The sequence below is a fragment of the Streptococcus vicugnae genome (assembly GCF_016461705.1).
Lineage (GTDB): Bacteria > Bacillota > Bacilli > Lactobacillales > Streptococcaceae > Streptococcus > Streptococcus vicugnae.
The window spans coordinates 230,687-288,357 of record NZ_JAEMHW010000002.1; the positions used below are offsets into that span (position 1 = coordinate 230,687).

The window sequence follows — 57,671 nt, forward strand, 5'->3', positions numbered from 1 at the left end:
CCTTCTTACCAAAAATCATAGAAAGACCAACTCCAATCAAAATAGAAACCAAAATGATGATAAACGGAGATACCATACCAATCCCAAGCAAATCAGAGAATAAACAAGCAATAATACCAAGTGGGAATGTCACACCAAGAAAACTTCTTTTACCGATACCATTCACAATGATGAAGTAAGCTAAAATGACTATCAAAGCAATTTTCATCATAAACTTCAATGACGGAAATTCAGACAATACTCCCATTTTATTAAGTAATAACATCACAGCAAATAAAATCAATAATAATCCAGTAATAATTGAATTAATTCTATGTTTTTTCATCTCTTCAACCTCTTTTCGTCCATAATTTCAATTAATGCCTTAATATAATTTCTTGATGCATACGCTCTTTTAGTAGAATGAGTAAAGGATATCTCACTAGCACCAGTAATATTCTTCTTTATGCCAGAAATCCTGACGGTATTAACGATAGTTGATTTCGATACCCTGATAAAATCCCTTGGAAGAAGTTCTTCCAATTCATATAATTTTCGCCTTGTTTTGTAAATGTCCGTTGACGTGTGTATCAGAATGTAGTTACCATCAGATTCCATGAAAATAATGGACTTAAGCTCTAAGAAATGCTCAACATCATCTTGAAAAGCCGATAAACGAAGGCTGCCAGAAGATTGACTGACCAAAGTCTTTTGCAGCTCCAAGATATCATCTGTCAACTCTTTACAATGAATGGTAATGTAATCTTGCTCCAGAGAATCATCGACATCAATGGTGATTTTCACTCCTCCAACCCTCCTTTTGATTATAGTAAAACACACTTGCTATTAATTAGCAATAGTTTGGGACAAGAGGTTAATTTTTGGTGATGAAAGGTAATTGAAAACAAAGGAAAAAGCTAACCAGATTTGGTTAGCTCAATTCTTCGATAAAGTTCTGTATTCTCTGCGTGGCTAGTTCCTCTCGAGACATGCCACGCAATTCATCACAAGTCACCCATTTATAAGCAGAGGTTTCACCTTCTTGTAAAACAATACTATCCTTATCGACGTCTGTATGACAAAGATAATTGACATAATAAGTTTGATGCCTTTGGTGTAAGACGCGCCCTACTTCAACAAAATCATCTGTCACGATTCCTGTCTCTTCACGCAATTCGCGTTTGGCACACTCTAAAGGACTTTCATCTTGCAAAGCTGAACCACCAGCAGTCGCTTCCCACATACCACCAAGATTTTTTCTTGAATCTCTCTGAGTTAGCAAATAAGTCCCATCTTGATGCCTCACGATAACTTCACTCACCAAATGATAAACACCCTTTGGAATCTTTTTCCCACGAACCAAAACTTGACCACCGATAACATTCAAATGCGCATCATAAGCATCCCAAAGTTCCATTTCAAACCTCCTTTATTCCAGACAAATACTGTTAATAAGCTTTGATATTATACCACTTGATTTGATAAATTCAACTAAAAAACCACCTAGAAGATTTTCTTCTAAGTGGTTATATTATTCACCTCTCAGCAACCTCATCACATCGTCGCTTTCGCTCCTTGCTCTGAGACAGCTATCACAGGGGTAGTACTAAAGACTTTTTTTGCGACTTCGTCGCTAAAAATCTAGTACTACTCCCACTCAACTGTTGCTGGTGGTTTACTTGTAATATCGTAGACGATGCGGTTAACGTGGTCAACTTCATTTACGATACGAACAGAGATTTTTTGAAGAACATCCCATGGGATACGTGCAAAGTCTGCTGTCATACCGTCGATTGATGTGATTGCACGGATTGCGATTGTGTAATCGTAAGTACGTCCATCACCCATAACACCAACTGAGCGAACACCTGTGTTAACTGTGAAGTATTGCCAGATATCACGGTCAAGACCAGCTTTAGCAATTTCTTCACGAAGGATAGCATCAGATTCACGAACTGTTTCAAGACGTTCTGCTGTGATTTCACCCATCACACGGATAGCAAGTCCTGGTCCTGGGAATGGTTGGCGCCAAACGATTTCATCTGGCATACCAAGTGCTGTACCAAGCGCACGAACTTCGTCTTTGAAAAGTGTATTAAGTGGTTCAATCAATTCAAATTGCATGTCTTCTGGAAGACCACCAACGTTATGGTGTGATTTGATTGTTTGGGCAGTATCTGTACCTGATTCGATAACGTCTGTGTAAAGAGTACCTTGGGCTAAGAAGTCAACACCTTTAAGTTTGCTTGCTTCGTCGTCAAATACACTGACAAATTCATTACCGATGATTTTACGTTTTTTCTCTGGGTCATCAACACCAGCAAGAAGGTCCAAGAAACGTTTTGAAGCATCGACACGAATGATGTTCAATCCGAATTTACCACCAAGCATGTTCATAACTTGGTCACCTTCTCCTTTACGAAGAAGACCGTGGTCAACGAAGATACATGTCAATTGATCACCGATAGCGCGTTGTAAAAGAACACCAACTACTGATGAGTCAACCCCACCTGAAAGTCCCAAAAGAACTTTACGATCACCAACTTTTTGACGGATTTCATTAATTTGCAAATCAATGAAGTTATCCATTGACCAATCACCTTTAGCACCACAGATGCGGAAAGCAAAGTTACGTAAAATATCGTTACCATATACTGAGTGACGAACTTCTGGGTGGAATTGGATACCATAGATGTTTTTCTCAGTATTTTCAATTGCTGCGTAAGGGCAATCAGCAGAGTCCCCAACCAAATGGAAGCCTGCAGGAATTTCAGTAACGGCATCACCATGGCTCATCAAAACAGTTTGTTCTTCTGGTGTTTCAGCAAAAAGTTCTGATTTTGCTTGCAAACGAAGTGTTGATTGACCGTATTCACTGTGACCAGTTTGACCGGCTGGAACAACTTTACCACCAAGTTTGTCAGTCAACAATTGCATACCATAACAGATACCTAGAATCGGAATACCCAATTCAAAAATTTCTTCATCAATACCAAAAGCATTGTCAGCATAAACTGAATTTGGACCACCTGAAAGTACGATACCAATTGGGTTAATTGCACGAACTTCGTCTGCTGTGATTTTGTGGCTTCGTAGTTCAGAGAAAACACCAAATTCACGGATACGACGAGCAATCAATTGGTTGTACTGGCTACCATAGTCAAGAACAATGATTTTTTGAACATCGTTCAAAGTAGATTTGTCAGTCATTATTACCCTTTCTATTAACGTCAGCCCCTTTGGCTAACAGTGTTCCCTTTAATTGTAGCATAATTTCTAGCATTTAGCAGTAGATTTTCGGTATCTAATTAAAATTAGCAATTTAACAACTATTCTCATAATTATATAATCAGATAAAGCGATTTCTGCACTTGATTTTAGAAATTTCAGCTGCTAAAAAGCCACGATTTCTCGTGACTTCTATTTTTAATCAATAATCTGTTCCATGCGTGTTTCTTGCGGTGTCATGCCTTGGCGTTCATAGAAACGAACTGCTGATTTATTAGCACTCCAGACATTCAACGTTAAGTTGTAACAACCAATCTCTTTGGCATACTGCAAGGCAAACTGATATAACTGCTCACCGATTTTTTGCCCACGCGCAGCCTCATCCACACACAAGTCATCAATAAAAAGTGTCTTTCGTGGCACTTTTGGCGCTGACGATTGCTCGATAACGGTAAACATATGCCCAAGAACTTGTCCCTTTTCGTCTTCATAGACAAAAATCGGACGATTATCATCAGCTATCAACTCAGCTAATTGGGCTTCCGTATATTTGACACCCTTTTCTTGGAATAAATCAGGTCTAACCTTATGGTGCACCAAGAGAACTTGCTCTAGTAAATCAATCAGTTTTGATATATCACTTTCTTTTGCTCGTCTAATCGTCATATCAGTCTCTCCTTCTTACAACTTACCGTCCCATTCTGCGTAGAATTCTTTTAAGAATTCTTCCAAAACAGCGTGGCGGTGCTCAGCCATTTTTCTAGCGTGGCTTGTGTTCATCAAGTCTTTAAGTTTAAGCAATTTTTCATAAAAATGCATGATTGCTGTGTCCTTGCCATTACGATACTCCTCAGCAGTCAAATGTTCACGGGCAGTCATGCTGGGGTCATGAATAGGACGGCCTTTACTTCCTGAATAAGCCATGCAACGCGCAATACCAATCGCACCAATAGCATCCAAACGGTCAGCATCTTGCACAACTTTTCCTTCTAAAGTTGCTGGAATACTGCTTCCATCTCCTTTAAAAGACATGGTATTGATGATTTGAATAACGTGTTCGACGTCTGCTTGAGAAAGTTGCCGCTCAACGAGCCAAGCTTTTAAATTAGCTAGAGCTTGCTTAGGATCATCATTTAACTTTTCATCAGCCATATCATGCACCAAAGCAGTCAACTGACAGATAAAGCTATCTGCTCCTTCTTTTTCGGCTAATTCACGCGCTGTATTTCTCACACGAACCGCATGCCACCAGTCATGTCCACTAGATTCAGCATGCAATTTATCATAAACAAGCTTTTCAGCCCTTTGTAAAATATCATTTTTATCAGTCATAAAATGATTATATCATAAAAGCAGGACAAATTTGCCCTGCTAAAAAATAGGAAGATGTTTAAAGAAAATGTTCTATTAGTATTCTAATGCTCCTGGCCACGCTGATGTGCCGCCATCAACATTTACCACTTTATAGCCTTGGTCATCTAGAAAAAAGCAGGCTTGTTCTGAACGGGCACCACTTTGGCAAATGATATGGTATGTTTTATCTTTATCAAGCGCTTGGTAGCCAGATACAAATTCACTCAAGGGAAGATTGACTGCTGTAGGTACATGTCCCATTGCAAATTCCATTTTCTCACGAACATCAATAATGTTTAACGGTTCATTATTATTTAATGCATCATGCAATTGTTTTGGACTAATGTATTTAACCATGTTTAATCTCCTCTGGTTTGACAGTACTGTATAGGTGATAAGCACCATCAAGATTTTCTACTTTAAAGCCATGTTGTTTCAAAATACGTTCGCCGATGTAAGAACGAAGACCACTGTGACAACTGATAATGTACTCTTGGTTTGGATCCAGTTCTGATAAACGGTCACGTAATTCATCTAGTGGTATGTTAATACCATTGGCAATATGACCTCTGGCAACTTCTGCTTTAGTACGAACATCAAGGAAGACCTTACCTTTTGCTAATTCATCAGCTAATTCATACCACTGAACAGACTCACTAACCCCTTCAATAATATTAAGGGCAGCATATCCAGCCATGTTTACAGGGTCTTTAGCTGCTCCAAATGGTGGGGCATAAGTAAATTCGAGTTCTGGAAGGTCTGCAACTGTCAAACCAGCCTTGATAGCTGTAGCTAGTATGTCAATACGTTTGTCGACACCTTTTTGACCGACTGCTTGTGCTCCATAGATAACACCAGTTTTCTTATTAAAAATTAGTTTTAGGACAACATCTATCGCACCAGGATAGTAACCAGCATGATCTTTGTTATTTGTGTGAACAACAGCAACATCATCAAAGTTTTGACGAGCAATACGCTCGCTAAGTCCTGTTGAAGCAGCTGCTAAATCAAAGACACGAACAATAGCTGTTCCAATGCTACCTTTATTTTGGCGAGCAATCCCAGCAATATTATCAGCTACTTGACGACCTTGACGGTTTGCTGGGCTAGCTAGAGAAATAAGCGCATCTTGACCAGTGATTTCTTGTTTAACAATAATGGCATCACCAACAGCGTAAATATATGGATTGCTTGTTTGGTAGTTTTCATTAACCAAAATACCACCACGAAGACCAAGTTCAAGACCTGCTTCTTTTGCTAAGCTTGATTCTGGTTGAACCCCAACAGACATAATCGTAATATCTGATGTTAATTCACTACCATTTTCAAGAATAATAGTTTTCCCATTATCTTTAAACGCTTTAGCTGATTGATTGGTGTAGACTGTAATACCGTTGCGTATTAATTCGTTCTTAACAAAAGCAGCCATTTCTTCATCAAGTGGCGGTAAAACGTGCGGCGCTTTTTCAACGATTGTCACTTTCAAACCTTTTTTGGCTAGGCTTTCTGCCATTTCAAGACCGATAAAGCCAGCACCAATAACTGTTGCATTTCCTGATTGTACATCAGATAAAGCTGCCATGATTTTATCCAAATCTGGAATATTGCGAAGTACAAATACATTATCAGCACTGTCTAAACCTTCCATTTGTGGCACAAATGGTTTAGCACCTGGTGACAAGATTAGTTTGTCATATGATTCTGTGTAAACTTTGTCTTCATGACGAACTGTAATTTCTTTCTTGTCAGCATCAACTGACAATACTTCTGATTCTGGACGAACATCAATATTAAAACGTACTTTCAAACGTTCTGGTGTTTGAACTAGCAAGTTATCACGCTCTGCAATTTCTCCAGAAACATGAAAAGGTAGCCCACAGTTAGCAAAAGACACATAAGGCCCTTTATCAAAAACAATAATTTCAGCATCTTCCATCAAACGACGAAGACGTGTTGCAGCAGACATGCCCCCAGCTACACCACCGACAATCAAAATTTTACTCATTTGTTACCTCCAATTGTTTTTCCTTGCCAAGCAAGCATGCCACCTTTAACTGGAATGGCATCATAACCTTTCTTTTTCAAGAGTTTCGCAGCGCGTTTGCTACGTGCTCCTGAGTGACAGATTAGGTAAACAGGACTTTCTTTTTTACCCTCGTAGGTATGAATTCTGTCAAGCGGGAAAAGTCGTGCTCCTTTAATATGCCCCCCGGTGTATTCTTGAGCTGTTCGAACATCAAGCAAGGTTGTTGATTTATCTTGTAAAACAGACTCTAATTCACTCGTAGTAACTGTTCTCACTGATTGAGAAAATAATTTATTAAGAAAAATAAGCCTTTTTCTCCTTTCTTTTAGATACCCCTATAGGTATACTAAGATAATACCATAGCTCTTTTTATTCTGTCAACGAAAAGGTCTTGCATTTGACAAATATACCTACCACCGGTATAATAAAAAACATAAAGGAGGCCTCATGAAAACAGACAAAAAAGATATTATCAACCGTTTAAAACGTGCTGAAGGACAACTTCGTGGTATTCAAAAAATGATTGACGAAGACCAAGAATGTATCGACATTGTGACACAACTAACTGCAGTTCGTTCAAGTATCAATCGTACTATCGGTATCGTCATCGGAAATAAAATCAATCAAGTCATTGAAGAACCTGTCAAAGACCCTATACAACAAGAAGAAAATCTGGCCAAGGCTATCGACTTGATTATAAAAAAATAAGAGCCTTAGCTCTTATTTTTTTATCTGCTTGAGTCAGAATATTTTTTTCTTGATGCGAATTCCTTAAAAAGGTGATATACTAAAATTTGAGAAAGCGATTTTAAAATTAGTAAGGAGTCCATATGACTAAGAAAGAAATGGTAAGCTTCCTGTTAGATTACCTTATTATGGAGAATCCGCAATTTAAAGCCATCGATGTTCCAGATGACTTACCTGGACAAGAAACTCTCTTGCGTGCTCTTCTTAATGTCAGACCGCCAATGGCTGTCTCAACTCGTTTTTTAATCATGCAAAATGATTATCTTCAATTGAAAAAAGCCGAACGGGTGGTCGTCTTTTTAAATCACTTACAACCACTTATGACTGATGAGCGTTTGTACATCTGGAAAGGGGATATTTCACGACTTCAGGTTGATGCTATTGTCAATACAGCCACTCAACAAATGCTCGGTTGTTTCCAACCTCTTCACGAGTGTACTGATAATACTATCCACACCTATGCAGGTGTTCAATTACGTTTAGAATGCTACAACTTGATGAAAGACCAAGGGCATGATGAACCAATTGGTAGTGCTAAAATCACGCCAGGTTACAATCTGCCTGCTAACTTTATTCTTCACACCGTTGGTCCTGCTATCAATGAACACCTCACACCTGAAGATAAAGATTTGTTAGCCCAAAGTTATCTGTCTTGCTTAACATTAGCTGAGAAAAACCAATTAGAATCCGTTGCACTTTCTTCTCTTGCGACTAATCATGACAATCATTTCATCAATGAAGAAGCGGCTAAAATCGCTGTTAATACTGTTAAAGCCTTTTTAGATCAAAGCAAATATGTCAAAAAAATCATTTTCAATGTTACTGAAGATGACGAAGCAGCTATCTATCAAGAATTACTTCATTAAACTAAAAGAACTGGGATAAAATCCCAGCTCTTTTTTTATCAAACTAATTTATAATTTTTCCAAGTACCTTTTCGATAGCGAATTTCATAGATGATACCTTTTACAAACCAGTCTAAGAACATTGCTACCCAAGTTCCAAGCATTCCCATACCAAAATTAATCGATAACAGATAAGCACATACAACGCGTACTAAAAGCATTGAGGCGATTCCGATAACCATTGGAAAATTAGCATCTCCAGCACTACGAAAGACAACCGGCAAAACATAACCTGAATTCCAGAAAATACTAACCAAAATACCATGAGCAAGCACAATAATCCAAACATAATGAGTAGCTTGGTCTGATAAGTCATAAATCTTCATTAATAAAGGCATCAAAGCAATCACAACAACTGAAAATGAAGCGTTAGCTAAATGAATAATACGGCTACTTTACGCTTATAATACTCAGCTTGTTCGTAATCCCCAGCACCAACACATTTTGAAATCACAACTGCTAAGCCTAAAACAATAGAAATACCAGGTAATCCCTGGAACATGATTATGGTTCCACCAACTGAATTTGCGGCGATAGCTGCGGTTCCAAAAAGGGAAACAACTGATAAAACAATCAATCGTCCAAGGAAAAACATACCATTTTCAAAACCAAATGGTAGTCCAATACCAAGAACTTTTTTGATCATCTGCCAGTCGACTTTTTCTTTTAAGAAATTCCCCAAAGTCAAGTCTGACTTGATATGATGTGCAAACCACAAAACCAAAAGCATGGCACCAACACGGGAAAGAAGAATTGGAACAGCTACTCCTTCAACACCCCAACCACAACCGTAAATCAAGCTAACGCCCATGACAATGTTCAAGCCATTCATGACTAACATAATATTCATCGGTAAGCGAGATTTATTTAAGGTTCTGAAAATGGCTGCGCCTGAGTTATAAAGAGCAATAAAGGGAGTCGAAAGAGCTACGATATTAAAGTAACGATCAGCTTGCGCGTGAACTTCAGGTGTAATTGACCCAAATAAATGACTCAAAATAAAAGGTTTAATCGCAAAAATCAAAACCGTAATCCCTAAACTGAAAAATAAAGTAAATTTGACTAGCTGATTGACAGCTTTGTTGGCATTTTTAGTATCACGGTCACCCAAATATTGACCTGCTACAATCCCGCCACCAGTCGCAAATGCCGCAAAAATACTAATAAAAAGAGCCATCAAGAATTCTACCAAAGAAACTCCCGACACAGCTGCTTCTCCAACTCTTGAAACCATGATTGAGGCAATAAGACCAACCAAAAATTCTAAGCCCTGCTCAATGATTAAAGGAATAAAAAGTTTGGTTAAATCACGATTACTAAAAAAATAATTCTTCTCTAGAGCCTTATCCGAAAAACTGTCCATTCTTTCCTCCTATTTTTGAATTGCTACTATTAATAGTACACCTTGGAGCCTACTCAAAGTCAAGAGCTTTTTTAATTTTTCTGTATCTTTTCATAAAAAACAACTAAACATTGGTTTAGCTGTTTTTCATTATTTTGCGGATTTCATTTTCTTCGCTTTAGCTGTGTAATAATCTATGACAACTTTAATCACTGCAACTGAATTTGTCATTTTTTCGGTAAAGTCAAACATTTTACCAGTTTGGTGTTGCATGAGTTGATTCAAGGCATAAGCTTTTTGTTCAGAATCCTCCAAAAGCTCCGCTTTTCCACGTCCAATAAAAGAGGTAAAGAAAGCACCGTACTTACATGGAATATCGTGGTCATAATCTGGTATGACTTCACCTTCAATTTGGATACAAACATTTGGATTTTGATGGATTAAATCAATCTTATGGCCTTGTTTTGCGCCGTGCATATAAAAAATAAACTGATGATTTTCTTCTTTAAATTCATATCCATAATGTAAAGGAACAACATAAGGAAATTCCTCATCAAAAAGACCTAGGTGCAAAATCATATTTTTTTCAATAATAGCTTTAATTTCTGCTAAATCTCTCACTTCACGGTCACGTCGTCTCATCTCAGGCATAATCAAACCACCATTCTCTTTTTTCAACATTATAGCAAAATAATCTTATTCTTCATAATGAAAAATGAAATTTTCAATATTTTTTCATTATGTGTTGCACGGCACTAATCAATATGCTAAACTAATATCGTTTTCACAACTTTTTACAAAGGAGATTTTTTTTGAAACACGAAAGCTATTTTGACGGCGGTTTGCTAAGTTATATTGGACACAGCATTATTGCAAGTTTGATTACCATTTTAACACTTGGTATTTGTGCCCCATGGGGAATTTGCATTATGATCAATTGGAAGGTCAAACACACTGTCATCGACGGACACCGTCTTTACTTTGATGGTACAGCTATGCAGCTATTTGGAAATTGGATTAAATGGCTAATTTTAACAGTCATCACGCTTGGTATTTACTCATTCTGGCTTAATATTAAATTGCAACAATGGATTACTAAGCATACACATCATTTGGATTAATTAAAAAACGTGCAAAAACTGAACCACGTTAAAAGCTGATAGGAGTTATAAATTGGAAAAGAAAAATGACAAGACAATTGCTAAGTTAGTCATGATTATCTTAGGAATCATTTTATTCACAGCTGGTATTGTAGCTTTAAATGCAAAATCTGATAAAGAAAAAGCAGATGATACAGTAGTCACAACTAGTTCAAGTGATGATGAGGAGGATTACGACTACGATGATGAAGACGATGATTACAGCTACAGCTCAAGTTACTCATCAAGTTCTTCATACAGCTACAGCTCTAGCTCTGAATTTAATCCTGCTGAATATGAAGTTCCTGATTTTAACACATGGAACCATGACCAATTAGAGTATGGGAAAAAAGTACAAATTACAGGTAAAGTACTTCAAACTCTTAAAGATGGTTCTTACTATAACTTCCGTTTAGCTATGGATGAAGATTACGATAAAGTTGTTCTTGTTGAACTATCATCATATGAATACAGTGATGTTATTGCTGAGGATGATAATGTCACTTTCTACGGTACAGCAGAAGGGCTAACATCATACGAAAGTACTTGGGGTAAAGAAGTTACTTTACCTTCAATGAATGGAAGCAAATATACCGTTAATAGTTACGGAAACTAATTTCAAAAGCACCTTACGTTATACGTAAAGTGCTTTTCTTTTTTTCACTCCACCACTGCTTTTGCAATTTCTTGCGGGGTGATATTAGTGAAATATTGTGTGGTGTCTATGGTTTGGAGTTTTTCTAGGACATCTTGGTATTCATAGCGTAGGCCGATAAGTTTTTCTTCAATATCTGAAACATCTTTGATGCCAAAGAAATCACCATAAATTTTAAGACCTGTAATCATCGATTTTTCAACTTTGACGTAGCTTGTAATCTTACCAGCTGGATAGCGAACTGAGCGTTTAATAGTATAATCTGGCGATTTGCCAAAATTCCAATCCCAAGTTGCAAATTTCTGGTCTGCTAAGGTTTGAATGGCTACTAATTCTTCTTCTGAAAAGACATATTCGGTCATTTCTGGATAAGATTCTTTCATTTTAGCTAACAGTTTATCCGAAAAGTCTTCGACTGTGATTTTTTCGGGTAATTCATTCAAAATGTTAGTCACACGCGCACGAACTGACTTAACCCCTTTTGATTCAATTTTATCTTTTGAAACTTGAAGGGCATTGCTAAGCACTGTCATATCAACATCAAAAAGCAAACAACCATGATGCATCATGCGACCTTTGTAATAAGCTTGTGCATTGCCACAAAACTTTTTGCCATCGATTTCAAGGTCATTTCTTCCAGTGAAGGTCGCTGTCACACCAAGATCAGCAAGGGTTTCAATGACAGGTTGTGAGAAGGTCTTAAAATCAAAGGCACCTTCTTGGGTTTTATTAGAAATAATGGTGTAGTTCAAATTATTAAGGTCATGGTATACTGCTCCGCCACCTGATAAACGACGAACCACATGAATACCATGCTCATCTGTATAGGCTTTATTAATTTCTTCGATAGCATTTTGGTGTTTGCCAATCACAATCGTTGGTTCATTGATCCAGAGAATAAAAATCTCATCTTCATCTTGTAATTCACGAAAAGCGTAAGCTTCCAAGGCAATATTGTAAGCTGGGTTGTGGGACTTGTTGACGATATACTTCATATGAAAGCTCCTTCATTTTCATTAAGCTTAGTATATCAGAATCACAGACCTGCGTCTTTTAATTTGCTCACTAATTCTCCCAAGCTTTTCTCAATCTCTTAACACAATCTGGAATATCTTCCAAGTCAATCTTACTAAACCCAAGAAAGAGACTTTCCTGGGGGCAAGTCGCTTTTTCTTGCCAAAATTGCATAGTATCATAAACTCGGACACCTTCTTTTTCAGCACGTTTAATGACATCACACTGATTGATTTTATCTGGAAAAGTCAACAGAAAATATTGTCCACTAACATTTGAAGATAGTTTAATTGGAGCCTTAAATTGCTCGAATTCCTTTTTAAATGCTTCATAACGTTTTTTGAAGACATGATTCATTTTGCGAACCAAGCGGTCATAATCGCCACTAGATAAAATATTAGCCAGCGCAATTTGATTCAACAAATTCACCGTACTATTGTAAAGTTTAAATTTATCCAAGAAAGCTTCCGTGAATTGCTCAGGTAAAACCATGTAGCCCATCCGAAATGACGGTGACAAGATTTTTGAAAAAGTCCCAAGGTAAATCACGCGATCAAGGTAGTCAATGGATTTTAAAGCAGGGATTGGACGTTGGTAATAGCGAAGTTCACTATCATAATCGTCTTCAATGATAAAGGAATTCTTTTCCTTGGCAAAAGCTAGCAGCTCCTGACGCCTAGAAATTGGCATAATCATCCCCAGTGGAAATTGATGCGATGGTGTGGTGTAAATCATCTCAATCTCCGAACTCCTTTCAACCTTAGTCAAGTCCAAACCCTTCTCATCAACTTCTGCCGTCACGATTGGATAGGCGTTTTTCTTAAAAATTTCACGCGCCTTAGGATAGCTTGGATCTTCCATCAAGACGCTTTTTTGCGTATTTCCTAGGAACTGACAGATATAATCTAATGACTGCTGCAAACCACTGGTGATGATAATTTGATTAGGGTGGCATTTCACCCCGCGGATACGTTCCAAGTATCGACTGATTTCCTTTCTCAGCTTATATTCTCCCTGAAATGGCTGCAAAGTTGATAATTGCTCTGCTTTATCCAATTCATCAAGCGCTTGTAAATAATGCTTTTTCCAAACTTTTTTTGGAAACAAATTATTGGTATGACTACTATTTGTTAAGTCATAAACAATGTGATCATCATTTGAACAAGCTTCCTTGCTAGGAAGAATGTCATTAACACCTTTTTCTGATTGAAAGGCTTTGGGCAATTTTAAAACATAAAAGCCAGCATTTTGACGACTTTCAATATATCCTTCCAAAGTTAGCTGCATGTATGCTCGATCAATGGTATTACGGCTAACTCCAAGCATTTTAGCTAAAGTTCGAGTCCCTAAAAGTCTCTCAGCTGGTGGTAAATAGCCCTGCAAAATATCTGATTTTACTTGCTGATAGATTTGCTGGTACAGGGGACTGCTACCTGCACTGCGATCAAGATGAATCATATTACCTCCAAAGTGGCACCTAAAAATTTTTAAATACTGGTACTTTTTATTATACCACATATTCGTTACAATTTTAGCTGAGGTGAAAAAATGAAGCAAAATCGTACAAATGATAGCAAATATATTTTCTTAATCTTTCTAGCTATCTGTTTTTTAGCAACTGGTGGCATTTTTGTGAAACTCAGTCCGTTACCACCAATTAATACCGGTTTTTACCGTGTTTTATTTTCCATTCCCATGCTATTGCCATTTCTTAAGAAGTCTGATTTACAGGCTTTGAGTCGTAAAGAAGTCATAACGATTGTCTTAGCAGGCGCTTTTCTAGCAGGAGATTTAACCTTTTGGAATACATCGTTTTCTTATACTAGTGTAGCTAATTCAAATCTACTAGTAAACCTTACCCCTTTTACCGTTATTCCAGTCAGTTATTTCCTATTCAAAGAAAAAATAACGCCTAAATTTTTATTAGGTGGCTTGATTACTCTTACTGGTGTTCTTGTTCTCATGGCAAATAAAGTAACCATGTCTCCTAATCGTTTACTCGGAGATTCTATGAGCCTTGGAGCTTCAGTCTTTTATGCCATGTTCATGATTACCGTTTACAAACTACGTGATTCGGTCAAATCAAATACCATCATGTTTATCAGTGCTTTTGGAACGCTGCTAGTACTTGCTTTTGTTATTTTCTTTACTGAAGGTTTTTATTTACCAAAAAACTTTGGTGAGCTTTGGCCACTTTTGGCACTAGCTCTCGTCTCTCAAATTTTAGGACAAGGCTTACTAGCTTATTGTTTGGGAAAAGTTAGTGCCTGCCTATCATGCTTAATTACCCTTTCTCAGCCAGTCGTTGCCGCACTTTATGCTTGGGTAGTTTTTCAAGAGAGTTTAAACCTCCAAACCGTTATCGCCATTTTGATTACATTAACAGGTGTCTACCTTGCTAAAACACAAACATCAACTGAAATCACACAAGAAAAATCCCAATCTATTTAATTTCTAAGTTCATAAACAAAACATCCTCAAAACTAAAATAACTCTTCACTTTTCATACTCACATATGAGCTTACTGATCAAGTTAAGCGAAAACAAAAGGCTAAGACAAAAATTCTTAGCCTTTTTATGTATAAAGAAATAATTAATAATATATCTTTTTTGTTAAGAAAACAAATTTCTATAAAGCCGTTAACTTGCTTTCAACAGCTTTTTATTTCTTGGGTGGGTTATGGATAGCTTCGCCAATAGTATCTAGAAAAGCTTCATACATATTTTCAGAGAAGGTTGGATGTCCATGAATGGCTTGGGCCACTTCATCAACAGTTAACTCATTTTCCATGATAGTTGCTGCTTCGTTAATCAGCTCAGCTGCTGCAGGACCAATAATATGCACACCAAGAATTTCATGGTACTTAGAATCAGCAATGACTTTAACAAATCCTTGAGCTTCATTTGATGCCAAAGCTCGTCCGTTACCTGAAAAACTTGATTTACCAATCAAGACATCACCATACTGCTCACGCGCAGCTTCTTCAGTTAATCCAACCATAGCCACCTCTGGATGAGTATAGACAGCTGCAGGTGTATACTCGAGTTTTGCTTTGCGATGATTGCCAGAAAGAGCATTTTCAGCAGCTACTTCTCCCATACGGTAAGCAGCATGCGCTAACATTTTCTGACCATTAACATCACCTGGAGCATAAATACCTGGAATAGACGTTTCTTGATAAGCGTTTACTTTAATACGATTACCATCCATGGCTAAATCTAGCTTTTCAAGTCCCTTCATCTGTGGCACGCGTCCAATAGATAGCAGAACTTTATCAGCCTGAACAGTTTCTCCGTTTGATAATTTCAAGGTTAAATGGTTTGACTCATCAATGATTTCTGACACACCAACACTTGTCTTAATAGTCATGCCTTTTTTAGTTAAAATCTTTTGCAATTCTTGTGATACTTCTTTATCCATTGCTGGAATTATGCGGTCTGCCATTTCAATAACGGTCACTTCGACACCATATGATGCCCAAACCAATCCAAGTTCAATACCAACAACGCCACCACCCATAACAGCTAGTGATTTTGGTATTTCGCGTAAATCAAGAATGTCATCAGATGTCAAAACACGCGGTGAATCAATACCTGGAATATTGATACGAGACACTTTTGATCCTGTCGCAAGAATAATGCTATGACCTTTAATGGTTTGATGACCAATTGTCACTGTTTTATCTGGATTGACTTGAGCTAGTCCATCAAAAATAGCTACTTTGTTTGCTTTCAAAAGTCCTCGAACACCACCCGTCAAGGTTTTCACAACACTATTTTTAAAATCTACAGTCTTATCCATATCAATACTGTAATTGGTTGAAGCCAGATTAATTCCTCGCCCAGCAGCGATTTTTAACCCGTCTAAAATTTCAGCATTCTTAAGATAAGTTTTCGTTGGAATACAGCCAACATTCAAGCAAGTACCACCGAATTCAGACTTTTCAACGATAGCTACCTTACCTCCTAGTTGCGCAGCACGAATAGCTGCATAATAACCTGCAGGTCCTCCACCAACGACAACCACATCATACTCATCTGATGCAAGCGAAGTTTTTTGTTCTGAAGACACCTCTGCCGTCACCGTCTTTGGAACTTCAAGTCCAGCTGATTCTAGGTGAGCTGTCGCTTCTTTCACACTGACCTCTAACTCATCAAGAGTCTCCCCTTCTGCTCCAATATAACCAATCACCTCAGTCACCGGAACCACATCACCAGCTGGATGGGTAATTTTTAAAAGAGTCCCCGAATCTTCTGCTTCCAGTTCCATATTTGTCTTATCAGACATGATTTCAAGGAGAATGTCACCCTCTTTGACGCTATCGCCCTCAGATTTTTTCCACTCGATAATCTCGCCTTCTTGCATATCAACGCCAAGCTTTGGCATGATAATTTCTACTGCCATAAGTTTTTTCCCTTTCTTAACTTTGTCTAAATCAGCAATTCTAATGGATTTTCAAGAAGTGCCTTGAGATCTAACATAAATTTTGCACCATTCATTCCATCAACCAATCGATGATCAATGGTCAAACTCATTCCCATAATCGGACGAATGACGACTTGACCGTCATAAGCAACCGGTGTGTCAATCGTTGCTGAAATGCCTAAAATGGCTGAATTTGGTTGATTAATAATCGGATTAAAAGACTTGGTTCCAAACATTCCTAGGTTTGTAATTGAGAAAGTCGACCCAGACATTTCTGATGCTCTCAATTTTCCAGATTGAGCCTTTTGAATTACATCTTTTGAAGCTACTACAAACTCTGAGAGGCTCATTTTATCAGCTTCTTGAACTACTGGAACGACAAGACCATCAGACAAGCCAACAGCTATTCCTAGATTCACAAAGTGATGCAATTCAATGTCTTGCCCATCATTAATCAAAGAAGCATTTAGATAACGGTGTTCTTCTTTCATCAATATTTTAACAACCGCAAGTCCAATTAAATCTGTAAAAGTTACTTTATAGCCCGTCTTAGCTTTGATTGGCTCAATCAATTGCTTGCGAAGAGCAATCAAATTCGTCATATCAATATCATAGTTAAGTGTAAAGGTCGGCGCAGTGAAATAAGAATGTGACATTCCTTTTGATATTGCCTTGCGCATCGCAGACATCTTAATCACTTCAACACCTTCTGGTAAATCAACAACTTCTTTTTGAACACTTACCGTTTCAGAAAGAGGTTCATTGCTTGTCATTTGAGCTAAGATATCCTTCTTAGTAATCTTGCCACCAACACCAGTTCCAACAATACCAGTGATATCAACACCAATGTCGTCAGCAATTTTACGAGCTAATGGTGTTACACGGACCCTATTAAATGAAGCGACATCATCCTTATGAATGCGGCCATTTTCACCGCTACCACTAACCTCTTTGATATTAATGCCACGTTCACGTGCCAATTGACGTGCCGCTGGTGTAGCACGAATCTTATCATCTTCATCATTCTTTTGAGAAATAGCTGGCGCTAAATCTTCTGATAAGGAATCAGCTGACGCTTTCTGACTTGATCCTGGCTGATTTGCTTGCTCTATTCCTACAGAATCAGGAAGTTTCTCCCCTTCTGCTCCAATATAACCAATCACCTCAGTAACAGCTACCACGTCACCTGCTGGGTGCAGAATTTTCAAAAGAACACCTGAATCTTCTGCTTCTAGTTCCATGTTCGTCTTGTCAGACATGATTTCAAGAAGAATATCCCCTTCTTCGATCTTATCACCTTCAGCTTTTTTCCATTCAAGAATTTCTCCTTCTTGCATGTCTACACCAAGCTTTGGCATAATAATTTCATTTGCCACAGAAAACACCTCCTTAGGCATCACGACCGTTGCGAGCCATTTTATAGATGGCTGCCTTAATCTTGTCAACGTCTGGCAGAATGCCCTGCTCCAAAACACGGGCGTAAGGGACTGGAACATCTTCACTTGCCAAACGAACAATTGGATAATCAAGGTAGTCAAAGGCTTCGCTTTCGGTTACCTGCGCAGCAATTTCACCAATAAAGCCACCTGTCTTATAAGCATCATTAACTAACATGAGCTTACCAGTCTTCTTAACAGAACTGATAATCAACTCCTTATCAAGAGGTATTAAGGTGCGAGGATCCACCACTTCGACACTAATCCCATCAGCCGCTACTTCATCTGCTGCTTGAAGCACACGCTCTAACATGCGACCATAAGAGACAATAGTCAGATCACTTCCTTCACGCTTAATCTCACCTTTTCCTAAAGGCAGGTAAAAATCAGAATCCAAGATAACGTCTTCTTTCTTACCATAAAGCGCCTTAGGCTCCATGAAAATAACGATGTTGTTATCACGAATGGCTGATTTTAAAAGCCCTTTGGCATCATTAGCATTCCCTGGAGCAACAACCTTAATACCAGGAATATGGGTTAACCAAGCTTCCAGAGACTGCGAATGCTGTGCAGCTGAACCGATACCAGAACCAGAGGCTACACGAAAGGTCACAGGTGTTTTCAAACCACCACCAAACATGTAATTATTCTTAGCGCCATTATTAACAATAGCATCAAGAGCAATGGTAATAAAATCCATAAAAGTCACGTCAACAATCGGACGAAGACCAGTTATGGCTGCACCAATGGCACTTCCAGCAATAGCTGCTTCTGAAATCGGCGTGTCCTTGATACGCTCGGGCCCAAACTCCTCAAACATCCCAACAGATGTTCCAAAGTCACCACCATAAATCCCAACATCCTCACCCATGAGAAAAATCTTGTCATCTTTTCGCATTTCTTCTGTCATAGCAAGATTAATGGCTTCTCGCAAGGCCATTTGTTTTGTTTCAGTCATTATTTTCTCTCCTCTTTGTCATTGAAAAGCTATTTAATCTACCCAGACATCCTCAAAAGCAACTGATAAATCTGGTTCTGGACTATTTTGCGCAAATTCATAAGCATCATCTATTTCTTTAACCACTTGTGCATCAATAACATCAAGTTCTTCTGAACTTACAATCTGATTCTCAGTTAAATACTTACGGAATTTAACAAGTGGGTCTTTTTGCTTCCATTCATCAACCTCTTCTTTACTACGATATTTACCAGCATCAGCGGTTGAATGACCAAACCAACGGTAAGATTCGACCTCAACAATCGCTGGACCATTACCAGAACGAACATGTTCAACAGCTTTGCCCATGGTTTCATATACAGCTAAAACATCATTGCCATCTTCGCAATAAAAGCCTGGAATACCGTAAGCTTCCGCTCTTGTGTAGAGATGAGGTGTATTTGTTGCTTTCCTAATATTCATAGAAATGCCATAACGATTATTAATAATGAAGAAAATAACAGGAAGTTTCCAAGTGGCTGCTAAGTTAACCGATTCATGAAACGAGCCTTCATTTGTCGCCCCATCACCAGAAAATGCCACAACAATATTATTCGTTTTTTGATAATCTTGCGTAATGGCTGCGCCAACAGCCAGAGCATAACCACCACCGACAATGCCATTAGTCCCATAGTTTCCTTTTTCAAAATCTGCCAAATGCATGGAACCACCACGACCTTTTGACACACCAGTCACCTTGCCAGCGAGTTCAGCCATCATTTTATTCAAATCCATGTCTTTAGCAATACACTGCCCATGACCTCTGTGATTTGAAAAGATAATGTCATCATAAGTCAAATGAGCCATCGCCCCGACACTTGCCGCTTCTTCCCCAACAGAAAAGTGAGTCATGCCTTGGACGAAACCTCGTCGTACGAGTTTGTTAATTCGCATATCAAATTCACGAATACGCTGCATCTTCAGATACATTTCCATATGTTGTTCTCGAGACAAATTCATGCCATTGTCCTCCAAATATCTTTCTTAGTTAGTCCATTAATCATAAGCTATTATGTCTCAAATCACAAATAATTTAACCGCTTTTTTGGAAGCGTTTAAAGAAAAATAAAAAAGACGCTTGCGGCACCAGGGATTTAATCATTTTTTAGACAAATAATAACTTTTTAAACCAACTAGAAAAAGCAAGAGGCCGGGAAAACCACTTGCTTCGGAGTTATATGAAAAGTTTTTAGGATAATTATATTATAGGTCTTTCTGATTTATACTACATCCGTCTTAAGACCTATTTTCACTTTTTAAACTTTTAAAAAAAGTTGACTTATCTCCAAAAAGTTTTACAATGATAGCAGCAAATAAAGAAATAAGATTGGAGATGGCGCTTCTGTTTCAACATTACAAAATAATTCAACGCTTAATTCATATCCTATCAGCACTTGTCTTTATCATATCCTGTGCCTGCATTTTTTGGCTATACCAACACGGTTATCTGACTAATCAGGAAAAAATCCAAGCACTCATTGGACAGGATAAAGTCTGGGGAGCAATCTTCTTTACAATTTTCCAAATGATGCAAGTTGTCGTTCCAATTGTTCCAGCTAGCTTAACCATGATGCTTGCTGTGATGACTTTTCACCCAGTAGTTGGTGTTTTAACCAGCTGTATCGGCATTATTATTGGGACAATGATTTTATTTTTACTGACACGTTGGTATGGAAAGCGTTTCTGCCTTCTCTTTATCAAAGAAAGCACCCTGAAAAAATACGAAGATCTAATTGCCAGACATAAATCTTTTACTGTAGTCTTCACCATCTGCATGCTTTTGCCCTTTGCTCCTGCTGATTTATTGGTTATGCTAGCGGCACTTAGTAATATGCCATTTAAAACATTTTCTAAAATTATTGTCTGCTGTAAACCAATTTCCATCATTGGACACATTTTACTGCTCTTTTATGGCGGTGAGTGGATTATACACATCATTTAAATTGCTGAGAAAATTTCTCAGTTTTTATTTGATTTCATAGCGCAAACGTTTGCATTATTTGGAGTTTCTGTTAAAATAAAAGAAAAAGTCTTTCTCTTTGAGGTATGATATCATGACTAATGAAACTTTAATGCAATACTTTGAATGGTATTTACCAAATGATGGTAAGCATTGGAAACGTCTGGCAGCTGATGCCCCTACTCTAGCTAAAAAAGGTATCACAAAAATTTGGATGCCACCTGCTTTTAAAGCTACACACGATGGTGATGTCGGATATGGGGTCTACGACCTTTTTGACTTAGGTGAATTTGACCAAAAAGGTACCATTCGTACTAAGTACGGAACAAAAGTTGAATACTTAGATGCTATTGCAGCCTTGAAAAATAATGGCATCAAGCCATTAGCAGATGTCATTTTAAACCACAAAGCGGCCGCTGACCATACTGAAACTTTCAATGTTGTTGAAGTTGCCCCAGATGATCGCACAAAGGTTATCAGTCAACCCTTTGAAATTGAAGGTTGGACAAATTTCACTTTTGACGGCCGTAATCACACTTATAATGATTTTGAATGGCATTGGTATCATTTCACTGGTACTGATTACGATGTCAAAACTGGCAAAAACGGGATTTTCCAAATTCAAGGAGATAACAAAGGCTGGGCTAATCAAGATTTAGTTGATGGTGAAAATGGCAACTATGATTATCTTATGTATGCCGACCTTGATTTCAAACACCCAGAAGTTATCCAAAATATTTATGATTGGGCAGACTGGTTCCTTAAAACAACAGGTGTTAGTGGTTTTCGCTTGGATGCCATCAAGCACATTGATTCTTTCTTTATGGGCAATTTCATCCGCGATATGAAAGCCAAATACGGTGATGATTTTTACGTTTTTGGCGAATTTTGGAATGGTGATGAAAAATCTAACAACGACTACCTTGAAAGCACTGATTATCGCTTTGATTTGGTTGATGTTCGCCTTCACCAAAATCTTTTCGAGGCAAGTCAAGCTAAAGAGAACTATGATTTACGCCACATTTTTAATCAGACTTTAGTTAAAAATCATCCCCATTCTGCTGTGACTTTCGTTGATAATCACGATACTCAACGTGGTCAAGCTTTGGAATCAACTGTCGAAGAATGGTTTAAACCAGCCGCTTACGCTTTGATTCTGCTTCGACAAACTGGACTACCTTGTGTTTTCTATGGAGACTACTACGGCATTTCAGGTCAATTTGCTCAAGAAAGTTTCCAAAATCAAATCGATAAACTGCTTGAACTACGACAAACAACTGTTTACGGCCAAGAGACTGATTATTTTGATCAAGCAAACTGCATTGGTTGGACTTGTTTAGGTGACGATGAACACCCTACTGCTCTAGCTGTTTTGATTAGTAATAGCAAAGCTCAGTCAAAACGCATGTTTGTTGGGAAGAAATGGGCAGGCCAACTGTTCACTGACGCCCTAGACAATCAAACTGCACAAGTCTTAATTGATAAAGAAGGCTATGGTGAATTTCTCGTTGCTGAAAAATCAGTCAGCGCTTGGATTCCACTAGCAAGATAATATATACAAAAAAGAGACTAGAAAGATTTCTTTAGTCTCTTTTACATATCTAAATTTATGTAAACTAAATACATTATCCTGCTTGTGCAGTCTGCATTTGATAATAAACACCTTGTTTTGTCATTAATTCATCGTGGGTACCGTATTCTACGATATCACCATCAACCATTACCAAAATACAATCAGCTGATTGAATCGTTGATAAGCGGTGAGCGATGATGAAACTTGTACGACCTTTCATTAATTTTTCAAAGGCTTCTTGGACAAGAATTTCAGTACGCGTATCAATTGACGAAGTTGCTTCATCCAAAATCAAGATTTTTGGTAACTTGACAAAGATACGGGCAATGGTCAATAACTGACGTTGCCCTTGTGATAGGGAAGCACCTGCGTCTGATAAATAAGTATCATAACCATTTAGCAATTGACGAATGAAAAAATCGGCATTAGCTGCTTTGGCGGCTTCGATAACTTCTTCACGCGTTGCATCAGGATTACCATAGGCAATATTATCATGAATGGTACCGACTTTTAACCATGTTTCTTGAAGTACCATGCCAATTTGCTGACGTAATTCCTCAACAGAGTAGTCAGCCATTGACACACCATCTAGATAAATAGCTCCGCTATCGACTTCATAAAAACGCATCAAAAGGTTAATCAATGTTGATTTACCAGCACCTGTCGGACCAACGATAGCAACTTTTGAAGCTGCAGGAATAGACAAATTCAAATGGTTAATCAGTGTTTTCTGCGGTGTGTAGCCAAATGACACATCTTTAAACTCGATTTGACCTTGAATCTTATCAGCATCCAATTTTTTAGTAACTGGAAGTGGTTCATACTCTTCATCTAAAATGGCATACAAGCGCTCAGCACAAGCAATCGCTCCTTGTAATTCAGATAAAACTGATGAAATATCATTAAACGGCTTGGTGTATTGGGTAACGTAGTTCAAGAAAGTTGTCAATTGACCAACGGTAAAGGCACCTGACATAATGCGAAGCGCTCCTACCCCTGCCAATAAGGCATAAATCAAACTATTGATAAATCGTGTTGATGGGTTAACCGTTGACGAATAGAAAATGGCTCCTTGCGAATAATCTGCATATGTGTCATTGATTTCTGTGAATGTATCGATAGCAGCTTCTTGCGCATTAAAGATGTGCAAAAGACTTTCTTGACGAATCATTTCTTCAATGTATTGAGTTTGGCGACCACGAGATTTGGTTTGTTTTTGATAAAGATGGTAACTCTTATTGGCAATAAAGCGGGCCAAGAAAAGTGATAAAGGTGTTAAAATAAGCACCAAACCGAGCATCAGTAAATCAATATCAGCCATGGTAATGATTGTGATGATAATCGTTAAAATACCAATGAAGAATTGATTGAAAACCATCAAAAGTCCGTTACTCAATTGCTCTGCATCAGTTGTTACACGGCTCACCAAATCACCAGAACTCTTCTTATCAAGATAAGAAATTGGCATTTGATTCAATTTTGCCATAACCCTTTGACGTAGGTCATAAATATAGCCAAAGGTCAAACGGTTATAAATCAAAGGATTCATCCATTGCACTAAGGTGTTTAGGGTAATGACAATAACCATTTTAGTGATAATTGGGATAATCAAGGTCAATGATTTTGGAGATAAAACCACATCAACAGCATTACCAATTAAGACTGGGAGGTAAACCGTCAAAGCTACTTGTGCAATGGTACCAAGAGTCGCTCCAATCACCAAACCTTTTTGAGAAAGGAGTTCCTTGAACAAACGGCGGCTTGTATCAGATTGTTTTCTTGCTTTCATGTTCTAGTCCTCCTTTCCTTTTTGGTGTTGTGAATAGTGGATATCTCGGTAAAGGTCATTATTTGCAAGCAAGTCATCGTGACTAGCAAATCCAAGTTGATGCCCTTTATCCAAAAGCAAAATCTTGTCTGCAGCTTTCAAACTATTGGTACGTTGTGAAATCAAAATCAATGTCGTATCACTTAATTGTTCATGAATGGCTGATAATAATTTTGATTCTGTCAAGTAATCAAGGGCTGATGTTGAATCATCCAAAATGAGGAGCGGTGCCTTTTGAACAATAGCACGCGCAATCGTCAAACGTTGACGTTGTCCTCCAGAGAAATTACGGCCAAAGGCTTCAACTGTCGCATCTAACTGTCCTTCTTTTTCAGAAACAAAATCACTCGCTTGTGCAATATCCAAAGCTTTCCAAAGCGTCTCATCGCTCACATCACCCTTCATTCCTAGAGTTAAGTTAGAACGAATCGTACCTTGGAAAAGCTCTGCTTTTTGTGGCACCACATTGACCCAAGAACGCCATTGTCCAAGCGTTTTAGGAGAAAAATGATTTTGGAAAATAGCTAAGCTACCTTCCTGAGGTGTATAGAGATGAGTCAGCAATTCTACCAAAGTAGATTTCCCAGAACCTGTCCCACCAATAATTCCTAAGAAATCACCCGGATTTAAATGAAAATCAATGTGAGATAGTGAAGGCTCTGCTGCTGTTGGATAAGTAAAGCTCATGTCTTTAACCAAAACAGCATACTCAGACTGCATTTGCTCCAACTCAGTTGATAAATCTTCAGAGTCTTTTTCAAAAACTTCAGTGATACGTTTGGCACTGATAAATGATTGGTTCAATGATGTCACAAGCATAGTCATCTTAAGCAATTCCGTTAGAATTTGCAAAAGATAATTAACCAAGGCAATTAACATCCCTTGAGAAAGCAAATCATTACTAATCTGAAGATTTCCTTGCCAAATCACAAGAACCAAAGTGCTATTAACCACAAGGTATGTTAATGGTGTGACTAAACTTGAAAGACGTCCTGCTTTTAACTGTAAATCAGTGTAGTCTTGGTTTCCAGCAGCAAATTCTCTTTCTTCCTTATCAACTTGACCAAAAGCTCGAATAACACGAACCCCTTCTAATTGTTGACGTGTCATGTTAACAATCTTATCTGTCGCACGACGAATCTTAGCATAGATTGGATTCAACAGATGTGACATGGCAAAGACAATCATAAATAAAATGGCAACCATGACCAAAAAGTCGATGGTCATTTTGGGACTGATGTTAAAAGCCATGATAATAGCACCAAAAACAATAATCGGTGCGCGAAGGAAAAGACGTAAAAATTGATTAATTCCTGTCTGAATTTGATAAGTATCACTGGTTAAACGCGTAACTAAGCTTGAAGTTGTCAACTTATCACGATCTTCCTTACTCAAGCCCATGATTTTTTTAAATAAATCTGACGTCAACTGACGCGTATAGCCAACTGCTGCTTTTGAAGAAAAATACTGCGCAGTGATGGCAACAATCACACCAACAATTGCAAACAAGAACAAAAGACCAATCATCAAAACAAGATTTACCTTATTATCACTTGGAATAATCGTATCAACAATTCTTGCAATAATAATTGGCACTAGTAATTCAAAAGATGCTTCAAACAACTTGAAAAGGGGACCTAAGATTGTCTCCTTTAGGTACCCTTTGAAATAACGACTTAAATACTTCATGTTTCTCTGTTTTAATAGAGATTCTAAACTCTAAACCTTACTAAATTAAAATAAGCTCATTAATTCAATCAAATACAAATTAAAATGAACTTCACGCGAGTAATAGATGTTACCACCATTTTTATATAATTGCCCACCTGAAATTAAAGCGAGAGGATGATAGTAAAAATAAGATTCACCAGTCGTGTTACCAAGACTTGGAGCTACTACATCGCGTGAATAAGTTTTAGCTAAAGCAATTGTGCTTTTACTACCATGCTTTGCAACATAATCAATATAAGATGTTCCAAAGTTATAAGCTTGAACAGCTGTCCAAACATCTACTCCTGCCTCATCAGCTAAAGAAAGATTTTCTGAAAGGACTGTGACACCCTGACGAATACTAGTCTGACTATCGGTAATCGAATTAGCAACACCATCTGAACTTTCACTTGACTGCATTACATCGTCTTCGTTTCCTTTAGTTTCAGTGTAAATCATCGCCAATACCAACTCAACATTAGCCTTTGTGTCATTGTCGTCTAAAATCTCTTTAACCATACTTTTATACTGTAAAACTTTATGAACATTTTCGTGAGTTACATAAACTTGATACCCACAGAAAAGGACAAAAACCAGTATAATCAGGCGTTTTAAGAACTTAAACATTATTTATTTTGAATATCCTCTATATTTTTAATCAAGATGGAATAGGTTCCATTTGGATTCTGAATAAATTCAACCGACTCTGCATCTTCATAAACATTATTAGGAACAATCAATTGAATACCATTTGACAGTGACAATTTTTGATTCTCTAATTTTTTCGTTTGACGTGAATGATCAATGTCCGAGACTTGAATAGGCTCTGGAATACTTTCTTTCAATTCATCGACAAATGTTAAACGAGCGGTTAAATTATTATCAAAGAGTTGATCAGCCAACTTTTCAGGTGATAATTCTTGCTCTTCTTCCAAATTTTTATGAATAGCTGCTTTCATTTTAGATTGGAAAGCAAAATCATCTTGCTGGAAATTCTCCGCAATTTTTTGCGCAGCCTGTTCTACCATTTTAATCGATTTTTTGACCGATTGTTCTGGCTGAACTTGCAAGAGATTCTCTGAAAAATAGTTTGCAAAGCTTCCGTTGTGCTTAATACGTTTTTCAATCAAATAATAATGGTGATTAACGCGATTAATGACCAAAGCTTCATCTGGCGTTTGAGCCGCAGATGGGTAATTATTTTGTGTGATTTTAATCGGACTTTCACTGTCACTTGAAATGTGTGTGAAATTTTCTCTTAAGGCCACACGAAGAAAAGCAAAATGCTCAACACCGTCTTTATCAAATTGGATGAAAACCAAATCATTTGTCTTTTGATTATCAGAAATGACAAACTCTTCTTTCCAAAGCTGAGCGATTTTAATGGATGATTCCATCAAATCGTCACTCAAATAGCTAAGAAAGACATTATCATCTGAAAATGTCCCACGCTTAGCCTCATCTGAGAAAACTTTGCTTAATTTTTTACGAAAATACTCATCAATACGTGGCGTAATCGTCAATAACTGATCTGACAAAATGAGCTCTGTATCATTTGGCGTAAATTGATGAATAACAATGCGTTTAATATATAAATCAATCATGGTTATGTATGTCTGAACACATCAAACGTGTTCAGTTGTTCGTTAATAAAGTGGGAAAGCATCTGTCAGTGCTTTAACCTCACGACGAACCTCCTCTAAAATAGTTTCATTTTGATAGTTTTCAAGTGCTTTTACAATCAATTCAGCAATGGCACGTGATTCTTTTTCGCCCATACCACGGCTAGTAATAGCTGGTGAACCAATTCGGATACCAGATGTCTTAAATGGTGATAAAGTTTCAAATGGAATAGAATTTTTGTTAAGCGTAATGTTAACAGATTCTAAAATGTTCTGAGCCAATTTTCCGTTTTCGACCACTTTTGTCACATCAACAAGAAAGACATGATTGTCTGTTCCACCTGAAATCACACGGAAATTTGGATGTTGATTAAAGACATCAGCCATAGCACCGGCGTTTTTAATCACATTTTCGCCATATTCTTTAAAAGCTGGATCCAAGGCTTCTTTCAAAGCAACTGCTTTACCAGCAATAACATGCATCAAAGGACCGCCTTGAAGCCCTGGAAAGACTGCAGAATTAATCTTCTTAGCAATAGCTTCATCATTAGTCAAAATAAGTCCACCACGCGGTCCACGAAGAGTCTTGTGCGTTGTTGTCGTTGTCACATGTGCATAAGGTACTGGGCTTGGATGATGACCAGAAGCCACAAGCCCTGCAATGTGTGCCATGTCAACCATTAAATAAGCTCCAACACTATCAGCGATTTCTCTAAAACGTGGAAAATCAATAATACGGGAATAAGCTGATGCACCCGCAACGATTAACTTAGGTTTGACTTCCTTAGCCAAATCTGCCAATTTATCATAATCGATGAGTTCAGTGACTGGGTCAACTGAATAAGAGATAAAATGATATGTTTTTCCTGAGAAGCTGACTGATGCACCGTGAGTCAAGTGACCTCCCGCAGCCAAATCCATTCCTAAGACAGTATCCCCGGGTTGGATTAAAGCCATATAAGCCGCTGCATTAGCTTGACTTCCTGAGTGTGGTTGAACGTTAGCAAACTTAGCACCGAACAATTCTTTAGCACGTTCGATAGCTAAATTCTCAACAACATCCACACAATCAGTTCCACCATAATAACGTTTGCCAGGGTAACCTTCGGCATATTTGTTAGTTAGCAATGTGCCTTGGGCTGCCATAACAGCTTTAGAGACAACATTTTCAGAGGCAATGAGCTCAATATTATTTTGTTGACGAACTTCTTCAGCGTGAATCGCTTGCCAAAGTTCTGTGTCAAATGCTTCGTAGTTTTCCTTGTCAAAAATCATATCCTTATCTCCTTTTGATAAGATCAAGTCACAATCATTAGCGATTGTAAAAGCCGAAACAGTATCAAATAAATTCCCAAAAAGTTAATCTTTTGCAAAAGGCAATTCCGGCACACGAGCAAGCAAGGTTTCTTTCGTAATAGCTCCTTGGCGTAAAATACGTGCAAAATCACCTGATAAATCCAAAATTGTCGAGTCGACACCTGTAATCGCAGCATCATCCGAAAGTCCTGAAACCGAACTTCCGAATTGCGCTTTAATTTCAGTAAAAACTTTCCCACTTTCTTGACCAGAAATATTTGCTGACGGACCAATTAACGGACCTGTCTTTTTAATTAAAGCTAAAGTCTGTGGGTGTTTGGGAATTCTAAAACCAATTGTTGATAAGCCAGAATTGATCCAAGCTGGCACACGGTCATTTGCCTGTAAAATAATGGTTAATGGTCCGGGTAAAAAAGCATCATACAGTTTTTTAAGATAAATTGGTTGATTTTTGGAAAAAGCTAAAATTGTCTCATAATCTGCTACATTAAGATTCATAGCTTTCTCTTTAGGACGACGTTTTAAGTGATAAACATGTTCAACCGCTTCTTCATTCATGGCTTGTGCAAAAAGCCCATAAACAGTTTCTGTCGGTAAAATCACTGCACCACCTGTTTGAAGTATTTCTTCCAAATTAGCCATTATCCATCACGACCATTCTATCTTTACCAAATATGTCTTGTAATACACGGACACGTTTTTCTGGAAAATGTTTGCCAAGCAAAGCTCGCAAGCCATCTCCTTGCTTATAGCCAATTTCAAAATAAAGTTTACCGTCTTGCGATAGATGTTCACTAGCGCCTTCGATAATACGACGATAAATCGCAAAACCATCTTCATCCGCAAACAAAGCCAAATGTGGCTCAGAAGCAAGGACATTAATACCAACCTCATCCTTATCATTGTGAGCAATGTAAGGCGGATTAGAAATAATGACATCAAAAGTTCCTGTCACTTGGTTAAAAACATCAGATTCTACAAAATCAAGCGACACCTGATTTGTTACACTGTTTTCTTTTGCCAATTGCAGAGCTTCTTTGGAGATATCAGAAGCCGTTACTTGCCAATCTGGTCGCGCAGCCTTAAGTGAAATCGCAATCGCTCCACTGCCTGTTCCGATGTCTAAAACACGCAAATCAGCTTTGCTATTTTCCTTTAAAACCAGATCAACCAATTCTTCAGTCTCAGGTCGCGGAATTAAGACACGCTCGTCAACCGCAAGCTCCAAATCACGAAAATAAGCTTTTCCAGTGATGTATTGCGGAGAACGATGCTCTTTTAGTTGAGCCATAATCGTATCTAACAATTTTTGGTCTTGATCAGTAAGTTCTTTATTTTGATGTAAAATGAAATCAAGAAGCGTCCAGCCTTTTAATTCACGAAAAACGTAAGTCAAATTCTCTGGATCCTCTCCAATTTCTTGTAAATGTTTTTCTAGTTGGCTGATTGTTTCAGCATAGTTCATTATTGATTTAACTCTTCTAGTTTCTTAGTTTGATCAAACAAGATGAGGGCATCAATTACTTCATCCAATTTACCTGACAAAATAGTATCCAATTTTTGCAATGTCAAACCAATACGGTGGTCTGTCACACGGTTTTGTGGGAAGTTATAAGTACGGATACGTTCTGAACGATCACCAGTACCAACTGTTGATTTACGTTCAGCATCTTGTTCGTCTTGAGCAATTTGAGCAAAGTGGTCCGCAACACGCGCACGAATGACTTTCATGGCTTTATCACGGTTCTTTTGTTGTGTACGTTCTTCTTGCATTTCAACTTTGATACCAGTTGGAATGTGAACCATACGAACGGCTGTCGCAACTTTATTGACGTTTTGTCCACCGGCACCAGATGCGTGATAGATATCTACGCGCAAGTCTTTTGGATCGATTTCGTATTCTACTTCTTCAACTTCAGGCATGACAAGAACTGTCGCTGTAGATGTGTGGACACGACCTTGGCTTTCTGTAACAGGGACACGTTGCACACGGTGAGCACCTGATTCATATTTCAATTTAGAATAAACAGATTGACCTGATACCATGACAACAACTTCTTTGATACCACCGACACCATTGTATGAGGCTTCCATAACTTCAAATTTCCAGCCTTGGCTTTCAGCGTATTTTTGATACATTTGAAGAAGGTCGCCAGCAAATAGAGCAGCTTCGTCACCACCAGCAGCACCGCGAATTTCCAAGATAATGTTTTTGTCATCATTTGGATCTTTTGGTAAAAGAAGAATTTTAAGTTTTTCTTCGTAATCTTCTTTGGCTGCTTTTGATTCTTTAAGTTCTTCTTTTGCCATTTCTTCAAGTTCTGGATCACCACCAGCATCTTTAATCATTTCTTCGGCATCTTCAATGTTTTGAAGAACTTTTTTGTACTCGCGGTAAACTGTTACAGTTTCACGTGTACTTGCTTCCTCTTTAGATAAAGCCATGAAGCGTTTTGTATCACTAACGACATCTGGGTCACTTAGTAATTCTCCTAATTCTTCATAACGGTCTTCAACCGCTTGTAGCTGATCATAAATGTTCATCTGAGTTTATTTCCCTCTCTTTTACAAATTCCTTTTTCTTATTTTTCGTCTGAAATCATTGGATTAAAATAGTGTTTACGGCAAACTGGGATGTAAGTCTCATTTCCTCCAATTTGGATTTGATCTCCCTCGTAGACCGGCTTTCCATTTTCAGTTCGTAAAACCATTGTGGCTTTTTTAGAACAGAACTGACAAATAGTTTTAATTTCATCAATTTTATCTGCTAAAAGCAGTAGGTATTTTGAACCTTCGAATAATTCGTTCTGAAAATCATTTTTTAACCCAAAAGCCATAACTGGGACTTCTAATTCATCAACAACACGTGCTAATTCATAGACATGCTTTTTCGTTAAAAACTGACATTCATCGATAAGAACACAATAAGGTTTTTCTGGTAGAGCTTTGACGTAAGCAAAAACATCCATATCATTTGTAATCGCAACAGCTTTACGGCGCATGCCGATACGACTAGAAACAACCCCATAACCATCACGCGTATCAAGTGCTGACGTCATAATGACAACAGGCTTGCCTTGTTCTTCATAGTTATGAGCTACTTTCAAAATTTCAATGGTCTTACCAGAATTCATGGTTCCATATTTATAATAGAGTTGAGCCAAAAGTGACAATCCTACCTTCTACTAATATTCTACTATTCTACCATAAAATCGCTGATGGATAAACAAGAAGAAGGATCAATTCAATGCCTCAAAAACGTTCACATCCCACTACTACAAGCATTTAACAGCATAAAAAAAGCTAAAGCAAATTTTGCCTTAGCTTTTATCACTAAATGTGATATCGGTAACCAACACTATTGAATAACAAATCAACGCACTAAAGAGCGACAAAACCGCCACTCCTTGCACTGTTAAATTGTTAATGCTTAACTCTATTGTAGCACAGCTACTCATGTAAATTCGATGACACTTTATTAAAAAAATCACGATTGTGTTACAAGAATATTTAAAAAACAGTATTGACGAAGGAAAAACAATGGAGTATCTTATAACATGTTATAAAAAAACATACAAAGGAAAGTCAAAGTGAAATTTATTATAATCACAGCACTATTAGCCATCTTCATTGCTCTATATGCTGGAGATAAAAATAATCAATAGTTTTATGTGCAAAGAATGAATCACGTTAAAAGTTGAAAATATGGAGAAAAAGAAAATGGCATTGTTTGGAAAAACAAAAGAAGAAAAAACTGAAGCTTACCTTGAAGCGCGTGGCGTTAAAGGTTTATCTCAAGATAGTTATGCTCAAGTTCAACGTATTGCAAATGAAATGGCCGGCAACGGGCTTATCAAAGCTGGGCTAGCGCTTTCGTTTAACAACGGCGTTGACCAAACTAAACTTTCTTATTTGTCTGCATTAGTAGAACAGAACTGGCTTTTAATTAATCAAAATCAACAGATTATTGACGAACTTAAAAAATTGAATAGTAAGTAAGAGGTACAATCATGAAAGTTGGATTTCGAAAACCAAGTCTTAAAAAGAGTTTAAAAGCTCGCACTACTGCTAAGTGGAAACGACAAGCTAAAAAAGCTCTTATCCCTGGCTACGGTAAAAAAGGTATGGGCTGGGTAAAGAACCCGAAAAAAGCAGCTTATAATAAGGTTTACCATAAAACAACATTTGGTTTATCAGATATTTTGAAATTGTTTAAATAAGATTTCTTCTAAAATAGCACAAAAAGCTTGTCTAAACAGCTGATATTTCTTAATTTTACTGAATTTTCTCTCAGAATGTGCTACAATGTTACTGTTAATTTATTTTAAAGGAGATTCTTATGCCATTCGTAAAAATTGATTTGTTCGAAGGTCGTAGTCAAGAACAAAAAGTTGAGCTTGCTCGCGAAGTTACTGAAGTTGTTTCACGTATCGCTAAAGCTCCAAAAGAAGCTATCCACGTTTTCATCAACGATATGCCAGAAGGTACTTACTACCCACATGGTGAAATGAAAAAGAAAAACTAATTTTTCATAACAACTATGCTTGAGGCGATTGTCTCAAGCTTTTTTACTGACTTATAAATTGCTTTTCCGTTAAGAAAACGATATGCTAAAAACATATGAATATTCAGGAGGTGAGCATTTGCAACTTGGCCATAGTATTCAGATGATGGGGACAACTATTGATATTTTAATTGATTCTGATACACCTCAAAATCATATTGCTGAAGTTTGTCATCTGCTAACAGTTTATAAAGATCGCTTCAGTGCTAACGACGCTGATTCAGAACTTATGGTCATCAATGATCAGTCTGGTATCGCTCCAGTAACTGTTCACCCAGACTTATTTGAACTTACACAAATCGGAAAAAAACATAGCCTTGCTCAACCTGGCAATCTTAATATCGCTATCGGGCCTTTGGTTCAAAGCTGGCGCATTGGATTTGAAGATGCTAACGTCCCTAGTCAAGAAAAAGTTCAAGAGGCGCTAGCATTATCAAATCCCCAAAACATTATCTTAGATAATAAAAAACAAAGTGTTTTTCTAAACCAAAAAGGCATGAAAATCGACCTTGGTGCCATCGCAAAGGGATATATTGCGGACAAAGTTATGGATTACCTGAAATCAGAAAAAGTCAGCTCTGCTATGATTAATTTGGGTGGCAATGTCTTGGTTTATGGCGACAATCCAAAACAGGATAATGGTATTTGGCGAATCGGTATCCAAAATCCACAACTACCTAGAGGCAATAATATTGGTGTTCTTGCTATCAAAAATCAGTCAGTCGTTACATCAGGAATCTATGAACGTCGTTTAAAGGTTGGTGATAAAGAATACCATCATATCTTTGACCAAAAAACAGGCTATCCAATTGACACTGAAATGGCAAGCCTTACGATTGTTTCTGACTTATCAGTTGATTGTGAAATCTGGACCACTCGTCTCTTTGGTCTTCCGATTATGCAAGCTTTAGCAACTATTCAGTCTCTACCTCATATTGAAGGGATTGTTATCACTAAAGATAATCGCTTAGCCATGACAAATGGCTTACGCTCACGATTTCGATTATTACGATAATAAAAATTCATCTAGGAAAAATCCTAGATGAATTTTTTATGTCTAAACGCTTATTTTTTTGGTTTTCCGTTTAAAATCAAATTAAGAACAACAGCAAATAATGCAGCAATAACAATACCATTTGTCAAGAACATTTGAACTGTATTTGGAAGGCTAACAAAGAGATTTGTTCCGTTAAAACCAACACCACAAGCGATTGAAACCGCAGCGATAATGAAGTTGTATTCATTATTTTTAAAATCAACTTGATTTAGCATTTGAATCCCTTGAAGAGCTACCATACCAAAAAGAACAATCATAGCACCACCAAGAACTGGACTTGGAATCATTTGTGCCATTGCTCCAAATTTTGGAAGCAAACCAAGAATCACGAGGAATAAAGCTGTGTAGTAAATTGGACGACGTGTTTTGATTCCTGAAATACGAACTAAACCAACGTTTTGAGAAAATCCAGTATATGGGAAAGTATTGAAAATACCACCAAGAAGAACAGCTGCACCTTCTGCACGGTAACCGTTACGAAGACGTTTGCTGTCTAATTTTTCACCAGTCAAATCTGACAATGCAAGATAAACACCAGTTGATTCAACCATAGAAACCGTTGCAATGATACACATCATAATAATTGATGTAATTTCAAATTTTGGTGCACCAAAGTAAAATGGTTGTGGAATATGAACAAGCGGTGCATTTGCAACAACTGATGGATCAACCAAGCCCATGAAAGCTGCTACGATTGTTCCACCAATCAGACCAATCAAAATGGCAATAGATTTAATAAATCCTTTGGCGAAAATATTAACCGCAAGAACAATCGCAATGGTTACAAGCGCCAAAATCAATGATTGAGCTGTTGGTTTGTCACTATTATCACCCATGTTCCCAATAGCAACTGGAATCAAAGTCAAACCAATAGTTGTGATGACAGAACCAGTAACAACTGGTGGGAAAAAATCAGCAATTTTTGAGAAAATACCAGAAATCAAAATCACATAAATACCAGAGACAATCAAAGCCCCAAACATATAGCCTGAACCCTGTTTGGCACCGATGATTGATAAAGGTGCAACTGATTGGAAGGCACAACCAAGTACAACTGGAAGACCTACACCAAAGTGTTTACGCAACTGCAATTGTAAGAAAGTTGCTACACCACACATGAAAATATCAGTTGAAATCAAGTAAGTTAATTGCTCTGCTGAATAATTAAGAGCGCTAGCAATCATGATTGGAACCAAGATTGAACCAGCGTACATAGCAAGCAAATGTTGCAAACCTAAAATGGCAGCTTGTGAGTGTTTTTGTTCATTCATTTCCATTTTATGCATCAGCCTCCGCAAAGACAACTTGTCCATCTTTGAATTCTTTAATACGTGCAAGAGATGTCACAGGAACACCTGTTTCTTCTAGTAATTTACGACCTGTTTGGAAAGATTTTTCAATCACAATACCGATACCAGCAACTTTCGCACCTGCTTGACCAATAATTTCCAAAAGACCTTTAGCAGCTTGACCATTTGCCAAAAAGTCATCGACGATTAAAACTGTATCATCTTCTGACAAGAATTTACTTGCGATTGATACCGTACTTGTCACACGTTTAGTAAATGAATAAACTTCAGCAGTTAGAATGCCTTCAGTCATTGTAATATTTTTAGATTTTTTAGCAAAAATCATTGGAACGCCCATGGCTTGTGCTGTATAAAGTGCTGGAGCAATACCTGAGGCTTCAATAGTGACGACTTTTGTAATTCCAGCATCTTTGTAAGCTTGCGCAAGAACTTTACCAATTTCTTGCATTAATTCATAGTCAACTTGGTGAGTAAGAAAGCTATCAACTTTCAAAATATCCTCACCCAAAACATTCCCATCTTTTAAGATGCGATCTTCCAATAATTTCATGGATTCTCCTTTAAAAAAATAGTTAAAATTGGATGTCAAAACTAACAACTTACTATGAAGCTTTCAAGGGCTATTAACAAAGACAAGTGTTACAAAAAAGAGATGTTTACAATTCGTAAACACCTCTTGCAAAACTCGGTCACATTTTCACAACTATGCAAAAATGTCTTCTCAGACAGCAACTGAGAATTGACTTATTGTTAGACATTACGGTGTCTTGTAGAAACGCTACGCCCATTCGTAGCATAAATAAGCATTATTAAATTTTAACCATCACATTAATGATAGAACTATTGTATCATTTTAATCTTGGAATTCAAGATGACATTGGTCCTATTATTAAAGAAGTAATATTCTGAAAATAATGACAAATTTCCTGTTCTAAATTGAATCACCATTCCAGATTGAATTTTTAACGATGACATAATCAACGCGTGTCAATGCATGAAGGTCACGGCCGCCGGCATATGAAATCGAACTTTGAAGATCTTCTTGCATTTCAGTAAGAGTATCTTTTAGATGTCCTTTAACTGGAAGCAAGATTTTCTTACCTTCGACGTTTTTATGTTCTCCTTTTTGGTATTCAGATGCTGAACCGTAATATTCTTTATATTGTTTACCATCTACTTCTACCAATTTTCCTGGACTTTCTAGGTGTCCAGCAAAAAGCGAACCAATCATCACCATTGTTGCACCAAAACGAATTGATTTAGCAATGTCACCGTGAGTTCTAATACCACCGTCAGCGATTATTGGTTTACGAGCTGCTTTAGCACACCAACGTAGTGCTGCTAATTGCCAGCCTCCTGTTCCAAAACCAGTTTTCACTTTTGTGATACATACTTTACCAGGACCAATCCCAACTTTTGTGGCATCAGCGCCGGCATTTTCCAACTCACGAACAGCTTCAGGGGTGCCGACATTACCAGCAATAACAAAAGTTCCCGGTAATTCTTTTTTAATGTGCTTAATCATCTCAATAACACTGTCAGAATGCCCATGAGCAATATCAATCGTGATAAATTCTGGTGCATCATCTTTTAAGCTTGAGACAAATTCATACTCATAATCTTTAACACCTACTGAGATTGAAGCAATCAATCCTTGATCATGCATACGTTTAACAAAAGGTTTACGAGACGCTTCGTCAAAACGATGCATAATGTAAAAATAACCATCTTTCGCAAGCTTTTCAGCGATATCTTCATCGATGATTGTTTGCATGTTCGCTGGAACAACCGGCAACTTAAAAGTATAATCCCCAAGTGTCACATGCGTATCTGCTTCTGAACGGCTTTTAATGATGCATTTGTTAGGAATGAGTTGAATATCTTCGTAATCAAAGACAGGCATTTCGTTATACATATAAGTTTCTCCATGGTCTTTGTGTCCTTGCAAACTCAAACAAAGTCAAAGGACAATACAAAAAGGCCACTTTTTCTCTGTCAGAGTAGGCAAAAACACATCGACTCTTTCATTAAAAAATGACCTTCCTATAACTCTACTGAGCGTTGGTACAATAGAGCATCGCTAGGTAAAAACTTACCCTTCCATTATCATTCTACAACTTCATTCGTTTTATGTCAACTATTTTTTCTTTGTGTTTTTATATCGTTCGTTATATCCGTATGTTATCTACAGTGTCAACTTTACGTATTTAAGCTTTATTTTAGCTTTCTTTCAGTTTCGATTAAGTCTAATCCCCTAAACTTTTTGTAAGACAATTGCAAAGGAGTTTTATATGAATTTTATTAAACGAGCATGGCTTGCGACAAAAGCTAAAAAAGGACGTACTGGACTACTAATTCTAGTGACTAGTGCCATCTTGATTTTTGTTCTAGCAGGCTTGACTATCAAAAATGCTGCTGATTCAGCTGTAAAAAGTGCTAAAAAGCAAGCTGGCGCAACTGTAACGTTATCTGTTAATCGCGAAGCAATGATGAAAGCTTTCAAACCTGATAGCGAAAATAGTTCTGATTCAAGTAGTGACACGTCTGCTACTACCTCTGTTGACCTTACAACCGCAAAATCTATTGCTGAAAAAAGCGATGTTGCCTCATATCTTTTCACAACAACGACAACTGCTACAGCAGGCGATGATATCACTGCTATCTCAACATCATCTACCTCATCATCTTCTAATGAATCTTCAAACAGCACATCTCAACCAGCTGGCCCTGGAATGATGGCTTCTGGAGATTTTACGATTACAGGAGTCAATAGCACAGATAAGGTAAGCGACTTTACTTCTGGGACAAATAAAATTTCTAAAGGAACTGGTATCACTGAAGACACTGCTGACAATTCAGCACTTATTTCAGCTGATTTAGCCAAAGAGAACAACTTAAGTATCGGCGATAGCTTTACAGTTAAAACGACTGTCAATGATACCGAAACAAGTTACACTCTAAAAATCGTTGGTATTTATGACAATTCATCGACAGCGACAACTGCTCAAATGATGTCAAATGCCTCAAATCCACAAAATAACATCTATACTAACCTCACAACGGCTAATACTATGAAAGGTGAATCCGACAAATTAGATTCAGCTATTTACACTCTTTCAAACCCTGAAAAAATGGATGATTTCGTCAAAGAAGTCAAATCAGAAATTGATACTGATTCATATTCTGTAACCTCTAGCGATGAAATCTATGAACAAATGCTTTCACCACTCAATAACATTTCATCAATTGCACAAAATATTGTTATTTTAGTTGCTGTCGCTGGTGCCGTCATCTTGACGCTCATTGTCATTCTAAGCATCCGAGAACGTCGTTACGAAATCGGTGTCCTTATGAGTTTAGGTGAAAATCGCCTTAAAATTATCGGGCAATTCTTCACAGAATTATTTATGGTAACAGTCGTTTCCCTTGTCATTGCTACTGTTGCTGGAAATTTTGTTGGAAACGCCCTTGGTAACCAACTGTTATCATCTTCAACTCAAACCCAACAGACTACTAAAAATGATTTTCCTGGTGGTCCTGGTCAAGAGACAAACTCTTCTAATGATGACAATAAGCAAAATGACTCAAAACCCCAAAATGACAAACCATCCGGCGGTGGTTTTGGCAATATGATGACAATGGCTACTTCTTCAAGCAAAGAAATTGATCAATTAGACATCAAGTTAACAGGAAATGATGTCGCAAAACTTGGTGGAATTGCCCTTCTTATCTCATTTATCTCAACTATCTTAGCAAGTATCGGCATCATCCGCATGAAACCTAAAGATATCTTGTCTTCTAACTAGAAAGGAATGTTTATGACATTACGCACACAAAATATCGGCTATTGGTACACTAATAATCCCGACGACTACCTTTTCAAAGACGTTAACTTAAACTTTGAAAAAGGAAAAGTTTATTCGATCCTTGGTCAATCAGGAAGTGGAAAAACAACATTTTTATCCCTTTTAGCTGGACTAGACAGCCCAAAGGCTGGTGAAATTTTCCTCAATGATAAAGACATTACTAAATCTGGTCTGACCAATTACCGTAAAAATGCTGTTTCCACTATTTTCCAAGCTTATAATTTAATGACTTACATGACTGCACGTCAAAATGTTCAAACAGCGCTAGAAATTTCTAACAAAAGTATTGACAACGCTAAAATCGAAGAACTTTTTGAACTTGTTGGCATTCCAAAAGAACTAATTGATAAACCAGTTCTTCAGCTTTCAGGTGGCCAACAGCAACGCGTCGCTATTGTACGAGCCTTGGCAACAGAGCATGATATCATTATCGCTGACGAACCGACTGGAAACCTTGACGAAGAAACCACCCAAGATATCGTTAATATTTTTAAAGAAATCGCGCATCAGCAAAACAAAACCGTAATCATCGTTACTCACGAAACGGCTGTCGCTAACGAAACAGATGTTACCTTCGAACTCAAGAAGAAAAGATTTACGCAGATTTAAAAGAAAAAGCACTCAATATCAAAATTGAGTGCTTTTTCTGTTCATTTTAATCTGACAAATCTTGTCCATTAGTAGCAATAACTTTTTTATACCAGAAGAATGAGTCTTTGCGGTAACGTTCAAGGCTGCCAACTTCTTCATCAGTACGGTCAACGTAAATGAAACCATAACGTTTACGAATGCCTTCGTGTGTTGAGATAAGGTCAATAGCTGACCATGGATTGTAACCAAGCATATCAACACCGTCCGTAATCGCTAATTGAATTTGTTCAATGTGAGCACGAAGATAATCGATACGGTATTGGTCGTGAACTTTACCATCTTCTGTCAAAGTATCGTAAGCTCCAAGACCGTTTTCAGTAACCAAAAGTGGCAAGCGGTAACGGCTGTACATTTCACGGACAGTGGCACGGAAACCAACTGGGTCAATTTCCCAACCAAATTCTGTTTTTGGAAGATTTGGATTATCAACGCCGCGATAGAAACCAGCTTCACCACGCGCTGTTTGTTGGTCAGCAGAAGGATTCAAACTTTCTGTACCATCTGAAGCAGCTACAGTTGCAGTATTATAGTAGTTAAATCCGATGAAATCTGGTTTTGCAGCTTTCATAATGGCACGGTCTTCTTCAGTAATCACTGGAGTAGCATCTTGTTCTTCAAGATATGCCCAAACAAGATTATTGTATTCCCCTAAAATATATGCATCAAGATAGAGCCAGTTACGAATAGCATTGAAGTTTTGAGCTGCTAGCACATCTTCTGGTTTTGATGAAGCCGCATAAACAAGTGAAATATTTGGAGCTGGTCCAATTTTAGCTTCAGGAAGCATTTCATGACAAAGCTGCATCGCTTTTGCTTGTGCTACCAACTGGTGATGGTTTTGTTGGTAAATTTCTTTTGTAAGATTTGTTGTTCCTTCTGGTACATGAAGAGTACCAATAACCGGACCAACCAAGGTCAACATGTTTTGTTCATTAATTGTCAACCAATATTTAACACGGTCACCAAAATTTTCAAACAAAACACGCGCATATTCAGCAAACCAATCAACAGATTCATGTGTTGACCATGAGCCACGTTCATCAAGCGCTGCTGGCATATCAAAGTGGAACATTGTCACGATTGGTTCAATATCATATTTCAAACATTCGTCAATCAAATTGTTATAGAATTCAATTCCTTTTGGATTCACTTCGCCAGTTCCTTTTGGCAAAACACGTGACCAAGAAATTGAAAAACGGTATGATTTAAATCCCATTTCTGCCATCAAAGCAATATCTTCTTTGTAGTGATGATAATGGTCAACAGAAACAGTCAAATCAGCAGTACCTGCAGGCAATTCTTTCACATCTTGGCAAGAAGGACCTTTACCATCTTCTAAAGAAGCCCCTTCAACTTGATAAGCTGACGTAGATGCTCCCCACAAGAAGTAATCTGGAAATGGTTTTAACGTTTTATGTAACATGTCAATCTCCTTTTAACTTTTCATTGATTACATTATAGCGTTCTCATTTCTAAAAAACTAATGCTATCCAACGCATTCCTAATACTATCATATGAATCGATATTAAGAATCTAAACAAAATATCAAAAAGCTGCTCAACACCTCTGTTAAGCAGTTTTCATTGCCTTAAATCAAGTCTAATCTTGCAAATGCATTGTACAGTCCATCTTCTTCGACATCACCAGTCACCATGTCTGCCATGGCTAAAATCTCTGGGCCACCATTTCCCATAGAAATGCCAATCTCACAACATTCAAGCATCGGGATATCCACCTTAGCATCTCCAAAAGCAATGGTATCTTTTCTATCAGCTTTTAAATGTTCCAAAAGAACATCAATGGCATGTGCTTTGGTAATATCCTTGACACCTAGATCACCAAACAATGCCGTCTCACCACGACCACCCCATGTTCCAGCTTTTAAATTTGGGAAAACTTTGGCTGAATCCAAATGATCTTGGTAAGAGTTCAAAATAAAGCTGACTTTATTCAAATCATCACGGTACAATTCTTCACCATACACCAAGCCATGAAGAGCATCCTCTGCTTCCATGTGCTCCACTTCTTCTGCTGATTTTCCTTTTTGCATGACGTATTGACGCATGACTGGACGTGCTGCCTCTTTAAAGTTTTCAGATGCAAATAAACCATTATTTGATTCTAGGTAAAATTCCAATCCTCTTTCATGCAACCAATCTACGATGGCCTTTGAATCTTCTTTTGAAATCATTTGATGCATGATAACTTGACCATCATGTTCCACATAAGAACCATTTCCGCCAATCATCCCGTCTAAGCCAATTTCCCAAAGTTCAGGTTGCATCTCTGCACGACTACGACCTGTACAGACAAAGACGGCATGTCCGTTCTCACGCGCTTTTCGAATAGCTTTGACCGCTGATTCTGGAATACGATTATGATAATCAACCAAAGTCCCGTCAACATCTAAAAAAATAATTTTACTCACAGCACTGTCCTCTTCGTTTTTTAATGCCTCTATTTTACTAAGAAAAGTTTGAAAACGATAGTTATATCTTACGAAAAACTGATACTTTCCTCTGCTATTTTTAACCACAAACTAATACTAACCACCCTCAAGCAACTTAGTTGCATTTCTAATCTAAAATCGCTATGATGAATCCATGGAACTTATTAAAAAATTGCTAGCACACCTACCTTACCGTGCTAGTTTTTATGATAAAGATTTAAAACTTATATACAGTAATAACCGTTCAGATGGATCTTTTTTCTCTGATGATGAGGAAGAGAAAGAATTGCCACAATGGGTTTGGACTAGCCTTGAACAAGCACCAGAACAAGCCCTTCATTTTCAAATTCCTACCGAATCATTTGACCGTATCTTATTTCAAACTTATCAAGCAGTTAAAGATGATTCTGGTGAACTTATGGGTGTTATTACTTTTATCCAAGACTTAAAGCTTGTTCTGGCAAGTTACCTAAATGAATCTGGTCAAGCAATCGTTGGATGGTCTGATGTGACATCAGGTCCTTCTAACACCAACCCAATTTTTGATGATTAAAAAAGAGCCAAAAGGCTCTTTTTGTTATTCTTAATCACGATATATCGGTTGAGCACCGTATGTTTGAGACACTGGCATCATTTCAATACGGTTGAAATTAACATGTTCTGGTTGACTAGCCACCCAAGAAACAGTGCTTGCGATATCTTCTGGCGTAATGGCGTTCGCTCCTTCGTAAAGTTTCTCAGCACGTTCATCATCACCTTTGAAGCGGACATTTGAGAACTCTGTTCCTTCACAAAGCCCTGGTTCGATATTCGTCACACGAATCTTTGTCCCAGCAAGATCAGCACGCAAATTTAGCGAGAATTGTTTGACGAAGGCTTTTGATGCACCGTAAACATTGGCACCTGGGTATGGAATAGTTCCTGCTGTTGACCCAAGGTTAATAACCATCCCTGAATTACGCTTAACCATGTCTGGTAAGACTTGGCGTGTCAGATAAACAAGACCTACGATATTAGTATTAATCATGGTCATCCAGTCAGTAAAATCGGCCTCAAATGCCTTGTCTAAACCAAGTGCCAAACCAGCATTATTAACTAAAAGGTCGATGTGTTGCCAAGCTTCTGGTAAACTTGCTAAAGCTTGATCAATCAGCTGAGTATCTGAAACATCCATCTGTAATGGATAAACCTTGTCCTTATCAAGTTCGTCTTGCAAGCTCTGCAATTTTTCCAAGCGACGTGCGCTTGCAATCACTTGATAACCATCTTCAACTAACTTTTTAACAATGGCTCTACCAAACCCAGCAGATGCTCCTGTTACTAATGCAATTTTTATCATTCTATTCTCTTTCTAAATCTATAAATATAAGAAAGTCAGTTGGCTAAACGACCAACTGATTTTTTTAGTTATTCATGTCATTAACAATCAACAGCTTGAGCTGCTGTGATAATCGCTAATTTATAAATATCTTCAGCACTTGAACCACGTGATAAATCATTGACTGGCTTATTCAACCCTTGAAGGATTGGCCCAATCGCTTCAAACATACCAAGTCGTTGAGCAATCTTATAACCAATGTTACCTGATTGAAGATCTGGGAAGATAAAGACGTTTGCTTGACCTGCAACCTTACTATCTGGTGCTTTAACAGCTGCTGTACTTGGAACAAAAGCAGCATCAAATTGTAATTCACCATCAATAGCTAGCTCAGGTTCACGCCCCTTAGCCAATTGAGTTGCTTCACGAACTTTGTCAGCTTGAGGAGCTTTAGCACTACCTTTTGTTGAAAAGCTAAGCATGGCAATTTTAGGGTCAATATCAAAAATTCTTGCTGTATCAGCAGTATTCAAGGCAATTTCAGACAATTCTTGAGCATTCGGATCAATATTAATAGCACAATCCGCAAAAATAAAACGTTGATCAGTGCTTTCACGATTCATCAAGAAGACACCTGACGTTCTGGAAATACCGGGCTTTGTCTTGATAATTTGAAGTGCTGGACGAACAGTATCCGCAGTTGAGTGAGCAGCACCAGAAACCATACCATCCGCTAACCCTAGTTTAACCAACATAACACCAAAGTAATTGACGTCTTTTAGGAGACGATCAGCGTCTTCAGGAGTTGCTTTACCTTTTCGGATTTCAAGAAAGGCTTCCTTCATTTCATCAAACTTATCATAAGTTTGAGGGTTAATGATGACATAGTTTTGATCTGCAAAACCGAATTTAGCCAATAATTCTCGAACTTCCGTAGCTTCTCCCAAAATAATTGGTTCAACCAAACCTTCAAATTTTAAACGAGCGGCCGCACGAAGAACACGTTCATCATTTCCTTCAGGAAAAACAATTTTAAGGTTTTTACCAATAATCTTTTCCCTTAAGCTACCAAATAAAGATCGAATTCCCATAAAAATTAACCTTCCATCTAATTTTGTTGTAGCTCCATGATAACGCTATCAAAGTCATCTGTCAAGTTTGTAGTCTGGATTATCTCTTCATTTGTGTAAGGGTTAACAAAGCGCAAATAATGGCAATGCAGAGCTTGACGTGTAATCCCCATATCCATACGTCCACCATACAAATCATCTCCCAAAAGCGGGAAACCAATGTGAGAAAAATGCACACGAATTTGGTGAGTTCGTCCTGTGTGAAGTCGAATATCTACCAAAGCCACATCGCCAAAGCGTTCCACAACGCGATAACTTGTGTGAGCGTATTTTCCAGACGGATGCACGCAACGTGTGATAATACTATCTTCATCTCGAGCAATCGGCGCAATGATTTCTCCCTCGTCTTCTAGCTCACCTTGTCCTGAAACCAAGGCATAATAACGTTTTTCAATGGTCTTACTTTGTAGTTGTTTATCAAGTCTAGCATGGGCATAACCGTGTTTGGCAAAAAGCATCAAGCCGCTTGTATCCTTATCAAGTCGAGTTACGATGTGAACTTGCTTGTTAGGATAATTTTGCTCCATGTAGTAATATTTGACAAAATTAGCGATGGTATTTGAGTGCAAAACACTTGGAATACTAGCATAACCATGGGGTTTATTGATAATCAAAAAGTGATTATCTTCATAGGCAATATCAAGGTCATGTTTGACTGGAATAAGGGTTTCATGTTCCTGTTCATCAGGAATTTCAATCGTCACCACATCTCCCACATCCAATAAATAAATGGCATTTTGCTCAACGCCATTTACCCAAATATTTCCACCTTTAAATTTCACTTTGGCTAATAAGCCTTTTGAAACATCATGTCCCTTTAAAAAGGTTTTTACTTTTGTTCGTCGGTCCGCAATAAATTCAAATCTCACGAATCTACTTCTCCTATAAAGGCATCTCTCACGCGCTCCCAGAAACTTGTATGGAAGGGTGTTGCCACAAAGCTAATTTTTTTATTGTCAATACAATATTCAATTTTAGACACATTTTTATAATGCATGGTTTTGTTATCGATTGACACTGTATAAACGCCTTGGCGTTTAGGAATGATTTCAATTTTATCTTTTTTCGGCACAATCACAGATGACCCAAGGGTGCGATAAACACGGTTGTTAAGACTAGAAATCTCTGTCAACTGCATCGCTTCCATCGTCGGATGCAAAATAGCACCACCTAAAGATTTATTGTAAGCCGTACTTCCTGTTGGTGTCGATACCGAAATACCATCACCACGGAAACGTTCTAACTTCACTTTATCTATGATAACATCAGCAACCATTGTTTTTTCAATACGTTTAATAGCTACTTCATTAAGCGCACGCGCCTTGACCACACGCCCATCATCTAATGTGATTTTAGCTCGTAAAACAGGATACGAAGCTTTACGTCCTTTATCAGATCGCAAATTTTCAATTAACTTCTCAACTTCAAAATCTCGATAATCAGTGTAAAAACCAAGATGACCAGTATGAATTCCCACAAAACGCACTTTATCAAGGATTTTCTCATACATGTGAAAGGCAGATAAAAGCATGCCATCACCACCAATGGAAATGACAATATCTGGATCCTTTTTAGACAAATAGAATCGTTTATCTTCCTTGAAAGCCGCAAAAAGTTTTGAGGCAACTCGTCTACTTTGATATTTCCCGTTTGCTACAATAGCAACACGCGTCACTTTATCTGTAATATTCGTCTGTGTCATCACTATTTCCTACACCATCACTTAATTTCCGACTTGCGGGATCAAATAAAAGCTGTGCTTCCCTAATATCCTCGCGAATTTTTCGCATCTCTTCATCCAACTCAAGCGCAATCTTTGCCGTTGTTTCCAAACGTTTTTTAATCTCATCAGGAAACTCGCCTTTATATTTATAGTTCAATGAATGTTCAATCGTTGCCCAGAAGTTCATGGCAAGTGTTCTAATCTGAATCTCAGCTAGAACTGTTTTTTGACCATCAATGGTATCAACGGGATATTCCACAATAACATGGTATGAACGATAACCACTGGCTTTCATATGCGTGATGTAATCACGTTCCTGCACGATTTTCATATCATGTCGACTACGTAAAAGTGCCAAAACTTCATCAACGTCATCAACAAATTGAACCATAATACGAAGACCAGCAATATCTTGCAAATCTTGAGCAATATTCTCTGGTTTAATCCCGCGTAGCACCATTTTTTCCTTGATACTTTCGACTGATTTAACGCGACCAGTCACAAATTCAATCGGCGAATGTCGATTTTGTTTACGGAATTGCTTACGAATCCCACGCAATTTAATCTTCAGTTCACCAACAGTTTGTATATATGGATCTAAAAATTTCTCCCAATCCATAAGGTTTCCTTCCTAATGGACCTGTCACGCGGACATGACCAATCCTTGTCAAAAAATTGACTTTTGTATAGAATTAATATAATAAACTTATTATACCATACTTTTATGGACAAAAAAGGAAAATTATTTTTATGACACACCTTGAAATTGAGTACAAAACATTACTCACTAAAGACGAATTCAATCGTCTAAATAGTCAACTTTCCCACGTTACGCCTGTCACTCAGACGAACTACTACTTCGATTCAGAGAATTTCGATATGAAAGCTCACCGTATGTCTCTTCGCATTCGGACATTGCCAAATCGTGCAGAGATTACATTGAAAATTCCGAAAGAAGTTGGAAATTTAGAGTACAACTACGACTTAAGTGTCGCTGAAGCAAAAGAAATCATCAAATCAGGAAAATTTCCAGAAGTTGATTTCCTAAAGCTTATTGAAGAAAATGGTGTTAAACTATCGAGCCTTAAAAATTTTGGTAGTCTCACGACAACGCGTCGTGAAACCATGACTGATATTGGTCTTATGGCTCTTGATAGCAACCAGTATGCTGATATCAAAGATTATGAACTTGAACTTGAAGTTGAGAATGCTGAAAAAGGTAAAAAAGATTTTGATAACTTCTTAGCTCAGCACGACATTGATTTCAAGTATGCTAAAAGCAAAGTTGCTCGCTTTAGCGCAACCCTTAAGCGAATTTAACCACGCTTTTTCCTTAGAAAATGCTGAATTATTTCAGTTTTTTTGGTAAAATATAAGTATTAATTTTAAAGGAGTTTATTTATATCATGGCAGAACATTACGCCGACAAACAATTCAAGCTTTTTTCTCTTTCTTCTAACGTAGAGATTGCACAAAAAATCGCGGACGAAGTTGGAGTCCCTCTTGGAAAAGTGTCAACACGCAAGTTTTCAGACGGCGAAATCATGATTAACATCGAAGAAACAGTTCGTGGTGATGATATCTACATCATCCAATCAACTAGCTACCCTGTTAATGACAACCTTTGGGAACTCTTGATTATGGTAGACGCTTGTAAACGTGCCAGCGCCCACACTGTCAATGTCGTTATCCCTTACTTTGGATATTCACGTCAAGACCGCATCGCTGCATCACGTGAACCAATCACAGCTAAACTTGTAGCAAACATGCTTGTTAAAGCTGGAGTTGACCGTCTTTTGACACTTGATCTTCACGCTGTTCAAGTACAAGGTTTCTTTGATGTCCCAGTCGATAACCTCTTTACTGTTCCATTGTTTGCTAAATACTACTGCGACCTTGGTTTGAAAGGTGAAGACGTTGTTGTTGTCAGCCCTAAAAACTCTGGTATCAAACGTGCTCGTAGCTTGGCTCAAACTCTCGACTCACCAATCGCTATTATCGATTACGCAGAAGATGATGCTCACCGCGAAGAAGGTTACATCATCGGTGAAGTTGCAGGTAAAAAAGCAATCCTTATCGATGACATCTTGAACACAGGTAAAACATTTGCTGAAGCTGCTAAAATCGTTGAACGCAATGGTGCAACTGAAATCTACGCCGTAGCAAGCCACGGATTATTTGCTGGCGCTGCTGCAGAAAGCCTTGATGCTGCTCCTATCAAAGAAATTTTAGTAACTGACTCAGTTGCTACTAACGAACGCTTGCCAAAAAATATTAAATATCTTTCAGCAAGCAAGTTGATTGCTGATGCGATTATTCGTATCCACGAAAAAACTCCGCTCAGCCCATTGTTCTCATATAACGCTAAAAAGGATTAATTTAATATATGATATATCTCGATAATGCTGCAACTACCCCTCTCACACCTTCTGTTATTGATGCAATGACAGAAATCATGGCTAACGATTTTGGTAACCCATCAAGTATTCATGGAATTGGACGTCACGCTAACCATCGTTTGCGTTCATACCGCCAAACAATTGCCTCAGCTTTAAAAACTGACCCACGCCGCATTATCTTTACTTCTGGAGCTACTGAAAGTAACAACACTGCCATCAAAGGCTATGCTCTCGCTAATCAAACTAAAGGAAAACACATCATTACGACTTCCATCGAACACCATTCAGTGCTTCACACAATGGAGTATCTGGAAAAACGCTTTGGTTTTGAAATTACTTATTTAAAACCGGAAAATGATCATATTTCTGCAAAACAAGTAGCTGACGCTCTTCGTGATGACACGATTTTAGTCAGCACAATGTTTGCTAACAATGAAACTGGTGATTTGCTCCCTGTTAAAGAAATTGGTGAACTGCTTCAAGACCACCAAGCTGCTTTTCATGTCGATGCTGTTCAAGCAATCGGGAAAATTGATGTTTATCCTGAAGAGATTAAAGCTGATTTCCTTTCAGCTTCTGCTCATAAATTCCACGGACCAAAAGGTGTGGGTATTCTTTACTCAACACCACAACACTTTGATAATTTGCTCCATGGTGGAGAGCAAGAAGAAAAACGTCGAGCTAGTACTGAAAATATGATTGGTATTGCTGGTACGGCACAAGCCTTATCAGACGCTGTTGCTAATAAAGATGATAATTACAAACACGTCCAAGATTTGCGTCAAGCATTCCTTGATGCTATTTCTGGATTAGATTATTACATCAACGGTAGCCAAAACAAAATGCCACACGTGCTTAATATTGGTTTTCCAAATAAAAACAACGGTATTCTCCTAACACAACTTGACTTAGCTGGTATCGCTGTCTCAACTGGTTCTGCTTGTACCGCTGGTACTGTTGATCCAAGTCATGTTTTGGCAAGCCTATATGGTGAAGATTCACCACGTTTGACAGAATCAATTCGCGTTAGCTTCTCTGAACTTAACACTATTGAAGAAGTTCAAGAACTCGCTAAAAAATTAAAAGAAATTGTAGGAAAATAGGATGGCATTTGAAAAAGAAATCACTTTAAAAGACTGTCTTTACAGCTATGCTATTAGCGATAACATTAAAAAATACACGCTTCGTGACACAACTTTTGTACAAAATCGTGTCGGTAATTACGAATTAACGCGTTTATTGGAAAAAGTGCCTAATTCAGGTGACGGATTCCCATTGAAAATCACTATCAATAAAGATTTAACAGGTTTTAAACTAAGCATCACTGATAAGTCAGGCCTTCGCTTTGTTAACATCTTCAAATCTGAAGATAATAAAATTCTTCAAGAGAAATTCTATTTCTTGATGGACAGCCTCGTTGAACGTGATATTTTCACTAAAAAAGAAGCTTAATCAATAAAAACAACTCCAAAGCTACTTCTCATTAGCCTTGGAGTTGTTTTTTTACTCTATTTTGTAAAATTTGTTTTTAATTTCACAAAGTTTTTGTTACAATAGATGTAACAAGTAAAAGGGAGATGGTATTGTGACTACTGAGAAATCTATTCCTAAAGCAACAGCTAAGCGACTCTCACTTTATTATCGTATTTTTAAACGTTTTAATACAGATAATGTCGAAAAAGCAAGTTCAAAACAAATTGCAGATGCTATGGGAATCGATTCTGCGACAGTCCGCCGAGATTTTTCATATTTTGGTGAACTAGGAAGACGTGGCTTTGGCTACGATGTCAAAAAACTAATGAATTTCTTCGCTGATATTTTGAACGACCACTCTACAACAAATGTTTTGTTGGTAGGCTGCGGAAATATCGGACGAGCATTACTTCACTACCGCTTCCATGATCGTAATAAGATGCAAATCGCTATGGCTTTTGACACAGATGACAATGAAATTGTTGGGCATCAAACTTCTGATGGTATTCCTGTTTATGGAATCTCATCACTCAAAGAGCACGCACAAGAGGCTGGCATTGAGACTGCTATCTTAACAGTTCCAAGTACTAAAGCTCAAGAAGTTGCTGATATTTTAGTTGAGGCTGGTATCCGAGGAATTTTAAGTTTCTCTCCTGTCCATCTTAATGTCCCTAAAGGTGTGATTGTTCAATATGTTGACTTAACAAGTGAATTACAGACACTTCTTTACTTTATGAGTCAATCTAACCAATAATAAAACAAAATCCAACTGCTTTTTGCTTAGCTAAGTTTGTTTAGTATTAGAATACTTTTTATTGCCTGAGAAATGATATCTCAGGTTTTTCTTATAAATTACAACACATCTGTCTCTTCTCTAAAACTATAATATTGGTATTTCCCTACTATAATATGATCTAAACAAATTAACCCAATATCCTCACAGGCTCGCTTCATTTTCTCAGTAAAACGTAAATCGTTCTCACTTGGTGACGGAGAACCAGATGGATGATTGTGAACAATGATGATAGATGTCGCCATATTCTTACAAGCATAGTACAAAATCTCACGAGGTTCTGCTATAGAACGTCGTACTGAACCAATAAAAATGGTCCGCTGTTCAATAATCCGATTTTGACTGTCTAAATAAATGGCTACTAAATGTTCTTGCTTGTGGTCGCTCAACTCCAACATCATCTTTCTTGCTAAACGCTCACTACTCATAATACGCTCTTTTTGAATGTATTCTGCTTTACTGATACGCTTGGCTAGTTCAATCATTGCTTTGATTTCAATGGATTTGACATAACCAATCCCTTTTATCTTTTGTAGTTCTTGCAAGGATAAATGCTGAAAATCAGCAAGTGACTCTATATGCTTTAAAATATCATTAGCAACTTCTAAAACAGGTCTTGTTTTGGTGCCTGTCCGCAATAAAATAGACAATAGTTCTTGATTACTTAAGCGCTCTGCTCCCAAATCTCTTAAACGCTCACGCGGCAACATGGCATCTGTTTTCATTTCAATTGCATACATAAAAATACCTCCACTTATTTATTCGTAAGTTAGAGGTATTTTTCAATTCAATTATTCTAAAAGATTTTGTTGTCGCTTAGCAACATTATCCTTAATGATTTGATAAAGACTTGCTGCCAAAGGTACAGCGACTAGCATTCCAAGGATACCCCATAAAGCACCGCCGATTGTGATTGCCATTAAGACCCACATACCTGGTAATCCAATTGAACCACCAACGACACGCGGATAAATGACATTCCCTTCAAATTGTTGTAAAACAATCAAGTAAACTAAAAAGAGAAACGCTTGTGAAACGGATTGTGTGGCAATTAAGATAAAACCAATGGTCGCTCCGATATAAGCACCAATAACAGGAATTAATGCCGTAAATGCAACTAAAATCCCAATTGTTGCTGCATAAGGCAAATGTAATAACCACATTCCTCCTGCTGTCAAGCTACCAAGAATCATTGCTTCTAAAGTCTGTCCTACAAAGAAACCATGAAATCTATTGTGTAAAATCCCTAAGACATAATGAACAGTTTTAGCATATCTTCCCAAATAAGAATCAATCAAAAGATTAAATTGGCGAGCCAGTTGCTCTTTACTAGCCAAAACATAAATTGAGAAGACTAAACTAATAAAGACATTAAGCAAAGTTGAGGCAATAGTGCTCACAGATGTGAGGATTCCTGTCAAAACTGACAACACTTGATTCAAAATCTGTTGGCTGTAATCTGATAAAGTTGATGTGACATCTGATGAATTACCAAAATAAGCAAAAAGATCTTGAACTAATTTGTTATCATTAAGCTCCTTAATAAACTGAGCGATACCATTAGTATCAATTTTCAAAAGTAAACTAATACTTGCAATTAAATCCGGCAAAACAATCGAAAACAGCCAGCTAATCAAAAAAATAAAGGTTAAGTAAGCTAGAATCATTGAGACAGCTCGTTTTACCTTTAAAAGGTATTTATTTTTAATAAAACGAGTAAAAATCATCTCATAAAGACTCATTACGATATTGACAATATAAGCAATACCAGCACCTATCAGAAAAGGTTGACTAGCCCTAATAACTGTCGTAACTAACGATGCTCCTGTACTCCAATAAGCTTGAATAGCATAACATATCACAAAAGCAAGAACTATATAATAAACATTTTTTTTCTCAAATTTCATGGGAAATAAGTTCTCCTTCATTCAGTTATTCCCATTATAGCAAATTTTATTAAAATGTCGAAAAGTCTGCTGTTTTACTGATAGTCATCACTTTTGCTTACGTTCATAAACATATTCTTGTGAACTTGGGTCATATATTGATTGAACAAGCATGTCTTCTCCGTCATCCGTAATTTTAAAAATAGCACAATTCGCGAGACGTTTTTTAGGAACCGGTGGATTTTTGGTAGCGTGTAAATAAAATTGAGTAATGGCTCCACCGTGACTAACAAATAAAAGAGTCTCATCTTCTTTACTTTCTTCTACAATATCATGAATTGTCTGATACATTCGTTCATAAACTTGAACATTGGATTCGCCACCATAAGCCACAAAATAATCACGATAACCTGAACCATCTTCACGGTGTAAAGGTGGATTGAGGTATTCTTGGTGCGCTTCGTAAGAACCAAAATCCATTTCTTTTAGTCCTTTCAAACGAATATAATCCGTACGCCCCGTTGCTAATTCAGCAGTATCACAAGCACGTTCCTGCGTCGAAGAATAGACACGTGTAAACGTAATGCCCTCTTCTTTAAAATGTTGTCTAGCAGACTTTGCTTGCTCAATTCCCAGTTCAGTCAAGGGAGAATCACAAGCTCCTTGGATACGTCCCTGAAGATTAAAACGCGTTTGACCATGTCGCATCACATAAAAAGTTTTAATCATTTTTACTCCCCTTCAAATGAATAAGTCTTAAATGCCTTGGTTGGTAAAATCAATTTTTGCAACTCTAACTGTTCTTGATGATATTGGAACTCACAAATAGCACAATTTGAAAAGCCAACTCCCTCTGGAAATTGAATACCGAGCTGCAGACAAACACCCCACATCGTTGCTCCATGGCTAACCATTAAAATGTTATCAGCATGATTATCATTTGCCAGCACTTCAAGAATGCTGTCCAACCCCCGCTTACCAACTGTTACAATGTCCTCGCCACCAAAAGGCACCAACAAATCTTCAAACGAATTAGCACCTGCTCTAAATTTTGGCAAAAGAAATTCAGGCTGTGCTTCAAACTCACCAAAGTTCATCTCTTTGATGCCTTTTAATTGAGTGACTTGTGATTGACCAGATACTAATTTAGCAGTATCTGTCGCTCGTTCTTGCGTTGAAGAATAAACACTATCAAACCAAATGCTATTTTCATTAAAATAATCTTTGGCAAGAAGAGCTTGCTGAATACCTAAATCTGTTAGAGGCGAATCGCAAGCTCCCTGCACACGCCCTTGTGTATTAAATAAGGTCTCGCCATGGCGCATCAAATACAATTTTGTTGCCATTTATATCATTTCCCTTCCTAGCAAATAAACTCAGCTGAAAAAGCCCAACTGAGTTTAGACTATTAATCATTTAAAATATTAGCACCACGCGTTGCAATTAAATCTTTGTAATAGTAGAAAGAATCTTTGCGTGAACGGTTGAATGTCCCATTTCCTTGGTCGTCAGCATCGACATAAACAAATCCATAACGTTTTGACATTTCAGACGTTGATGCTGAAACAAGATCTGTACAACCCCACCAAGTATATCCCATTAAGTCAACACCATCTTCAATGGCTTCATACATTTGTTTGACATGAGATTCCAGATAATCAATACGGTATTGGTCGTGAATTGAACCGTCTTCTTCTACTTTATCAAGAGCACCTAGACCATTTTCAACAACCATAAGTGGTACTTGGTAACGATCATAAAGGTTATTCAAAGTAATACGAAGACCAACAGGATCAATTTGCCAACCCCAATCTGAAGCTTCAAGATATGGATTTGGTTCACTTAGAATAAGATTTCCAGCTGTCTCTTCACCAGATTTTTGCTTACGTGCAATAGAGCTCATGTAATATGAGAATGACATGAAATCAACAGGGTATTTTTCAAGAATTTCAAGATCACCATCAGCAATTTCTAACTCAATATTGTTTTCTTTGAAGAAACGTTTCGCGTATGAAGGGTATTTACCACGCACTTGAACATCAGAGAAGAAAAGATTTTCATGGTCTTTTTTAATTTCTTCCATGACATCATCAGGATTACATGTAGCTGGATAAGCTTGCATGCGCGCTAGCATACAACCAATTTTAAAGTCAGGATTGATTTCATGACCAACTTTTGTGGCTAAACTTGATGCCACAAATTGATGATGTGCCGCTTGGTACATGTCTTGTAAGTTCAATTTACCATCGTCAAATAAGAGGCCACCAGACAAGTAACCTGTCATACCAATAATGTTGATTTCGTTAAAAGTCAACCAGTATTTGACTTTATCTTTGTAGCGTTTAAAAACTGTTTCAGCATAGCGAACAAAACAATCAATCACTTTACGATTCTTCCAACCGCCATATTCTGTGATTAGATGAATTGGAAATTCATAATGTGACAATGTCACAAGTGGTTCGATGCCATATTTATTAAGCTCATCAAAAACTTTGTCATAAAAGGCTAGCCCTGCTTCATTTGGAGTAGCATCATCACCATTTGGAAAAATACGTGACCAGGCAATTGACATACGGAAAGTCTTAAAGCCCATTTCCGCATAAAGAGCGATGTCTTCTTTATAACGGTGATAAAAATCTGATCCCCAACGTTTTGGATACAAGCCTTCAGTATCACTCAAAGCCGCATCTAGTTTAGCACGAGTCATTGGTGTGTTAAACTCGCTTCCCATTGATTTTCGTTCTTCTGGTGCTACTGCTCGTGACGTATCAGATGTAGCTGGTCCTCGACCATCAACATTCCATGCTCCTTCAAACTGATTGGCAGCTGTTGCACCACCCCACAAAAAATCTTTTGGAAATTGTTTTGTCATATTTTATCACCTCATATTTTAGTTTACTCTTGTATTATATATTGAATTGTAAGTGTTTTCTATCACTATCATCTTAAAAAACAATACTATCATAAGATTTCTAGATAAAAAGCTTCTCTTACTAGAAAATAGCTTTCAGAAAAAAGAAATTACTCATTGAAACAATTTGAAAATTTAAGCCACTCTATAGAAGAAAATTTGACAAAAGCCCTTTCTCTCTATATAATTAATTAGTTGAAATTATTCTATTTTTTCTGAAAATGGGAAAAATATTTTAATAAGTAGTACTTATTTAGTGGCTAAAAGATAAAAAATCATATGATGATTTACCCTTTAACCAATGATTAAAGTACTATGACTGACTTAGGAGTTTGATTATGTATGATTTTCTATCGTCTTTAGACAGTCTAGTCTGGGGACCACCTCTTCTTGTTCTACTTGTTGGTACAGGAATTTATTTATCTTCTCGCTTAGGTTTGTTGCAAGTTTTTCGCCTTCCAAAGGCTTTGAAACTTATCTTCACGTCTGAAGCGAAAGGTAAAGGGGATATTTCAAGTTTTGCAGCACTCGCAACTGCCCTTGCGGCAACAGTTGGTACAGGTAACATCGTTGGGGTTGCAACAGCCATCAAGCTTGGTGGACCTGGAGCACTTCTTTGGATGTGGATGGCCGCCTTCTTCGGAATGGCTACTAAATACGCTGAAGGTGTTTTAGCAATTAAATACCGTACAACTGATGCTAATGGTGAAATCTCTGGTGGCCCAATGCACTATATTGTTAATGGGATGGGAAAACACTGGAAACCTTTAGCAATCGCCTTCTCAATCTTTGGAGTAATGGTTGCTCTTTTTGGTTCAGGTACTTTTACACAAGTCAATTCAATTACTGATTCACTTAGTAATACTGTTGGCTGGTCACCAAAA

The 57,671-nt window shown here is 37.6% G+C and carries 61 protein-coding genes, 3 pseudogenes and 1 riboswitch (2 of these 65 running past the window's edge); of the genes and pseudogenes, 20 read left to right on the forward strand and 44 right to left on the reverse strand.

What is annotated here, in order from left to right; all coding sequences use genetic code 11:
• The 9 genes from JG537_RS04640 to JG537_RS09740 form a co-directional block, all read right to left on the reverse strand.
• Positions 1 to 325 carry the 5' end (the start) of a LiaF transmembrane domain-containing protein gene (locus JG537_RS04640; protein WP_246454307.1) on the reverse strand. Its footprint begins 410 nt before the window's first position, so only the first 325 of its 735 coding nucleotides appear in the window; it begins with the start codon at positions 323 to 325; the stop codon falls past the left edge of the window.
• On the reverse strand, positions 322 to 783 hold the full coding sequence (locus JG537_RS09735; RefSeq protein ID WP_132869085.1) for a LytTR family DNA-binding domain-containing protein: 462 nt from the start codon (positions 781 to 783) through the stop codon (positions 322 to 324). The genes JG537_RS04640 and JG537_RS09735 overlap by 4 nt, the downstream gene beginning before the upstream one ends.
• A gap of 127 nt (positions 784 to 910) precedes the next feature.
• A complete protein-coding gene (locus JG537_RS04650; protein ID WP_132869084.1) occupies positions 911 to 1,396 on the reverse strand; it encodes an NUDIX hydrolase in 486 nt (161 codons plus the stop codon).
• Positions 1,397 to 1,626: 230 nt separating this feature from the next.
• On the reverse strand, positions 1,627 to 3,189 hold the full coding sequence (guaA, locus tag JG537_RS04655) for a glutamine-hydrolyzing GMP synthase (protein ID WP_132869083.1): 1,563 nt from the start codon (positions 3,187 to 3,189) through the stop codon (positions 1,627 to 1,629).
• Between the two features lie 216 nt (positions 3,190 to 3,405).
• Entirely contained in the window at positions 3,406 to 3,873 is a 468-nt protein-coding gene (locus JG537_RS04660) for a GNAT family N-acetyltransferase (protein WP_132869082.1), read from the reverse strand.
• 15 nt (positions 3,874 to 3,888) lie between these two features.
• The gene (locus tag JG537_RS04665) at positions 3,889 to 4,539 is read right to left on the reverse strand and encodes an HD domain-containing protein (protein ID WP_132869081.1); all 651 of its coding nucleotides are present in this window, start codon (positions 4,537 to 4,539) and stop codon (positions 3,889 to 3,891) included.
• A gap of 75 nt (positions 4,540 to 4,614) precedes the next feature.
• Complete coding sequence (locus tag JG537_RS04670) at positions 4,615 to 4,917, reverse strand: rhodanese-like domain-containing protein (RefSeq protein WP_132869080.1); 303 nt, start codon at positions 4,915 to 4,917, stop codon at positions 4,615 to 4,617.
• On the reverse strand, positions 4,910 to 6,565 hold the full coding sequence (locus tag JG537_RS04675) for an FAD-dependent oxidoreductase (RefSeq protein ID WP_199544017.1): 1,656 nt from the start codon (positions 6,563 to 6,565) through the stop codon (positions 4,910 to 4,912). Before JG537_RS04675 ends, JG537_RS04670 begins: the two co-directional genes overlap by 8 nt.
• On the reverse strand, positions 6,562 to 6,861 hold the full coding sequence (locus JG537_RS09740) for a rhodanese-like domain-containing protein (protein WP_199544018.1): 300 nt from the start codon (positions 6,859 to 6,861) through the stop codon (positions 6,562 to 6,564). The genes JG537_RS04675 and JG537_RS09740 overlap by 4 nt, the downstream gene beginning before the upstream one ends.
• A 172-nt stretch (positions 6,862 to 7,033) precedes the next feature.
• On the opposite strand from JG537_RS09740, the gene JG537_RS04685 reads away from it, so the two are divergent.
• Together JG537_RS04685 and JG537_RS04690 are read left to right on the forward strand one after the other, a co-directional pair.
• Positions 7,034 to 7,294, forward strand: a complete 261-nt coding sequence (locus tag JG537_RS04685) for a metal-sensitive transcriptional regulator (protein WP_039696933.1) — start codon at positions 7,034 to 7,036, stop codon at positions 7,292 to 7,294.
• A 122-nt stretch (positions 7,295 to 7,416) separates the two neighbouring features.
• The gene (locus JG537_RS04690) at positions 7,417 to 8,199 is read left to right on the forward strand and encodes a protein-ADP-ribose hydrolase (RefSeq protein ID WP_199544019.1); all 783 of its coding nucleotides are present in this window, start codon (positions 7,417 to 7,419) and stop codon (positions 8,197 to 8,199) included.
• 38 nt (positions 8,200 to 8,237) lie between these two features.
• On the opposite strand, the gene JG537_RS09745 is transcribed toward JG537_RS04690, so the two are convergent.
• The 3 genes from JG537_RS09745 to JG537_RS04700 form a co-directional block, all read right to left on the reverse strand.
• Positions 8,238 to 8,576 carry an MATE family efflux transporter gene (locus JG537_RS09745; RefSeq protein ID WP_246454309.1) on the reverse strand — a complete coding sequence of 113 codons (339 nt, stop codon included), beginning with the start codon at positions 8,574 to 8,576 and terminating at the stop codon, positions 8,238 to 8,240.
• Positions 8,577 to 8,611: 35 nt separating this feature from the next.
• The gene (locus tag JG537_RS04695; protein ID WP_246454311.1) at positions 8,612 to 9,601 is read right to left on the reverse strand and encodes an MATE family efflux transporter; all 990 of its coding nucleotides are present in this window, start codon (positions 9,599 to 9,601) and stop codon (positions 8,612 to 8,614) included.
• A gap of 129 nt (positions 9,602 to 9,730) precedes the next feature.
• On the reverse strand, positions 9,731 to 10,261 hold the full coding sequence (locus JG537_RS04700) for a pyridoxamine 5'-phosphate oxidase family protein (protein ID WP_343068228.1): 531 nt from the start codon (positions 10,259 to 10,261) through the stop codon (positions 9,731 to 9,733).
• Positions 10,262 to 10,392: 131 nt separating this feature from the next.
• On the opposite strand from JG537_RS04700, the gene JG537_RS04705 reads away from it, so the two are divergent.
• Positions 10,393 to 10,701, forward strand: a complete 309-nt coding sequence (locus JG537_RS04705; RefSeq protein WP_132870065.1) for a DUF898 family protein — start codon at positions 10,393 to 10,395, stop codon at positions 10,699 to 10,701.
• A 52-nt stretch (positions 10,702 to 10,753) separates the two neighbouring features.
• Positions 10,754 to 11,335, forward strand: a complete 582-nt coding sequence (locus JG537_RS04710; protein WP_132869689.1) for a hypothetical protein — start codon at positions 10,754 to 10,756, stop codon at positions 11,333 to 11,335.
• Positions 11,336 to 11,379: 44 nt separating this feature from the next.
• On the opposite strand, the gene lplA is transcribed toward JG537_RS04710, so the two are convergent.
• Complete coding sequence (gene lplA / locus JG537_RS04715) at positions 11,380 to 12,369, reverse strand: lipoate--protein ligase (protein WP_132869690.1); 990 nt, start codon at positions 12,367 to 12,369, stop codon at positions 11,380 to 11,382.
• A 70-nt stretch (positions 12,370 to 12,439) separates the two neighbouring features.
• Entirely contained in the window at positions 12,440 to 13,846 is a 1,407-nt protein-coding gene (gene pdxR, locus JG537_RS04720) for a MocR-like pyridoxine biosynthesis transcription factor PdxR (RefSeq protein ID WP_132869691.1), read from the reverse strand.
• Positions 13,847 to 13,936: 90 nt separating this feature from the next.
• Here pdxR and JG537_RS04725 point away from each other — a divergent pair, with 90 nt between their 5' ends.
• Positions 13,937 to 14,839, forward strand: coding sequence for a DMT family transporter (locus tag JG537_RS04725; protein ID WP_132869692.1), 903 nt, complete (start codon positions 13,937 to 13,939; stop codon positions 14,837 to 14,839).
• A gap of 211 nt (positions 14,840 to 15,050) precedes the next feature.
• On the opposite strand, the gene lpdA is transcribed toward JG537_RS04725, so the two are convergent.
• From lpdA to JG537_RS04745, 6 genes and pseudogenes are all read right to left on the reverse strand, one after another.
• A complete protein-coding gene (gene lpdA / locus JG537_RS04730) occupies positions 15,051 to 16,526 on the reverse strand; it encodes a dihydrolipoyl dehydrogenase (RefSeq protein WP_422938707.1) in 1,476 nt (491 codons plus the stop codon).
• A 20-nt stretch (positions 16,527 to 16,546) separates the two neighbouring features.
• A pseudogene (locus tag JG537_RS09835) lies at positions 16,547 to 16,793 on the reverse strand (biotin/lipoyl-containing protein); the annotation flags it as partial.
• Between the two features lie 26 nt (positions 16,794 to 16,819).
• Positions 16,820 to 17,827: pseudogene (locus tag JG537_RS04735) on the reverse strand (dihydrolipoamide acetyltransferase); the annotation flags it as partial.
• Between the two features lie 195 nt (positions 17,828 to 18,022).
• Positions 18,023 to 18,310: pseudogene (locus tag JG537_RS09840) on the reverse strand (biotin/lipoyl-containing protein); the annotation flags it as partial.
• Entirely contained in the window at positions 18,204 to 19,208 is a 1,005-nt protein-coding gene (locus JG537_RS04740) for an alpha-ketoacid dehydrogenase subunit beta (protein ID WP_132869606.1), read from the reverse strand. The pseudogene JG537_RS09840 and the gene JG537_RS04740, both read right to left, overlap by 107 nt.
• Positions 19,209 to 19,241: 33 nt before the next feature.
• A complete protein-coding gene (locus JG537_RS04745; RefSeq protein ID WP_132869607.1) occupies positions 19,242 to 20,207 on the reverse strand; it encodes a thiamine pyrophosphate-dependent dehydrogenase E1 component subunit alpha in 966 nt (321 codons plus the stop codon).
• Between the two features lie 373 nt (positions 20,208 to 20,580).
• On the opposite strand from JG537_RS04745, the gene JG537_RS04750 reads away from it, so the two are divergent.
• On the forward strand, positions 20,581 to 21,189 hold the full coding sequence (locus JG537_RS04750; protein ID WP_199544023.1) for a TVP38/TMEM64 family protein: 609 nt from the start codon (positions 20,581 to 20,583) through the stop codon (positions 21,187 to 21,189).
• A 112-nt stretch (positions 21,190 to 21,301) separates the two neighbouring features.
• Positions 21,302 to 22,759 (forward strand): alpha-amylase, encoded by a 1,458-nt coding sequence (locus JG537_RS04755; RefSeq protein WP_199544025.1) that lies wholly within the window; start codon positions 21,302 to 21,304, stop codon positions 22,757 to 22,759.
• Between the two features lie 73 nt (positions 22,760 to 22,832).
• Here the strand turns inward: JG537_RS04755 and JG537_RS04760 are convergent, their stop codons facing one another.
• The 9 genes from JG537_RS04760 to JG537_RS04800 all read right to left on the reverse strand — a co-directional run bounded on the left by JG537_RS04760 (position 22,833) and on the right by JG537_RS04800 (position 32,421).
• Positions 22,833 to 24,569 (reverse strand): ABC transporter ATP-binding protein, encoded by a 1,737-nt coding sequence (locus JG537_RS04760; protein ID WP_199544027.1) that lies wholly within the window; start codon positions 24,567 to 24,569, stop codon positions 22,833 to 22,835.
• Positions 24,570 to 24,572: 3 nt separating this feature from the next.
• Complete coding sequence (locus tag JG537_RS04765) at positions 24,573 to 26,297, reverse strand: ABC transporter ATP-binding protein (protein ID WP_132869495.1); 1,725 nt, start codon at positions 26,295 to 26,297, stop codon at positions 24,573 to 24,575.
• A gap of 45 nt (positions 26,298 to 26,342) precedes the next feature.
• Entirely contained in the window at positions 26,343 to 26,945 is a 603-nt protein-coding gene (locus tag JG537_RS04770) for a lysozyme family protein (protein ID WP_132869496.1), read from the reverse strand.
• On the reverse strand, positions 26,945 to 27,922 hold the full coding sequence (locus tag JG537_RS04775; protein ID WP_199544029.1) for a nucleoid-associated protein: 978 nt from the start codon (positions 27,920 to 27,922) through the stop codon (positions 26,945 to 26,947). The genes JG537_RS04770 and JG537_RS04775 overlap by 1 nt, the downstream gene beginning before the upstream one ends.
• 42 nt (positions 27,923 to 27,964) lie before the next feature.
• Positions 27,965 to 29,215, reverse strand: coding sequence for a serine hydroxymethyltransferase (gene glyA / locus JG537_RS04780; protein ID WP_132869586.1), 1,251 nt, complete (start codon positions 29,213 to 29,215; stop codon positions 27,965 to 27,967).
• An 84-nt stretch (positions 29,216 to 29,299) separates the two neighbouring features.
• Positions 29,300 to 29,899, reverse strand: coding sequence for an L-threonylcarbamoyladenylate synthase (locus tag JG537_RS04785; RefSeq protein WP_132869587.1), 600 nt, complete (start codon positions 29,897 to 29,899; stop codon positions 29,300 to 29,302).
• On the reverse strand, positions 29,892 to 30,722 hold the full coding sequence (prmC, locus tag JG537_RS04790) for a peptide chain release factor N(5)-glutamine methyltransferase (RefSeq protein WP_132869588.1): 831 nt from the start codon (positions 30,720 to 30,722) through the stop codon (positions 29,892 to 29,894). Before prmC ends, JG537_RS04785 begins: the two co-directional genes overlap by 8 nt.
• Positions 30,722 to 31,801, reverse strand: a complete 1,080-nt coding sequence (gene prfA / locus JG537_RS04795) for a peptide chain release factor 1 (protein ID WP_132869589.1) — start codon at positions 31,799 to 31,801, stop codon at positions 30,722 to 30,724. The genes prmC and prfA overlap by 1 nt, the downstream gene beginning before the upstream one ends.
• Positions 31,802 to 31,839: 38 nt before the next feature.
• Entirely contained in the window at positions 31,840 to 32,421 is a 582-nt protein-coding gene (locus JG537_RS04800) for a thymidine kinase (protein WP_132869590.1), read from the reverse strand.
• Between the two features lie 556 nt (positions 32,422 to 32,977).
• Here JG537_RS04800 and JG537_RS04805 point away from each other — a divergent pair.
• From JG537_RS04805 to JG537_RS04820, 4 genes are all read left to right on the forward strand, one after another.
• On the forward strand, positions 32,978 to 33,256 hold the full coding sequence (locus tag JG537_RS04805; RefSeq protein WP_074625806.1) for a hypothetical protein: 279 nt from the start codon (positions 32,978 to 32,980) through the stop codon (positions 33,254 to 33,256).
• 11 nt (positions 33,257 to 33,267) lie between these two features.
• Positions 33,268 to 33,477, forward strand: a complete 210-nt coding sequence (locus JG537_RS04810; protein WP_074482164.1) for a hypothetical protein — start codon at positions 33,268 to 33,270, stop codon at positions 33,475 to 33,477.
• 119 nt (positions 33,478 to 33,596) lie between these two features.
• Positions 33,597 to 33,782, forward strand: coding sequence for a 4-oxalocrotonate tautomerase (locus JG537_RS04815; RefSeq protein ID WP_074482163.1), 186 nt, complete (start codon positions 33,597 to 33,599; stop codon positions 33,780 to 33,782).
• A 118-nt stretch (positions 33,783 to 33,900) separates the two neighbouring features.
• Positions 33,901 to 34,836, forward strand: coding sequence for an FAD:protein FMN transferase (locus tag JG537_RS04820; RefSeq protein ID WP_132868778.1), 936 nt, complete (start codon positions 33,901 to 33,903; stop codon positions 34,834 to 34,836).
• Positions 34,837 to 34,886: 50 nt separating this feature from the next.
• Here the strand turns inward: JG537_RS04820 and JG537_RS04825 are convergent, their stop codons facing one another.
• The 3 genes from JG537_RS04825 to guaC form a co-directional block, all read right to left on the reverse strand.
• Complete coding sequence (locus JG537_RS04825) at positions 34,887 to 36,164, reverse strand: nucleobase:cation symporter-2 family protein (RefSeq protein WP_074482161.1); 1,278 nt, start codon at positions 36,162 to 36,164, stop codon at positions 34,887 to 34,889.
• The gene (locus JG537_RS04830; RefSeq protein WP_199544031.1) at positions 36,157 to 36,738 is read right to left on the reverse strand and encodes a xanthine phosphoribosyltransferase; all 582 of its coding nucleotides are present in this window, start codon (positions 36,736 to 36,738) and stop codon (positions 36,157 to 36,159) included. Before JG537_RS04830 ends, JG537_RS04825 begins: the two co-directional genes overlap by 8 nt.
• Before the next feature lie 177 nt (positions 36,739 to 36,915).
• Positions 36,916 to 37,011: riboswitch (purine riboswitch) on the reverse strand.
• Positions 37,012 to 37,119: 108 nt separating this feature from the next.
• The gene (guaC, locus tag JG537_RS04835; RefSeq protein ID WP_199544033.1) at positions 37,120 to 38,103 is read right to left on the reverse strand and encodes a GMP reductase; all 984 of its coding nucleotides are present in this window, start codon (positions 38,101 to 38,103) and stop codon (positions 37,120 to 37,122) included.
• 376 nt (positions 38,104 to 38,479) lie between these two features.
• On the opposite strand from guaC, the gene JG537_RS04840 reads away from it, so the two are divergent.
• The gene (locus tag JG537_RS04840) at positions 38,480 to 39,994 is read left to right on the forward strand and encodes an ABC transporter permease (RefSeq protein ID WP_199544035.1); all 1,515 of its coding nucleotides are present in this window, start codon (positions 38,480 to 38,482) and stop codon (positions 39,992 to 39,994) included.
• A 12-nt stretch (positions 39,995 to 40,006) separates the two neighbouring features.
• Positions 40,007 to 40,663, forward strand: a complete 657-nt coding sequence (locus JG537_RS04845; protein WP_199544037.1) for an ABC transporter ATP-binding protein — start codon at positions 40,007 to 40,009, stop codon at positions 40,661 to 40,663.
• 46 nt (positions 40,664 to 40,709) lie between these two features.
• On the opposite strand, the gene JG537_RS04850 is transcribed toward JG537_RS04845, so the two are convergent.
• Together JG537_RS04850 and JG537_RS04855 are read right to left on the reverse strand one after the other, a co-directional pair.
• Positions 40,710 to 42,128: a glycoside hydrolase family 1 protein gene (locus JG537_RS04850; RefSeq protein WP_199544039.1), complete on the reverse strand. Its 1,419-nt coding sequence runs from the start codon at positions 42,126 to 42,128 to the stop codon at positions 40,710 to 40,712.
• Between the two features lie 165 nt (positions 42,129 to 42,293).
• Positions 42,294 to 43,133: a Cof-type HAD-IIB family hydrolase gene (locus JG537_RS04855; RefSeq protein WP_199544041.1), complete on the reverse strand. Its 840-nt coding sequence runs from the start codon at positions 43,131 to 43,133 to the stop codon at positions 42,294 to 42,296.
• A gap of 175 nt (positions 43,134 to 43,308) precedes the next feature.
• Here JG537_RS04855 and JG537_RS04860 point away from each other — a divergent pair, with 175 nt between their 5' ends.
• Positions 43,309 to 43,707: a sodium transporter gene (locus tag JG537_RS04860; RefSeq protein WP_199544043.1), complete on the forward strand. Its 399-nt coding sequence runs from the start codon at positions 43,309 to 43,311 to the stop codon at positions 43,705 to 43,707.
• A gap of 30 nt (positions 43,708 to 43,737) precedes the next feature.
• Here JG537_RS04860 and JG537_RS04865 read toward each other — a convergent pair whose 3' ends face one another.
• The 5 genes from JG537_RS04865 to yjbM all read right to left on the reverse strand — a co-directional run bounded on the left by JG537_RS04865 (position 43,738) and on the right by yjbM (position 47,944).
• Positions 43,738 to 44,493: an SDR family oxidoreductase gene (locus JG537_RS04865; protein WP_199544045.1), complete on the reverse strand. Its 756-nt coding sequence runs from the start codon at positions 44,491 to 44,493 to the stop codon at positions 43,738 to 43,740.
• An 80-nt stretch (positions 44,494 to 44,573) separates the two neighbouring features.
• Entirely contained in the window at positions 44,574 to 45,563 is a 990-nt protein-coding gene (gene pta / locus JG537_RS04870; protein ID WP_132868769.1) for a phosphate acetyltransferase, read from the reverse strand.
• 17 nt (positions 45,564 to 45,580) lie between these two features.
• A complete protein-coding gene (locus tag JG537_RS04875; RefSeq protein ID WP_199544047.1) occupies positions 45,581 to 46,471 on the reverse strand; it encodes an RluA family pseudouridine synthase in 891 nt (296 codons plus the stop codon).
• Positions 46,468 to 47,304, reverse strand: a complete 837-nt coding sequence (locus JG537_RS04880) for an NAD kinase (RefSeq protein ID WP_199544053.1) — start codon at positions 47,302 to 47,304, stop codon at positions 46,468 to 46,470. The genes JG537_RS04875 and JG537_RS04880 overlap by 4 nt, the downstream gene beginning before the upstream one ends.
• Positions 47,279 to 47,944, reverse strand: coding sequence for a GTP diphosphokinase (gene yjbM / locus JG537_RS04885; RefSeq protein WP_132868766.1), 666 nt, complete (start codon positions 47,942 to 47,944; stop codon positions 47,279 to 47,281). The genes JG537_RS04880 and yjbM overlap by 26 nt, the downstream gene beginning before the upstream one ends.
• Before the next feature lie 131 nt (positions 47,945 to 48,075).
• On the opposite strand from yjbM, the gene JG537_RS04890 reads away from it, so the two are divergent.
• The 5 genes from JG537_RS04890 (at position 48,076) to JG537_RS04910 (ending at position 51,951) form a co-directional block, all read left to right on the forward strand.
• Positions 48,076 to 48,645: a CYTH domain-containing protein gene (locus JG537_RS04890; RefSeq protein ID WP_132868765.1), complete on the forward strand. Its 570-nt coding sequence runs from the start codon at positions 48,076 to 48,078 to the stop codon at positions 48,643 to 48,645.
• A gap of 86 nt (positions 48,646 to 48,731) precedes the next feature.
• Complete coding sequence (locus JG537_RS04895; protein ID WP_132868764.1) at positions 48,732 to 49,703, forward strand: ribose-phosphate diphosphokinase; 972 nt, start codon at positions 48,732 to 48,734, stop codon at positions 49,701 to 49,703.
• A gap of 8 nt (positions 49,704 to 49,711) precedes the next feature.
• A complete protein-coding gene (locus JG537_RS04900; protein WP_199544054.1) occupies positions 49,712 to 50,827 on the forward strand; it encodes a cysteine desulfurase family protein in 1,116 nt (371 codons plus the stop codon).
• 1 nt (position 50,828) lies between these two features.
• Positions 50,829 to 51,176 carry a DUF1831 domain-containing protein gene (locus JG537_RS04905; protein WP_074482145.1) on the forward strand — a complete coding sequence of 116 codons (348 nt, stop codon included), beginning with the start codon at positions 50,829 to 50,831 and terminating at the stop codon, positions 51,174 to 51,176.
• 133 nt (positions 51,177 to 51,309) lie between these two features.
• Positions 51,310 to 51,951 (forward strand): redox-sensing transcriptional repressor Rex, encoded by a 642-nt coding sequence (locus tag JG537_RS04910; RefSeq protein WP_039696977.1) that lies wholly within the window; start codon positions 51,310 to 51,312, stop codon positions 51,949 to 51,951.
• 98 nt (positions 51,952 to 52,049) lie between these two features.
• Here JG537_RS04910 and radC read toward each other — a convergent pair whose 3' ends face one another.
• From radC to JG537_RS04935, 5 genes are all read right to left on the reverse strand, one after another.
• Positions 52,050 to 52,730: a RadC family protein gene (gene radC / locus JG537_RS04915; RefSeq protein WP_132869584.1), complete on the reverse strand. Its 681-nt coding sequence runs from the start codon at positions 52,728 to 52,730 to the stop codon at positions 52,050 to 52,052.
• A 51-nt stretch (positions 52,731 to 52,781) separates the two neighbouring features.
• A complete protein-coding gene (locus tag JG537_RS04920; protein WP_199544055.1) occupies positions 52,782 to 53,897 on the reverse strand; it encodes an AI-2E family transporter in 1,116 nt (371 codons plus the stop codon).
• 87 nt (positions 53,898 to 53,984) lie between these two features.
• The gene (locus tag JG537_RS04925) at positions 53,985 to 54,605 is read right to left on the reverse strand and encodes a histidine phosphatase family protein (protein ID WP_132869582.1); all 621 of its coding nucleotides are present in this window, start codon (positions 54,603 to 54,605) and stop codon (positions 53,985 to 53,987) included.
• 2 nt (positions 54,606 to 54,607) lie between these two features.
• On the reverse strand, positions 54,608 to 55,222 hold the full coding sequence (locus JG537_RS04930; protein WP_012961919.1) for a histidine phosphatase family protein: 615 nt from the start codon (positions 55,220 to 55,222) through the stop codon (positions 54,608 to 54,610).
• Between the two features lie 62 nt (positions 55,223 to 55,284).
• A complete protein-coding gene (locus JG537_RS04935; RefSeq protein ID WP_199544056.1) occupies positions 55,285 to 56,748 on the reverse strand; it encodes a glycoside hydrolase family 1 protein in 1,464 nt (487 codons plus the stop codon).
• Between the two features lie 377 nt (positions 56,749 to 57,125).
• On the opposite strand from JG537_RS04935, the gene JG537_RS04940 reads away from it, so the two are divergent.
• Positions 57,126 to 57,671, forward strand: the start of a protein-coding gene (locus JG537_RS04940; protein ID WP_199544058.1) for an alanine/glycine:cation symporter family protein. The gene runs 786 nt beyond the window's last position; the window shows 546 of its 1,332 coding nt (coding positions 1–546); its start codon is at positions 57,126 to 57,128; the stop codon falls past the right edge of the window.

Bases quoted from the DNA above. Each gene is read 5' to 3' on its own strand.
- JG537_RS04650 (WP_132869084.1), bottom strand. From the start codon at position 1,396: ATGGAACTTTGGGATGCTTATGATGCGCATTTGAATGTTATCGGTGGT.
- guaA (WP_132869083.1), bottom strand. From the start codon at position 3,189: ATGACTGACAAATCTACTTTGAACGATGTTCAAAAAATCATTGTTCTT.
- JG537_RS04660 (WP_132869082.1), bottom strand. From the start codon at position 3,873: ATGACGATTAGACGAGCAAAAGAAAGTGATATATCAAAACTGATTGAT.
- JG537_RS04665 (WP_132869081.1), bottom strand. From the start codon at position 4,539: ATGACTGATAAAAATGATATTTTACAAAGGGCTGAAAAGCTTGTTTAT.
- JG537_RS04670 (WP_132869080.1), bottom strand. From the start codon at position 4,917: ATGGTTAAATACATTAGTCCAAAACAATTGCATGATGCATTAAATAAT.
- JG537_RS04675 (WP_199544017.1), bottom strand. From the start codon at position 6,565: ATGAGTAAAATTTTGATTGTCGGTGGTGTAGCTGGGGGCATGTCTGCT.
- JG537_RS04685 (WP_039696933.1), top strand. From the start codon at position 7,034: ATGAAAACAGACAAAAAAGATATTATCAACCGTTTAAAACGTGCTGAA.
- JG537_RS04690 (WP_199544019.1), top strand. From the start codon at position 7,417: ATGACTAAGAAAGAAATGGTAAGCTTCCTGTTAGATTACCTTATTATG.
- JG537_RS09745 (WP_246454309.1), bottom strand. From the start codon at position 8,576: ATGCCTTTATTAATGAAGATTTATGACTTATCAGACCAAGCTACTCAT.
- JG537_RS04695 (WP_246454311.1), bottom strand. From the start codon at position 9,601: ATGGACAGTTTTTCGGATAAGGCTCTAGAGAAGAATTATTTTTTTAGT.
- JG537_RS04700 (WP_343068228.1), bottom strand. From the start codon at position 10,261: ATGTTGAAAAAAGAGAATGGTGGTTTGATTATGCCTGAGATGAGACGA.
- lplA (WP_132869690.1), bottom strand. From the start codon at position 12,369: ATGAAGTATATCGTCAACAAGTCCCACAACCCAGCTTACAATATTGCC.
- pdxR (WP_132869691.1), bottom strand. From the start codon at position 13,846: ATGATTCATCTTGATCGCAGTGCAGGTAGCAGTCCCCTGTACCAGCAA.
- JG537_RS04725 (WP_132869692.1), top strand. From the start codon at position 13,937: ATGAAGCAAAATCGTACAAATGATAGCAAATATATTTTCTTAATCTTT.
- JG537_RS04740 (WP_132869606.1), bottom strand. From the start codon at position 19,208: ATGACTGAAACAAAACAAATGGCCTTGCGAGAAGCCATTAATCTTGCT.
- JG537_RS04745 (WP_132869607.1), bottom strand. From the start codon at position 20,207: ATGAATTTGTCTCGAGAACAACATATGGAAATGTATCTGAAGATGCAG.
- JG537_RS04750 (WP_199544023.1), top strand. From the start codon at position 20,581: ATGGCGCTTCTGTTTCAACATTACAAAATAATTCAACGCTTAATTCAT.
- JG537_RS04755 (WP_199544025.1), top strand. From the start codon at position 21,302: ATGACTAATGAAACTTTAATGCAATACTTTGAATGGTATTTACCAAAT.
- JG537_RS04760 (WP_199544027.1), bottom strand. From the start codon at position 24,569: ATGAAAGCAAGAAAACAATCTGATACAAGCCGCCGTTTGTTCAAGGAA.
- JG537_RS04765 (WP_132869495.1), bottom strand. From the start codon at position 26,297: ATGAAGTATTTAAGTCGTTATTTCAAAGGGTACCTAAAGGAGACAATC.
- JG537_RS04770 (WP_132869496.1), bottom strand. From the start codon at position 26,945: ATGTTTAAGTTCTTAAAACGCCTGATTATACTGGTTTTTGTCCTTTTC.
- JG537_RS04775 (WP_199544029.1), bottom strand. From the start codon at position 27,922: ATGATTGATTTATATATTAAACGCATTGTTATTCATCAATTTACGCCA.
- glyA (WP_132869586.1), bottom strand. From the start codon at position 29,215: ATGATTTTTGACAAGGAAAACTACGAAGCATTTGACACAGAACTTTGG.
- JG537_RS04785 (WP_132869587.1), bottom strand. From the start codon at position 29,899: ATGGCTAATTTGGAAGAAATACTTCAAACAGGTGGTGCAGTGATTTTA.
- prmC (WP_132869588.1), bottom strand. From the start codon at position 30,722: ATGAACTATGCTGAAACAATCAGCCAACTAGAAAAACATTTACAAGAA.
- prfA (WP_132869589.1), bottom strand. From the start codon at position 31,801: ATGAACATTTATGATCAGCTACAAGCGGTTGAAGACCGTTATGAAGAA.
- JG537_RS04805 (WP_074625806.1), top strand. From the start codon at position 32,978: ATGGCATTGTTTGGAAAAACAAAAGAAGAAAAAACTGAAGCTTACCTT.
- JG537_RS04810 (WP_074482164.1), top strand. From the start codon at position 33,268: ATGAAAGTTGGATTTCGAAAACCAAGTCTTAAAAAGAGTTTAAAAGCT.
- JG537_RS04815 (WP_074482163.1), top strand. From the start codon at position 33,597: ATGCCATTCGTAAAAATTGATTTGTTCGAAGGTCGTAGTCAAGAACAA.
- JG537_RS04825 (WP_074482161.1), bottom strand. From the start codon at position 36,164: ATGCATAAAATGGAAATGAATGAACAAAAACACTCACAAGCTGCCATT.
- JG537_RS04830 (WP_199544031.1), bottom strand. From the start codon at position 36,738: ATGAAATTATTGGAAGATCGCATCTTAAAAGATGGGAATGTTTTGGGT.
- guaC (WP_199544033.1), bottom strand. From the start codon at position 38,103: ATGTATAACGAAATGCCTGTCTTTGATTACGAAGATATTCAACTCATT.
- JG537_RS04840 (WP_199544035.1), top strand. From the start codon at position 38,480: ATGAATTTTATTAAACGAGCATGGCTTGCGACAAAAGCTAAAAAAGGA.
- JG537_RS04845 (WP_199544037.1), top strand. From the start codon at position 40,007: ATGACATTACGCACACAAAATATCGGCTATTGGTACACTAATAATCCC.
- JG537_RS04850 (WP_199544039.1), bottom strand. From the start codon at position 42,128: ATGTTACATAAAACGTTAAAACCATTTCCAGATTACTTCTTGTGGGGA.
- JG537_RS04860 (WP_199544043.1), top strand. From the start codon at position 43,309: ATGGAACTTATTAAAAAATTGCTAGCACACCTACCTTACCGTGCTAGT.
- JG537_RS04865 (WP_199544045.1), bottom strand. From the start codon at position 44,493: ATGATAAAAATTGCATTAGTAACAGGAGCATCTGCTGGGTTTGGTAGA.
- pta (WP_132868769.1), bottom strand. From the start codon at position 45,563: ATGGGAATTCGATCTTTATTTGGTAGCTTAAGGGAAAAGATTATTGGT.
- JG537_RS04880 (WP_199544053.1), bottom strand. From the start codon at position 47,304: ATGACACAGACGAATATTACAGATAAAGTGACGCGTGTTGCTATTGTA.
- yjbM (WP_132868766.1), bottom strand. From the start codon at position 47,944: ATGGATTGGGAGAAATTTTTAGATCCATATATACAAACTGTTGGTGAA.
- JG537_RS04890 (WP_132868765.1), top strand. From the start codon at position 48,076: ATGACACACCTTGAAATTGAGTACAAAACATTACTCACTAAAGACGAA.
- JG537_RS04895 (WP_132868764.1), top strand. From the start codon at position 48,732: ATGGCAGAACATTACGCCGACAAACAATTCAAGCTTTTTTCTCTTTCT.
- JG537_RS04900 (WP_199544054.1), top strand. From the start codon at position 49,712: ATGATATATCTCGATAATGCTGCAACTACCCCTCTCACACCTTCTGTT.
- JG537_RS04905 (WP_074482145.1), top strand. From the start codon at position 50,829: ATGGCATTTGAAAAAGAAATCACTTTAAAAGACTGTCTTTACAGCTAT.
- radC (WP_132869584.1), bottom strand. From the start codon at position 52,730: ATGTATGCAATTGAAATGAAAACAGATGCCATGTTGCCGCGTGAGCGT.
- JG537_RS04920 (WP_199544055.1), bottom strand. From the start codon at position 53,897: ATGAAATTTGAGAAAAAAAATGTTTATTATATAGTTCTTGCTTTTGTG.
- JG537_RS04925 (WP_132869582.1), bottom strand. From the start codon at position 54,605: ATGATTAAAACTTTTTATGTGATGCGACATGGTCAAACGCGTTTTAAT.
- JG537_RS04930 (WP_012961919.1), bottom strand. From the start codon at position 55,222: ATGGCAACAAAATTGTATTTGATGCGCCATGGCGAGACCTTATTTAAT.
- JG537_RS04935 (WP_199544056.1), bottom strand. From the start codon at position 56,748: ATGACAAAACAATTTCCAAAAGATTTTTTGTGGGGTGGTGCAACAGCT.